Here is a 57,671-nt window from a genome sequence, read left to right as displayed (position 1 = left end):
TTATTAGAAACCGTATTTTGATTAGTTTCATTTTGATTATTAGGGGTGTTATTATTACAGCCTCCTAAAAATAAGGTAGAACAAAGAGATAGTAAAAAAAGAGAACGAAGTGTTTTTTTCTTAAACAAAGTTTTTGCTCCTAAATATGATCTGATTTTATGATATTGATTATAATTGATTTGATTTAATATTATACCAATTTGATCAAGAACTGATAAATATTTTCATCTCCTAAAGTCACTTTTTTTAGGTTGACTTTTACTTAAGTTATTTATTTTACAATTTTATCAAAACTGTATTATAATAAAAAATAACCAGTTTAATTATTATTTGATTTACAATTTTTTGCTTATGAATTGGCTTAATTTAATTAATAAAATTATTAAATATTTTATTTTATCTTGTTGTATTTCTATCATTTTTTATAGTTTATCTTTGAATTTTCATTTTTATTCTCCCCATCTTTGGGCGATCGCCGCCGAAGAAAAACAGATTAATCAAGAAAATTTTGGTTTTAAAATTAATGATTATAAAATGGAACATTACGATGATTTAATTTCACTTAATTTAATAGTAAAATATAGAATTAATACATCACCTCAAACCGAAATAAATCCTGATTTTTACCCTGATTTTTTGGTAATTATTGACCAGATTAAAGACTTTTTAATTAATTATCCCAATGAAACAGATTATTGGGAAATAATTAATCGCAAACTAGCTCAATCAATCTTAATAAAAAATCCTCAAATTAGTTCCCTCAAAATAAAAATAGAGATTAAACCTAATCTCAAAGATCCCTATTCTTATTATACAGAAGTAATTCAAACCTTAATTGAGTAATAAGTAATTAAGTAAAAAATAAGTCAATCAAAAACAATGACCAATGACTAATGACTAATAATTAATGACCAAGAAATAATCCAATTATCTTACGGAAAAAGAACTAGCAATAAGTTGAAATTGTTCCTTAACTTTATCCCAGCGTTGTGCCGTAGTAGATAAATTAAAAGTAAATAATTTTCCTCTGGAAATAGCAACACTCGCTAAATCATGACGTTTTTGATTATCAGCCAATTCTACTTCATATTCTAAAAGATAATAAGTATTACCTTTAAATTCTCTTGACTGTGCATTAATTAATTCAACTTCTCGATCACTATTAGGATCATTATTTAATTCTTTAAAAAAACGATAGCCCACATCAGTGGGAGTTCCTAAATCTTTTAAAGTTTGATTGTCAGGAATTTTACTAACAATAACACTTAAATTTTCAGTACGTTGAATTAAATCTCGAAAAATTAAATCAACTTTTTGATTATTTTTGTCTAATTCCATCGGGATCCAACCATTAGGATATAAAAATTCATAACCTTTTTCCGCCGAAACATAACTTTTTAAGCCACTAATAGGAGTAACACAAGCAGTTAAACTAAAGGTTAGAATAACCAGTAAAATTGTTATTAATAATTTGACAGATTTTAACATTGCAAAAAATAGATTTTTGAGTAGAATAATATTTATTATCTCATGATCATGACCAATGATCAATTGATAACTAATTTTTAACAATTTGTAATTGTTTAATTTTTTAATTTGCTCTAAAACATAATAGCTTTTTTTTAATAATTTTCATTAAATTAATTTTAAAATTTCTCTATGAATACAATTCAATCATCTTTTTCTTTATTCTCAGATTTTGACTTTTATCTTTTTGGAGAGGGTAATCATCATAAAATTTATGAGAAATTGGGAGCTAAAATTATTGATTTTGACCAAATTAAAGGAGTATATTTTTCGGTATGGTCTCCCAATGCTCAACAAGTTAGTGTGGTAGGAGATTTTAATAATTGGGATCATACTCAACATCCGATGATTAAAAATCAATTAGGAATCTGGGAATTACTGATTGAAGGATTAAAAGAAGGAGAAAAATATAAATTTGCAGTTAAAAATGCTCAGGGTAATTTAATTTTTAAAACCGATCCCTACGGTTATCAACAGGAATTAAGACCTAATACCGCCTCAATTGTGAATAATTTATCCTATCATTGGCAGGATCAACAGTGGTTAGAACAAAGACAAGAAATAGATCCCCATGATCAGCCGATCGCTATCTATGAAGTGCATCTCGGCTCATGGTTACATACAAGCTTAGATCAAGCCCCTGAAATGGGTCAAGCCGTGCCTGTGCCAAATAAAGAGGGAGCAAGATTTTTAACCTATCGAGAATTAGCCGATCAATTAATTCCCTACGTTAAAGAAATGGGTTACACTCATATTGAGCTTTTACCCATTTCTGAGCATCCCTTTGACGGCTCTTGGGGCTATCAAGTGGTAGGATATTACGCCCCCACCTCCCGTTATGGCACACCCCAAGATTTTATGTATTTTGTGGATCAATGCCATCAACACAACATCGGCGTTATTATAGACTGGGTGCCGGGGCATTTCCCCAAAGATGAACATGGGTTAGCTTTTTTTGATGGCACACCCTTATATGAATACGCCGATCCCCTTCAGGGTGAGCATAAAGGTTGGGGTACATTAGTATTTAATTATGCTAAAAATGAAGTCAGAAATTTTTTAATTGCTAACGCCCTGTTTTGGTTTGAAAAATATCACATTGACGGCATTCGGGTAGATGCGGTGGCCTCAATGTTATATCTGGATTATGACAGACAACCCGGACAATGGATCCCCAATCAACACGGCGGCCAAGAACATTTAGAAGCTGTGAGTTTTCTGAGGCAGTTAAACGACACAATTTTTCAATATTATCCCAACGTACTTTCCATTGCGGAGGAGTCTACCTCATGGGCGAATGTGTCTCGCCCTACGGCCATAGGCGGTTTAGGCTTTAATTTTAAATGGAATATGGGCTGGATGAATGATACTTTAAGATATTTTCAAGTTAATCCGAGCGATCGATCTAATTATCATGGAGCAATAACTTTTAGTATTTGGTATGCTTTTAGTGAGAATTTTATGTTAGCTTTATCCCATGATGAAGTAGTACATGGCAAGGGCAATTTATTTCAAAAAATGCCCGGAGATGACTGGCATAAATTAGCAAATTTAAGATTATTATTTGCTTATATGATTACCCATCCGGGCAAGAAAACTCTGTTTATGGGGATGGAATTTGGACAGACAAAAGAATGGAATGTTAATACAGATTTAGATTGGAGTTTATTACAATATCCGCCCTATCAACAATTACAAAATCTGCTTAAAGATTTACTTAATTTATATCAAAATGAACCCGCTTTATATAGTGATGATTTTACCAATCATGGCTTTGAATGGATTGATTGTCATGATGTGGCAAGGGGCTTAATTTCATATATTAGAAAAGCGAAAAATTCAGATCAATCTATCATCACAGTTTGTAATTTTAAACCGAATACCTATCAAAATTATTGGGTAGGAGTAAATAAGGAGGGTAAATATCAAGAAATTATTAATACAGACTTAGAACAATATGGAGGTAGGGGTGTAAAACATAGCGATCCAATTACAACAAAACAATGGAATAATCAACCTTGGCCTTACGCTTTAGAAATTACTGTTCCCCCCTTATCTCTAGTTAGTTTTAAACTAATTGAGAATTAATTATTAACCATTAATTAAAAACAAAATTTTAAAAAATGAACAAAATTTTTCCGATTATTCCTGCTTCTAATGCCGCCCTTTGGACGGTTGGCATTATTTTTGTTATAATGCTTTTGTTAAATATTTTATTTGGTTATATCGCCTATTCTACTCGTCATGTTCAATTTATTTTATCAGATCAAAGTTTAGAAATTAAGGGCGATATTTACGGTACAAAATTAAACAAAAATGCCTTAAAAATTGATCAAGTAAAGTTAATTAATTTAGATTTAGATAAAACTTATCAACCAAAATGGAGAACAAATGGAGTCGGTTTACCCGGCTATTTATCGGGGTGGTTTCGATTAAAAAATAAAGAAAAAGCCTTATTATTTGTTACTAATACCAAAAAAGTAGTTTATTTACCCACAACTAAAGGTTATTCTTTAATGATGACCATGCAAAAACCGGAGGCATTTATTGATAGTTTGCACTCAATTAATTATTATTAATTTACAAATTTACAAGGCGGTAAAATGTTATTAAGATCACTTTAACCGCCTTAGATTAAAAATTATTAATTCATTTAATTAATAACGATAAGCTTTGACAGTTTCAAAGAAACAACCCACATTTTCTTCAGGTGTACCAACTAACACACCATGACCTAAATTCATTATATGGCCTTCATTTCCAGCTTTTTTAATCGTATCAAAAATTCTTTCTTTAATAAATTCTTGACTACCAAAAAGACAACCCGGATCCATATTTCCTTGAACTTTCATACTTTTTCCGAGTCTTTGTCTGGCTTCTGCCATGTCTACTGTCCAGTCAACGCTCACAATATCAGCGCCGGATTTACCCATTCTTTCTAAAACTCCTGAACTTCCGCTAATATACAGAATTAAAGGTGTATCAGGATGGGTTTCTTTGACTTTATTAAATACTTTTTGATGGTAGGGTAATGCGAATATTTCATAGTCTTGGGGACTTAATTCTCCTGCCCATGAATCGAACATCTGTACTACTTGCGCCCCACAATCAATCTGATAACAAACATAAGTGGCGATCGCATCGGCAATTTTAGTTAAAAATTGATGTAACATGGCTGGTTGACTGAAAGCCATACTCTTGATATTAGCATAGCTTTTTGAGCCTTTACCCTCGATCGCATAGGCGGCCAGAGTCCAAGGCGCACCCACAAAACCTAGTACAGTAGACTTATTACCCACTTCTTGACGTAAAGTGTTTAAAATGGTTTTGATATAGGGTAAAGCCGTTTCAGGATCGAGATCGTGAATTTGATCAATTTGTGCTTGAGTGCGGATCGGGTCTTCAATGATGGGGCCTTTACTTTCGATAATATCAAAATTGATGCCGATACCGGGTAAAGGGGTTAAAATATCGGAAAACATGATCACACCGTCAGGCTGAAAGGCTTCCCAAGGCTGTAAAGAAATTTCGATCGCCAGATCCGCGCGTTCAGAACGATCACGGAAACTGGGGTATTTATCCCGTAGATCACGATAAACTTTCATATAACGCCCTGCTTGACGCATCATCCACACAGGAGGGCGATCGGCTTTTTCACCCCTTGCGACTCTTAAGAGTAGGGGAGTCTCGTTATTACTGGTCATTTTATAAATAGCTCCTATAAAAAATTTTTTTAGTGCATAGTTAGCTTATCATTTTTTGAGAACTTCCCAAAATTTGTTAAAAATTTGTCTTATGGTAAAATGACACTCAACAAACTAAGAAATATAATTTAATCCTTAATCCTGTTAGAAAAATTAACTTATAATTTATCGCCAAGTCACAAAGCTTGTCCTGAGCGTAGTCGAAGGAACGCAAAGAATATTTATAAGTTAAAAAAGGGTTTTTTAAAGGGGATTTCAGATAAGATATAATTAGGATATTATAATCACAGGGTAAGAAAATTATGGAGACCATTCGCTTAGAACAAACTATTAATAAAAATGGAGAAATTCATTTTAAAAATTTACCTTTATTAGAAGGACAAAAAGTTGAAGTAATAATTTCATTTTCTTCATCTTCTCAACCGAAAAAAAATTTAACTGCTCGTGAATTACTTAATTCTGATTTAATTGGTTTATGGGAAAATCGTAGTGATATTACTGATAGTTTAGAATATGCAAATCAGTTAAGGGAAAAAGCACAAAGGAGAGATTATGATATTTTTAGATAGTGATATTATGATTGATTTTTTGCGTAAATATCCACCAGCTATTAATTGGTTAAACTCTTTAGAAGATGAGGAAATAGCTTTATCCGGTTATGTTGTAATGGAATTAATGCAGGGATGTAATAATAAATTAGAATTACAATCTCTACGCAGATTTATAGGTAATTTTAAGATAATTTGGGCAACAGAAGAAATTTGTAATCAAGCATTGGAAATATTTGCAGAATATAATCTTAGTCATAATTTAGGATTAATTGATGCTTTGATTGGTCAAACTTCAGTGTCTTTAGGTTTACCTTTGCATACATTTAATATTAAACATTATGCTGTTATTCCTAATATAAAAATGATACAACCTTATCAAAGATAATTTAAAATAAAAAATTGAAAAATCAAGATTTAAAACATATTAAATATATAGATTTATTTGCAGGAATAGGTGGTTTTCATCAGGCAATGAAGCATTTTGAAGGAAAATGTGTTTTTGCTTCAGAATGGGATCGAAATTGTCAAAAAATTTATGAACAAAATTACGGGATTAAACCATTTGGTGATATTACGAAAATATCAGAATATGACATCCCTGATCATGATTTAATTTGTGCAGGTTTTCCCTGTCAAGCCTTTAGTATTTCGGGTAAAAGATTGGGTTTTAATGATACCAGAGGAACGCTATTTTTTGAAATAGCTAGAATTGCTAAATATCATCAACCTAAATTAATTTTTTTGGAAAATGTTAAAAATTTAGTTACTCATGATCAGGGTAAAACTTTAACAGTTATTAAGGAAACTTTAAATGAATTAAATTATGATGTTTTTTGTCAAGTTTTAAATGCTTCTTTTTTTGGTGTACCCCAAAAAAGAGAAAGAATTTATCTTTTAGCTTTTCATAAAGACTTAAAAATTAAAAATTTTACTTTTCCCTCTAGTTACGGAAAACCAACAAAATTAGAGGATTTTTTATTACCTGAAAATGATGTTTTAGATTTTTTTATTAATAGAAAAGATGTATTATTTAATAATATTAAAATACAAAAAGATTTATTAGGAAATTATCCCCAAAAACCTATTAGATTGGGCATAATTAATAAAGGTGGGCAAGGGGAAAGAATTTATAGTATTTTAGGCCATGCTATTACTTTATCCGCTTATGGTGGGGGTGTGGGAGCAAAAACGGGATTATATTTAATTAACAATAAAATTAGAAAATTAGCACCAAGGGAATGCGCTAGAATTACGGGTTTTCCTGATTCTTTTATGATTAGTGAAAATAAAAATATTGCCTATCAACAATTTGGTAATAGTGTAGTAGTTAATGTTTTAAAAGCAATCTTAGAAAGAGTTATTTTGTTAACAACAGAAGAAAGAGGAGGAAATTAAACCTAATTTAAAAATTAATCAAAAACAACGGTTCTATTTCCATAAACTAAAACCCGATTTTCTAAATGTAATCTAACCGCTTTTGCTAATACAATTCTTTCTAAATCTTTACCCTCTCTGATTAAATCTTGAACCTCATGACGATGGGAAACTCTAACAACATTTTGTTCAATAATTGGCCCTGCATCTAAATTTTGAGTAACATAATGACCAGTTGCACCTATAATTTTAACTCCTCTTTGATAAGCTTGATGATAAGGTTTTGCACCGATAAAAGCAGGTAAAAATGAATGATGAATATTAATAAGATTAGGGAATTTTTCAATAAAATTAGGGCTTAAAATTTGCATATATTTAGCCAAAATTGCTAAATCAATATTGTAAGCTTTTAATAACTCCAATTGTTTTAATTCTTGTTCATGTTTATTATCTTTAGTGATGGGTAAATAATGAAAATCTATATTAAATTGATCTGCAATATATTTTAAATTTTCATGATTGCTAATAATTAGGGGAATTTCTGCTATAAATTCTTTCGCTTTTTGCCTTAAAATTAAATCAAATAAACAATGATCCTGCTGACTAACAAAGATAGCTAAACGGGGAATATGATCGGAAAAAAATAATTTCCATTGCGCATTTAAACTTTCAGAGATCGCACCAAAAGTATTAGCAATAGAGTCTTTTGGCAAATAAAAACCATCTAATTGCCATTCAATACGAGATAAAAATAAACCAGTTGTAAAATCAGTATGATGATCAGCATGGATAATATTGCCATTATTAGCATGAATAAAATTGGCAATTTTAGCTACTAAACCATGTTGATCGGGGCAGGAAATTAATAGAGTTGCAGTTGAATTTTTCATTTTAAAAGTAATATTATTAATGAATTAAATTAAGCTAATTTTTTAGATAATGAATAACTTTTAAAGGTGCAATATCACAAGTGTTAAGATGTTGCTGTGAGCCTATTTTATGCCAATTTGTTTTTGAGATCTTGTTTATAATATAGCTCTTTTAAGACTCTCAGGCAATAATAATCATTTTTGAAGTTTAAAACCATTGCAGAGATAGGGATCAAGCTATAATCAAAACTTTTTGATCTACTAATTTATTATAATACAAAATTAAATTAAAATTGCCTAGCCTAAGATTTATTTTCTAACCATTCGATCGGAATTTGACTAATTTTTTCTTTTCCGGTAGGTTGATAAACCGGTTTTCCTAAAGGCCGCATTTTTAAACTATTATTATAATATTGATTAATTCTGTCTATTGCTACTTCAATATATTCTTCTTTTTGTTCACAAGCTATTGCTTTTCTTTGATGTTTAATACTAGCAATAATTGAAGATCCTACCCCAGAAAAAGGATCAAATATTCGATCATTTTCCTTAGTTAAAGCTAATATACAACGCTCCACTAATTCAATAGGATATTGACAAGGATGAATAGTTTTTTCAGGATGATTTGATTTAACATTAGGAATATTCCAAACTTCTTTTTCCCAATCTTCTAACACAATTTCCCAAAAATCAGAAGGATTTTTTCCTAAAGGATTACCAGAAATTTGTCCTTTTTTTTCCCCTTTATAATGTCGTTTTCCCGGATATTTAGCAGGTATTCTTACCGCATCTAAATTAAAATAATAATCCTTAGTTTTACTAAACCAAAGAATGGTTTCATAACGTCCAGAAAATCTTTTTGAGGCGTGAAGGCCATGGCCAAAATGCCAAATAATTCGGTTACGAAGTTGAAAATTTAACTTTTTAAAAATGGGATAATAATAAATATCTAAAGGATAAACTTCCCCATTATTAACATAATTTCCCACTTGCCAACAAATATGACCATCATCTTTTAAAATGCGATGAAATTGCTCAATAATTGTTGTTTGAGTGGCTAAATATTCATCAATTGCTAATCTTTTTTCATATTCTTTTCCAATATTATAAGGTGGAGAAGTGACGATTAAACTAATAGATTGATCTGGTACAGTTGGTAAAAAATCGATCACATCTCCCCGATATAAAATGATATTACTATCTGGGTTATAGTGATGATTAATTTCATCAGAATTAATTAAAGTTGAAGATTTTTTCATAATAATTAAGTACAAGTTTTTGTTATAAAAAGATTTTTGAGTCTAAACTATATTTAACCACAGCTTGAGCAATAGTTTCATTCCCATTTTTATCTAATTTTAAATTAGTGCGAGGTTGTTGTAAATTTTTGGTGATAAAATCCCAATTTCCTAACTCAAATTCCTCTGGAGAAATGATTAAATGTTCACTATAATCTTGAATATTTTTTAATAAAATAGGTGCTTCGGCAAAGTCTTCTCTCGTTAAAGAAATAATAGGTAAATCTAATTTTAAAGCTTCAGCAAAGGTACTATATCCGGGCTTAGAAATTACTTTACAACATAGGGGCATAAAATCCACTGGCCGATAATTTTGATCCCTAATTTTAACTAAATTTGACAAGTCTGGGGCTTGTTGATCAAAAGTGATAAATTGATAGTTAGGAAACTGTTGTAAATTATGATAGGGAATAGTTTTTAATCCTAAACCGCCAAATGTTAATAAGATAGTATTTTCTTTTGGATAATTTAGATTAAATTTTACTCTTAAATGTGTTTCATCAAAATAGGGATCACCCCCCGTTAAACCCACATCTTTAATATTAGGAAAATTCGACATTTCTTCACCCATAGGTAAGCGAAAAAGTAGATCACTTTGTTGATAACAATTACTGATCCATTCACTAATTTCTGTTAATTCTATTAAATTATCGCCCCAACTTCGATAAATAAAATCCCAACCAAAATTACTAATTAACCAAGTGGGAATATTCGCTTTTTTACCAATTACAGGTAATAAAAAAGGAATATCAGCTAAAATTAAATTTACTTGATTAGTTTTGAGGTAATTTACTTCACTAGCAATGATAGAATTTTGTTTTTTAAAAATAGCTTGAAGTTGATTTAATGTAGCTTCTTTATTCATCGTTAAACTATCAGATTGAATCACCCCAATATCAAAGCTACGGGGGCGATGGACAAAATCTGACTTAATATAAGAATCCAGTAACCAACGGGGGGCAGTGGTAGTTATAATTACGGTAAGATCGGGATAAATTTCTTTAATTTTAGCAATAATTGAGGCACTTCTGACCACATGACCAAAGCCATGACTGGTAATAGCAAAATATAAAATAGGTTGAGCCATAATGATTAATTGATGATTGATTTTATATTATTTTATAATATAAATTTTAATTTAAGAAAAGCTTTAGCTTTAGCTATCCTTACTAAATGCTCTAAATATTGATATTGTTCCCATTTTTTTTCGTCTGAAACTGTTAAATTTCCTGATTTATTTTTTAATAATAAAGTGTTAATTTCTTCTTGTAAAATTTGATTTGGGCGTAAAGCAATAATTTCTTCGGGAGAAGGTAAAGAAGCTAAAAACTCTAAAATTTCTGCACTACCTTTAAAACCAAATTGAGAATTAGCATTTAATTCTCTCAAAACTAATTCAATAATTTCAGGAATTTGTGCCTCTAAAAAAGACAGACGAGCAATTAAATAATCAGGTAAATTAAGCGTAATTTGAGTGATTTTTAAAATTACCAGTAAAAACTATTAAAGTATTTATATTATAATATAAAATCTGTTAATTAAATGTTATTGTATTTTATGAATAAATTTATCCCGAATAACCGCCCGATCGCGCTTGATCTTTTTGCCGGATGTGGCGGTTTATCATTAGGTTTAGAAGCGGCCGGTTTTGATGTGGCTGTGGCTGTAGAATATGATGCGATCCACGCCTTAGTTCATCATTTTAACTTTAATTATGGTGCTACAATTTGTGAAGATATGACCCAAATTTCCCCAGAATATATATTAGAAAATCTTAGGGCTAAAGGTTTTCAAAAAGAAGTTGATTTAATAGCAGGTGGGCCGCCCTGTCAAGGTTTTTCTTTAATCGGAAAAAGACAAATTGATGACTCAAGAAATCAATTAGTTTTTCAATATTTAAGGGTTATAGAAAAGATTAAACCTAAATATTTTATCTTTGAAAATGTCCCAGGATTAAACACAGGTAAACATCAATCTTTTTTAACGGAATTAATTACAGAATTTGAAAATATAGGTTATAATGTTGTTAAACCTGTACAAGTTTTAGATGCTTCTAATTATGGTATTCCCCAAAAAAGAAAGCGATTAATTTTATTCGGTTATCGTCAAGATGTTCAACCGATCAATTATCCTTTAAAAGCTAAAAATCAATCTAATTTAGCAACAGTAGAAATGGCCATTAATGATTTAGCGTTAATTCCTCCATATTTAACAAAAGATGAAGGAATTAACGCCAAATTATTAGATTATACAGATTTTAGAAAAAGTTTTAATCTAAAATCTCAACATCAATTTAAACGCTGTCATAACCGCAAACATAACGGTTTAGTTTGGGGACATTTAGCCTCAAAACATACAGAAATATCTCAACAAAGATTCAGAGAAACTTTAACAGGAACTACGGAAAAAATTAGCCGTTTTTATAAACTTTCTCCTGAAGGTTTTTGTAATACTTTAAGAGCCGGAACAGCTAGTGATAAGGGAGCTTACACTGCTCCTCGTCCCATTCATTACGAACATCCTCGCTGTATTACTATTAGGGAAGCCGCCCGACTTCATACCTATCCAGATTGGTTTCAATTTCATCGAACAATCTGGCACGGTTTTCGAGAAATTGGTAATTCAGTTATACCTTTTTTTGCTAAAATGTTAGGGGAAGAAATTATGAAAGCTTTAGAAATTAATCCCGATCATTTACCCGTTTATGATTTAGAATCTATAGATGAAGAAGTTTTAAGTTTTAATATAATTAAAGCTTCTGAATATTTAAAAGTTTCTGATCATTTTATTCCCAAAAGAATTCGGTTAAATAACTCTAAAAATAAAACTTAAATTTTTAGAAATTAATTAATAATTATGTCAAAAATAAAAATATTACAAGAAAATCAATCTTATACTTTATTAAAATCTCATTTAACTTTACCGAAAACTGACAAAAATTTAACTAAATTATTAGAAATTAAGGAAAAAATTAATAATGTTTTACCTTTTATTAACTTAAGCAATGAGACAGCCAGAAGGGAAATTTTTGTTTCACCAATTTTATTAGAAATTGTCAATTTTTGTCATTGTAAATTAAGAATTGAATATCCTTTAAAAGTTAATGATTATTTAAAAGGAACTTTAGATTATTTGTTAAAATCTAATAATAATTTAATAGTAATTGAGGCTAAAAATGACGATTTAACTAAAGGTTTTACTCAACTTTCTGCTGAATTAATTGCTTTAGCTGAAGTGGAAAATAATAATATTTTATATGGTGCGGTTACAATGGGTGATATTTGGCGTTTTGGACAATTAAATTATCAAGATAAACAAATTATACAAGACTTAAATTTATTTAAAATACCTGAAGATTTAGAAGATTTATGTAAAATATTAATTGGTATTTTAGAATCTAAAATCTAAGATAAAAATTTACTGTAGTACAAGCATCTTGCTTGTTAAAACAAAATTGATCATAAATTAATTTTGCTTGTGATAAATAATTGTAAAATATTTAAGATTAAACAGCAAAAACTTGTTCTGGTGTTAACTTTAATTCTGGAAAAAGTAAAGATTTAATTTCCTGATCTCCGGTAAATTCTGTTACTTCATAAAATCCCGCAACTAATAATAAAATTGAGATTTTTTTAGTTTGTGGATCAATAATCCAATATTCAGGAATTTCTTTAACTGCATATTCAGAACGCTTATAGCGGTAGTCATCATCGGCATTTCCCTGACTAACAATTTCTATAACTAATAGGGGAGAACTTTCTAAAACAGCCGTAGACATTTCTCTGAGTTCCTGACATTGTTTTTCTGATAAAATAACTAGATCAGGTATTCTTGATTTTCTTTGATTTGTTCTTATTCCTATCGTGCCGGGCATTACTTTCCATTGTTGTTTAAGTTTAGCTATTTCTTCCTCTAAAATGTTAAATAGAAAATGCAAAATTAAAGCATGAAAACCACTAGCTGTAGGCATAAGTTTTAATTCTCCATTAACTAATTCATATTTGTTATCAGTGCCATCATCATAAGCAAGATATTCTTCAAAAGAATAGGTTTTAGCTAATAATTGAACCATTTTTAGATACTCCTATGTTTAAAGTTGATCAACTTTTTGATCAAAAACGGCTTTGTAATCTTTATTATATCAAAATTTTTTCTAAATTGATCTAATTATGATCAAAAATATAGTAAAATGTTCTCTAAGCAATCAAAAATTAATAAGATTAGATACCATAATGATTAATGATCTCCGTCGTGAAAAAGAATTACAAAAATTAGTTAAAACTTTAGGTTTATTGGAGACAAAAAAAGTAAATTGGTCACTCTTAAACCTTGCTTTAACTCATCCTAGTATCTCTAAAACTGACAATTATCAACAGTTAGAATTTGTGGGAGATGCTGTTTTAAGATTAGCCGCCGCCGAGGTTTTATATCATAATTATCAAGATGAAAATGTGGGAGAATTTGCCGCTATTCGTTCAATTTTAGTCAGCGATCGAACCTTGGCAGAATTGGCAGATTATTATGGAATTGAACAATATTTATTAATGAAAGAAAGCACTGCTAAAAACAAAATTGGCAGAAATTCTCGTTTAGCTGATGCTTTTGAAGCGATTTTAGGGGCATTATATTTAAGTACCAATTCAATGGAATTAATTAGGCCTTGGTTTGCCCATATTTTAAAGAAAAAATCAACAGAAATTAGACGGGATCCAACCCGTCATAATTATAAAGATGCCCTTCAATCTTGGACTCAAGCAAATTATAAAGAATTGCCAATTTATCAAACTAAAGCTGTTAGTAAATCCGAACAAATTGAACATATTTTTATCTCGGAAGTTTGGTTTAAAAAAGAAAAATTGGGGACGGGTATGGGTAAAACAAAAAAAGAAGCAGAACAAGCCGCCGCTAAAGAAGCTTTTTTCTTAATTAAACAATCTAATTAATACTTTTTTCTCAAAAAATAGTCATATTGATTGATGACTATTGGAAAAATATAAAGGCTTATTTCGAGAAGTGAGAAGATTGAAATTTTAAATATTAATATTTTTGCAGAATATCAAAAAACCTTAATTAATCTTCATCTTCTTCATCTTCATTATCTAAAATTTCTCTTATTTTAATCATGAGGTATGCTTCTTCAAAAAGTTGAAATGTTAAAACAGATTTAAACTCCTCCATCCATTCACAAAAATCAGCAACATCCTTCAAATCTTCATCAAAATCAAATTCAAATTGTTTTTCCCCCATGACTTTCATTATTCCTTCAAAAGTTATTTTTTTCCCACCAATTTTCGCTTTAACTGCAAACAAAATTTTAGGGAAAGAATTGTAGGTTTCAAAAGGAATAGCTTCAATCAAATCTATCACTTCAATAGCCTTAAGGGAATGTTTTTTTTTATTCATTATTACTTCAATTTTATTAATCAATAACAATCTTAATTATAACTATTATTTGTCAGAGCCAAAATAATTTGTTATAAATATTAATAACTTGACTTCAAGTTATGATTTTTTGTTAATTTATTTTACCTTGGTAGTTACAAATTATCAAAAAAAAGCCCCTCTCCTGATTAATGAGAGGGGTTAAAATGGGGGTCAATTGACTACAGGCCCGGCTTCAATTACTTCAAGGGATGTGCTATGGAACTGCTGAAAATTCTCTACAAAACGAGCCGCTAAAGCAGAGGCTTTTTCTTCATAAGCAGTCTGATTATCCCATGTTTTATGGGGGTCTAAAATATCTGCGTCAACTCCTGGTAAATAGTCCGGGATTAAAATTTTAAAAATGGGGTGAGGATGAAAACTCGTCTCTTTTAATTTTCCAGATAAGGCGGCCGCAACCATCGCACGAGTTTGTTTGATGCCAATGCGATGCCCCACACCGTAAGCTCCACCCGTCCAGCCTGTATTAATCAAATAAACCTCAACGTCATTTTCTGATACTCTTTGATTGAGCATTTGGGCATAAACAGAAGCCGGAAGGGGTAAAAATGGTTTGCCAAAACAGGAGGAAAAGGTTGCTACAGGCTCGGTTATGCCCCTTTCTGTTCCCGCTAATTTGCTAGTATAACCGGACATGAAATGATACATGGCTTGTTTATTGGTTAACTTGGAGATCGGGGGTAAAACTCCGAAAGCATCGGCGGTTAAGAAAAAGACAGTTTTGGGATGGCCGGCTAGTCCGGGGATCACGCAGTTCGGGATATATTCAACGGGATAGGCTACCCGTGTATTTTCCGTCAAAGTTCCATCATCATAGTCGGCCAGGCGGCTATCTTCATCAATGATCACATTATCTAAAATTGCTCCAAATTTAATCGCATCCCAGATCTGCGGCTCATTTTCCCTTGATAAACGAATGGTTTTGGCATAACAACCACCTTCAAAGTTGAAAATACCATGATCTGACCATCCATGCTCATCATCACCGATTAAACGTAAGTTAGGATCCGCTGATAAGGTGGTTTTCCCCGTGCCGGAAAGACCAAAAAAGAGGGCTGAATTTCCCCCAGCATCAACATTAGCGGCACAGTGCATCGGTAAAACATTTTTTTTGGTCATCAGATAATTCATGAAAGAAAAAACTGATTTTTTGATCTCTCCTGAATAGAGGCTTCCCCCAATTAAAACGAGTCTTCTTTCAAAACTGGCAATAATAAAAGCTTCACTGTGAATGCCATCAAGATCGGGATCCCCATGTAACCCAGGTACGGCAATGACCGTAATATCAGCATGGTGATGTTTTAATTCTGAGGGGGTGGGGCGTATAAACATTTGATGGGCGAATAAGTTTTGAAAAGCAAATTCATTAATAATTCTCACACCCATTCTGTAATTAGGATCAGCCCCAACATAACCATCAAAAATATATAAATCACGGTTTTGAATATAGGCCAAAACTCGTTTATAAAGGGATTCAAATTGATGATTAGAAATGGGAATATTGACATTATTCCAATCAATTTCATTGTGAATACTTGGTTCGTCTACGATAAATTTATCTTTGGGTGAACGTCCAGTATATTTACCAGTTTTAACACAAAATGCACCATCAGCCGTTAAAATTCCTTCCCCTTTTTTGATGGCGTGTTCAATTAATTTGGGAACGGAAAGATTGCGATAAACATGACCTGTATTAATCATACTTAAATATTCTAATCCATAGTTTTGGGATTCTAAATGAGAAGTTTTGGATAAGTCTGGATAATAAACTCGTCCAGGATTATTCTCACTCAAAATTCTTAATAGATCTTCGTTGTGTTTGATAGTCATGATCCTAGTCTCCTTTTATGTGTAAATAGTTTGTTATTTGTTATTTGTTATTCCCTATTTTTTTAGTCTAATATTTAACAATCTTTTAATCATTTTTTTTGGTATATTATTTCTTCTTCAAGGTAACTTTTTGCTCAAGAATCAATAGCAATCTCCATTTGATAATTAATCAGATCAACCTAATTACCACGTTTTTAATTTGGTTTTAATTTTTGGAGATGTGCAATAGGGTATAACAAATAACAAATAACGGAACTTTAAATCAATTAAATGTTTTTAATTTGTAAAGCTTGTAACATAATCTATTTTTTTTTATCAATGTTTCCTGATTTTTCATTGATTTATGATTATCATTTAAGCTTGGCTCTTATATATCATATTTTAAAAAAAAAGGCAAATTGATTACAATAATTTTTTTTTCTTTAATTATTTTTAATTACCTTAAAAGAAAAATATATTTTGTAACATTTTGCAATATAATTATGCCCTAACAATCATTTAAACCATGATCTTAAATAGGGATTTTATTAAAAAATTTTTTTGTTTCTTAAATCTTAACTATTATTCCTAATTTTAACAATCTAATTGTTGTTTATTTTTACAATAATTAAAAATTGTTAATTTTTAACTTTTTTAGTTTAAATAAGTATAAATACTTGAAAAGTAATCATTCACAAAGTTTGAGGCGAATAATAAAGAAAAGATTAAGTTTTTTATATTAAAAAAAGTAAACAATTAAGACTTGAATATTAGTTAAGATTTATACTTAGTTTGAAAGTCATAGTAATGACTAAAAAAATGAAATAAATTAATTGACTATCACAACAGAAAAATTTTATGGTTTCAGCTTATATTGTTTCAGCAAAACGCACTCCCCTCGGACGTTTCGGTGGTATCTTATCAGGTTTTACGCCCCCAGAGTTGGGCAGTTTTGCCATGAAAGCCGCACTTGAACAGGCCGGAGTTTCTGGCGAAAACTTAGACCTTTACATTATGGGTAATGTGTTACGGGCGGGTCATGGTCAGTTATTGCCTAAACAAGCGGCCTTAAAAGCCGGTATTCCCGATCACATAGATGGTTATGCGGTAGATATGGTGTGTTCTTCGGGCATGATCAGCGTGGTAAATGGGGCTACGGCCATTAAAGCAGGAGAGGCGGATCTCGTCTTAGCAGGTGGCTTAGAGTCCATGTCACAAACGGGTTTTTTCCTGTCTCAACGTGCCAGATGGGGCTATAAATTTTTATTAGGTGCGCCGGAGCAAGTGGTGGACTTATTGCTTTATGATGGTTTAACCGATCCTATTACGGGGCAGGGCATGGGAGAAGAAACGGAAAAATTAGCCTCTGAACATGGTTTCAGTCGTCAAGCCGTAGATGAGGTGGCGCAGACTTCCCAACAACGAGCCACCGAAGCGACTCAACGAGGGGCTTTTGACAATGAGATTGTACCCATTGAAGTGAAAGTGAAAAAAGATACCCAGTTAGTCAAGGCCGATGAGGGTATTCGGGGGGATACCACTTTAGAGAGTTTAGCAAAATTACGTCCGGCCTTTACAAAAGAGGGTATTTTAACGGCGGGTAACTGTAGTCAGATCTCAGACGGGGCGGCGGCTTTGCTGATCGCTAGTGAAAAGGCCATCGATCAATATGGTTTAAAACCGTTGGCGAAGATCCTTGGCGGAACTTGGTCTGGTGGGGAAACGTGGCGTTTTCCTGAATATCCTGTTCATGCAACTCAAAAATTACTAAATAAACTCGGAAAAACGGTTGATGATATTGATTTATTTGAGAATAATGAGGCTTTTGCCATCAGTACCCTCTTATTTGAAAAAATGTTAGGAGTCGATCGAGCTAAATTAAATGTTAATGGCGGTGCGATCGCACTTGGTCATCCCATCGGAGCTTCCGGTGCGAGAGTGATTGTGACCCTCTTAAATGCTCTGATTGAGCAGGATAAAACTCTTGGTTTAGCGGCTTTATGTCATGGTACGGGCGGCGGAACGGCCATTGCGATCGAAAGAGTTTAATTAGCAAAAAGATTAACTAAAAATAAACAGGATTGAGTGAAATCAATAAATGATTAAACCTTTCTAAAAATTGCCATAGAGACGTAATATTTTACGTCTCTACAAGGGTTTTAAAAGTGAGATAGATAGTTATGTAAATAGTTAGAAAGTATTAAATAACTGGAAAAAAACTTAGTTTAAATTATGGAATTAAGGTAAACTTTCCTAAAATAAAAGATAATCTCTAACTGGCATAAAGCTAAATTTTCAGCCATTAAACCTGTTTACAACAATTATTAAAAGAATCATTTTAAATTGTTAATATTCCCTCAATCTCAAAATAAGTTCTCAGATGGAACGGCCAAAATTGATTAAATTAAATATTAGAAAAAAATTAATTTAAACTAATATTCTGACCTTTAATAATTAATCTTAAAAAATAATAAAATATTAGCAATTTTGATAAATTAAACCTATAATAAAAATAACAATTATTTCGTTAAATCGCTCAATGTGAGGGAATGAATTATGTCAACAAAATTTCAAGCTTATGCCAGTTTAAAAGCAGGGGAAAAACTACAACCATGGGAATATACACCCAAAGATTTAGGCCGTAATGACGTGGAAATTGAAGTAACTCATAATGGCCTATGCCATACAGATATTCACATGAGGGATAATGATTGGAATGTGAGTACATTTCCCCTTGTGGCTGGCCATGAAGTAGTTGGAAAAGTGACTAAATTAGGAGAAGATGTAACTAAATTTAACATTGGAGATCGAATTGGATTTGGTTGGATTAGTAATTCATGCCGAGTTTGTGATGCTTGTTTAAGAGGAGAAGAAAATATTTGTCGCAAAGGTTATACAGGCTTAATCGTAGGAAATTATGGAGGTTTTGCCAATAAATTAAGAGCAAATGCTGATTTTGCTTATAAAATACCCGATGGCTTGGATTCCGCCAGTGCCGCCCCTTTACTCTGTGCGGGAATTACCGTTTACACACCTTTGCGCACCTATATTAAATATCCGGGCATGAAAGTGGGTATATTAGGAGTAGGAGGATTAGGACATTTAGCCATAAAATTTGGAAGGGCAATGGGAGCAGAAGTAACTGCTTTTTCGACTTCTCCCGATAAAGAAGCAGAGGTAAAAGAATTTGGAGCGCATCATTTTTGTAATTGGAAAAGTAAAGAAGACATGGCTCAAGCCAGTGGTAGCTTAGATTTATTAATTAGCACTGTATCCTCTGAAATTGATTGGGATCAGGCTTTTAATTTATTAGGAAATAATGGAGTTTTATGTTTAGTCGGGCTTCCCGTTTCTACTTTAAATATCCCTCTATTATCCTTAGTATTTGGGCAAAAAGCCGTTGTTGGTAGCGTTGTTGGAGGAAGACGTTTTATGACAGAAATGTTAGAATTTGCCGCTATTAATCAAATTAAACCGATGATAGAAACAATGCCTATTTCTGATATTAATTCTGCAATGGATAAGGTATCAGCAAATAAAGCTCGTTATCGTATTGTCTTAGTATCAGAATAATCAAATAAAATAGAATTGTTGTGAAATAACTTTGCCCCAAAATTTGATATTATTTATCTGTATTTTAGGTTACACAACAAGTCTATAAAACCTATTTAATTAACAATAATTAATCTGAATTATGATCACACAATTAGAAACAAAAACAACGGAAAAAAGTTTATATGAAACTGACTTTTATCAATGGATACAAACCACCGTTGAAAAGTTAGAAAAACAAGAATTTAAAGAAATAGATTTAGAAAATTTGATTGAGGAGGTAGCCTCTTTGGGCAGAAGTGAAAAACAGAAACTATATATTTTATTAACAATTTTACTTGAGCATTTGTTAAAATTAGCTTATTGGGAATCAGAAAAAGATTATAATAGTTACCATTGGGAAGGAGAAATTATTAATTTTCGGATTCAACTAAAAAAAGTTTTAAAAAATAGCCCATCTTTAAAACCTTTAGCTAAAAAAATTTTAGAAGAATGTTATCAAGATGCTTGTAAAATTTTTAGTAAAAAATCTCGAATTTCTATCAATAATTTTCCTAGTAATCTTAATGCTAGTTTAGAACAAATTTTAGATGAAGATTTTTATTTTTAGGGTGGGCAATGCTTACCAAATTTAAAATTAATAATTGTTTTTGATAAGCATTGCCTCCCCTATTATTAGTTAATAGTTAAAGATTTTGATTTTAATTTAGTTTATTTTTAATTTATTTCGTCAACAAAAGGAGAAACAACTATGTTATCACTCGGCTTAGAAGATAAAGTAATTCTTGTAACAGGCGGAAATCGTGGGATTGGTAAAGCGATCGTTGATCTATTGATCCAGTTGGGGGCTAAAGTGGCTTATGTTGATGTAGCTACCGACACCGGAAACCCTCAAGCCCTTGGCCTTAAAGCTGATGTGACTGATCCTGCCTCAATGGAAGCCGCCGCCGAAGAAATTACCAAACAACTTGGCACGGTTTACGGTGTGGTGGCTAATGCGGGGATCACCCGTGATAATTTCTTTGCCAAACTTGAGCCGGCCGACTGGGATGCGGTGATCAATGTTAACCTCAAAGGCGTTGCCTACACCATTAAGCCCTTTATTCAGGGGATGTATGATAGCAAGGCCGGCTCGATCGTGGCTATTAGCTCAATTTCCGGCGATCGAGGTAATAAAGGACAAACGAACTATTCCGCCACGAAAGCAGGTGTCATCGGCATGATGAAATCTTTGGCTTTAGAGGGCGCACGTTTCGGAGTTCGTGCCAATGCGATCGCCCCCGGATTTATTAACACGGAAATGACTCAGAAAATCCCTGATAAAGTCAGAGATAAAATTACGGCGGAAATTCCCTTTGGCCGCTTTGGTGAGCCTCAAGACATCGCATGGGCTGTTGCTTATTTACTTTCTCCCGTTGCTAGTGCCTACGTTTCCGGTGAAGTTTTAAGAGTTAACGGAGCGCACCATACTTAAACAGTGAACAGTAATAAGTAATAAGTATTAATTAATATTAATTAATAGCTGATAGCTAATAGCGAATAGCCAATAAAGGAGTAAATTATGACTAATAATACAGCAAAAGATTGGACTGTCACCGCCACCGATATGATGAATACTTGGTCTGAAACAGGGACAAAAATGTGGCAAAGTTGGTTTGATTTAATGGGTAATGTTCCGATTAATCAAATACCACAAAATCAAACGGAAAATTTAGAACAAGCAACCCAAAGATTTTTTGATAATCGTGATATTTTGGTCAGATTTATTAAACTTTCTGTTAATGCTTGGCAGGAGATTTTTCCTAAGATTGAAACAGGAGAAAGTTGGCAGACAATTGTTGATAAATATACTGGTCAAATGCGAGATCAATTAGAAGATTTTACTAAAAGTTCTTTAGGAATTAGCAAAAATAACGCTCAACTTTGGCAATTATATTTAGAAGAAACTCAAAAATTTAATCAACTTTGGATCAATCCTTTTGGCTTTTCTCTTAATAATTTAACCCAAGGAATGCCCGATCATAGTAATGCTTTAATGGAGTTAAATAATCTTTACTGGAACTTACTTTATGAAGAAAGTTTTGGTAGTATGATGAAAAGTCCAATTTTAGGGCCTACCCGTGAATTTACTGGTAAATTATTAAATGGTTTTGATGCTTGGAGTCAACTTTATCGGGCTAGTTTAGATTATCAAATTGTTTTAGGTGATATTCAAGTTAAATCCTTTGAAGCTTTAATGAAAGAGTTAGTAAGAAAAGCCGAAAAAGGAGAAAAAATTGATGATTGGAAACAATTTCAAACCCTTTGGAGTCAAATTTCTGATGATGTTTTTGCGGAAGCTTTCTGTCAAGAAAAAAATCTCAAAATTCGGGGTAAATTTTTAAATGCTCTTAACTTATATCGCATTGAACAACAAAAATTAATGGAGCAATCTTTACAAATGATGAATTTACCTACCCGTAGCGAAGTTGATGAACTTCATCAAACTATTTACCAACTCAAAAAAGAAATTAAAACTCTCAAGAAAACCTTAAATGAATGGTAGGTAATAATTGATAATTAACTGATAGCTAACAAATGACCAATGACTATTAAGAAATGACTGATAATTAACAAGGAGAAAATTAAATTATGTTACCATTTTTTACTCAAATGCGCCTCGAAGATCTGGCACAGGAATATACAGATTTAACCGAAAAAGTGGTTAAAGGAATTGATAATTTAAGCCGTCTGCGGGAAGAAGATATTGTGGTAGGAGTTTCGGAAAAAGAAGCGGTTTATACTGAAGATAAAATTACTTTATATCGTTTTAAACCGAAAGTTGAAAATCCTTTTTCTATTCCCCTTTTAATCGTTTATGCGTTAGTTAATCGCCCTTTTATGGTAGATTTACAACAGGGGCGATCGCTGGTGGAAAATTTACTTAAATTGGGCTTAGATGTGTATTTAATTGATTGGGGTTATCCCTCTCGTAGCGATCGCTGGTTAACTCTTGATGACTATATTAACGGTTATATTGATAACTGTGTTGACTACTTACGAAATCAATATAAAGTTGATAAAATTAATATGTTAGGAGTCTGTCAAGGGGGGACTTTTAGCGTTTGTTATAGTGCAATGAATCCCGAAAAAGTTAAAAATTTAGTGGTCATGGTTGCACCGATAGACTTTAATCAACCTGATTGTTTATTAAATATGAGAGGGGGTTGCACATTAGGAAAAGAAGCCTTAGATGTTGACTTAATGGTGGAGGCTTTAGGTAATATTCCGGGAGACTATCTTAACCTTGAATTTCTAATGTTAAAACCCTTACAATTAGGGTATCAAAAATATCTCGATTTTCCTGATATTATGGAACAAGAAGATAAATTATTAAACTTTATGCGCATGGAAAAATGGATTTTTGATAGCCCCGATCAATCAGGTGAAACCTATCGTCAATTTATGAAAGACTTTTATCAGGAAAATAAACTGATTAAAAATGAGGTAAAAATTGGGAATAATTTAGTAAATTTAACTAATATTACCATGCCTGTATTAAATCTTTATGCGGAAAAAGATCACCTTGTGCCTCCCGTTTCTTCCCTTGCCCTAGAAAAATGTATTTCCAGTGAAGATTATACCGCGCAAGGTTTTCCCGTTGGTCATATTGGAATGTATGTTAGTGGCCGTGTTCAAAAAGACTTACCTCCGGCGATCGTTAACTGGCTTAAAGATCGTGGTTAAAAAAATGCCCTAACCCCCTCTCCCATTGGGAGAGGGGGTTAGGGCAAATAATAAACTTAAAGAGGACGATAAACCCGATAATTAACATTTGGGAAAATATTATCAATTTCCTCTAATTTTTCTAACCAACCGGAGTCTATTTCTCCTGCTAAAATATCCTCATAAAGTTTATTAAAACGGGTCACATGGGAACGGGTACGCCGCACCGCATAAGGCACCATTGTTCCGGTACGCATAATAAATGCCCAGTCGGAAGACTGCGCCAATAAAACCTCTCTGGCAGCTTGGTTTAAGGCTTTTTCCTCTAACTCGTCTTCCGGTTCTCTGGTGGCTAAATAGATCATCCGTTCGGCAATTTTATGTAAATGGGGGTAGATCCAAGTGTTAGTTTCATTTAACCAATATTCATGGAAACCTTTATAACCCCAACTTGACTGAGACGGGCGACAAACTTGTTGAGTGGGGTTAAGTTGCAAATATTCCGCTAAATGGGTCATATCAAACACATTTTGATCATACCAAGATTTGCGGAATAAATAATCAATAAACCAAGGGCCTTCATACCACCAATGGCCAAATAACTCCGCATCATAAGGAGACACCACAATGGGCGGCCGGTGCATCATTCCTGCTAAGTTGCCGATCTGCACTTCACGGTTATACATAAAGTTTCCGGCGTGTTCGGCCGCTTTTTCCTTTGCCCAATAGGGATCATAAAGGGCTTTATCCGATAAACCTCCATCCCTTGCGGTAATTTTATGGTATTTAATACCGATATTTTTGCGCTGACCATTGGGCATAATGTAGGGTTTAATATACTCATAATCAGCTTCCCAACCTAAATCTTTATAAAATTCTCGGTAAACTGGATCCCCCGGATAACCGACTTCCGATGACCAAACTTGTTGAGATGACTCATGATCCCGTCCAAAGGCGGCCACTCCTGTTTCCGTGAAAATTGGTGCATAAGTACCAAAACGGGGACGGGGACGGGCATATAACAGGCCGTGGCCATCGGTTAAGAAGTAACGTAAACCCGCATCGGCTAACATTCTTTCCACACCCTCATAATAGGCACATTCGGGAAGCCAAATCCCTTTGGGTGGTCGTCCGAAGGTTTCCTCATAATGCTCACAAGCTACTTTTAACTGCGCCCAAACTGCTTGGGGATACATTTTCATTAAGGGCAGATAACCGTGAGTTGCTCCACAGGTAATAATTTCAAGGTTGCCACTATCGAGAAATTGTTTAAAAGCTTTAACTAAATCTCTGTCATAACGCTCCCATGTTTTACGAGTATTTTCAAACTCATTGGCATAATATTCTGCTAAATATTTAATATGTCCATTAAATTGATTATGTTCAATTTCTTTTTCAATTAATTCTTCAAGCATTGCCAAATGGGCATCATAGCGATCCTGAAGTAACTCATCTTGTAACATGGAAACGAGGGGGGGAGTCATGCTCATGGTAATTTTAAAATCAATACCATCTCGTTTTAAGCCTTCAAAGACGTGCAAAAGTGGAATATAGGTTTCTGTAATAGCTTCATAGAGCCATTCTTCCTCTAAGACATAATCACTTTCAGGATGTCTGACAAAGGGTAAATGGGCATGAAGTACAAGCGCGACGTAGCCAAGTGCCATAATAGATAATTTAGTTTTTTACTGTATAAAATATTTAATATTGAAACAAATAAGCAAGTTTTAACTTACCTCTTTTATTCTATTTCATAAAGGTATTATATTTACTTTTTTAGTTTTTATTGTTAATAAAAAAATTTAGTTAACAATGGAGAATGGTGTTTAACTCGATAAACTCATTAATGCTCACGGTGTCTCAACCTTAATCTGAAAAGATTTATGACAAATAAAACTCTTATTGATAAGGTTTTCGGATTTAAACAATAAGATTTTAAAAATAATAATCCTCAAATCATAATTAATTATGGATCGTTTAGTTTAATTTGTCAATTTAGATACATTCAAAATTGGTTATTTGTTGTTATTTATTATTTGATTTTTCTCCATCTTGAAAAATCAGAATAGCGCCTGAATAACAAGCTACCCAAACTTGTTTAGTTTGGGGATCATAAGTGATCCCGATGGGATTATTATTAACGGCTACAGTTTGTAAAATTTTTAGATCGATTGTGCGCACTTTGCTAACAGTATTAGAATTATAATTTACCACATATAAATATTCTCCATTTTCCGAAATTGTCATACTTCTAGGGGCAGCACCTGTGACAACTTTATTAATAGTTTTCCCTGTGTTGAGATCAATTTTAGCAATTTTTCCTTCTCCATTTAAGGTAACATAAAGATATTTACTTGCTGGATCAATTACCAAATGACGAGGGCTACTACCCACCCCCCTAAACCAATTTATCGTAAAATCTTCAAGGTTAACTTTTGCAATATCAAATGAACCCATCACAGCCACATAAGCAAATTTACTATTTTTATCTACTACAATTCCCCTCGGATATGCACCTAATTGAAGTTTTTTAATCTCTTGATTTTTGCTAGTATCAACAATACTTAAATCATAACTACACCAGTTAGAAACTAAGGTATATTTATTATTAGGTGAAACTGCCACATATTTTGGTACAGCCCCAACTTTTATCACATTTTCTATCAGAAAATTATTAGTATTAATCTTATATAAATAACTGTGATCATGATTACTTGCAGGGCTACAAATATCATCCCCCGCCCGACTAAAGCCCTTGCCAAACATAGCATAGTTAGATACCCAAGCATATTTTCCACCCTCTGAAAAAGCCACTTCTACGGGCGCACCCTGAAATATTCCTTCATATTGTTTATGTCCATAATTGCTTAATTTTACTGAGTCTGAAATAGTTTTAATTAAATTAAAGCTCCGATCATATATTGTAATTGTGTGATTATACATCATATTTTGAGCAAAAAATAAGCCGTTTCCAGAATAAACTACCGATTTTGGGCTAATTTTCCCCGTAATTGTTTTAATTAATGTTAAACTGTTGGCCACCGTGTCAGTCATGGCTAGGGCATAGTTTAAGTTAGCTTGATATTGTTTGACTTTTTCCTGTGCGGTGGTATATTTGGGATCGTTTGTTTTAACCCTTTTCATCGTCTCGATCGCGCGTTGCCAAAATTGAGTTACTTCTTGCCATTGTTGTTGATTATTCGCTTTCTGAGTTAAAGTGGCCGCTTTCATCGCCAAATTAACACCCTCTCTAAACTCTGGTGCAACATTCTGATTATTATGATTTTGTAGAGGATTTTGAGCATTAAGAGTTTTAAAAATATTAGGATTAGAACTCAGATTAATAGCATAATCAAGATTGAGTTGATATTCAACTAATTTTTTCTGTGCTGTGGCGTAATTAGCATCTGTAACAGGCACTTGAGCCATTAATTTAAGGGCTAATTGCCATTTTTGTGCGATCGCTTCCCATTCTTCTTGTGTCGTGGCTTTTTGTGCTAAAATAGCCGCCTCCATCCCATTATTAACGGCATTACGGAAATAAGGCGGATTTGTATAATTATTAATAGCATAATCTAAATTATTCTCATATTTCCTCAGGTTAATTTGTGCTTGATTATAATTTTGATCTGAGGGAGTAATTAAAGTTAAAAGAGCGATCGCACTTTCCCAAATTTTACTAATTTTTTGCCAATCTTGAGCAGTTTGAGCTTTTTGCACTAAAATAGAGGCTTGATTTGCTTTAATTAAAGCTTGATCAAAAGGGGGTAATTTTTGATTATTTAGACTAATTAAATTATATTGAATAGCTTTTAATTTAACTAAATATCCTGCCCCCAAACTAAAGGGAATTACGACAAAAGAAAGAGCAATTATTAATTTTTTTGATTCATACCATTTGTTTTTATTCATTTACATTAAGATGATTAATAACAAATAAAAAATAACCAGTGACTAATGACTAATGACCAATCAAAAATTATTTTTGATGTTTTACTTCAATAATTGTATGAACATTTCCTCTAGGGTTAAAATCACCTTTAATTGTCATTTCTAAAGGATCACAAGCTAATACTAAATCATCTAAAATTTGATTAATAGATTCTTCATGGGAAATAGATTGATCTCGATAACTATTAATATATAATTTCAACGCTTTTAATTCTACAACTTTTTGATCCGGACAATAATTAATCTCGATCGTTGCAAAATCAGGATAACCAGAAAAAGGACATTTACAAGTAAATTCTGGTAAGGTAATATTAATATTATAACGGCGTTGAGGACGAGGATTAGGAAAAGTAATTAATTTGCCTTCTTCGATCGCTCTTTCACCGTATTTTATTTCGGTAATTTTAGTTTTAGAATCTTTAAATTTTTTGGACATTTGAACTATAAATAAATTAACATTAATTATTATACAGCATCTAGCTATCAGCTAATTATCAATTATTAATTAATTAAGTTAACCTCCTAAATATAACTCCCCAACTTTAGGATCATTTAATAAAGAAATACCCTCACCTTCAAAACGATCTTTTCCACTTTCTAAAACATAACCACGATGGGACATTGCTAAAGCTTTTTTAGCATTTTGTTCCACTAAAACAATCGCTTTTCCTGCTTGATTTATGGCCTTAATTTGTTCAAAAACTTCATTAACTAAAATAGGGGATAAAGCCGCCGAAGGTTCATCTAATAATAATAAATCAGGGTCTAACATTAACGCTCTACCCATCGCTAACATTTGTCTTTCTCCCCCCGATAAAGTTCCGGCTAACTGTTTTCTTCTTTTGGCTAAAATAGGGAACATTGTATAAATTTTATCCTTTAAAGATTGCAAAGAACCATTTAAAATAAAAGCCCCCATTTCTAAATTTTCTTCTACAGATAATTTAGCAAAAACATTAGAAATTTGAGGAACATAACACATCCCTTTTTGCACAATTTGATCCGATTTTAAATGGGTAATATCTTCACCTTTAAAAGTAATTGTACCCTGATTAGGTGTTAATAAACCAAAAATTGTTTTAGCTAAAGTTGATTTTCCCGCACCATTAGGCCCAATAACTGCTACTAACTCTGCAGGCGCTATTCTAAAATTAACTCCTTGTAAAATATTCAAATCTGGAATATATCCAGCAAAAACATTTGTTACTTCTAATAAATTCATTTTAATTATTAATTATTAGTTATTGGTCATTGGTCATTGGTCATTGGTCATTGGTCATTGGTCACTGTTTAAGTGGGAGTGCGTTGTAAAAGGGAATTTTCTTCAGGAATAATCGCACCTTTTACTGGACAAACTTGAAGACAAATGCCACAATCAATACAAGTAGCAAAATCTATCCAATACCAGTCTTTGCTTTTAATATTTAAACCAGTCCCAGGGTGAATACAGGCAACTGGACAAGCATCCACACAATCCGCAACACCTTCGCAAATTTCCGTAACAATAGAATGAGGCAATTTTATAATCTCCTAATCATGAACTTTTGTAACAATTATTTAATATATCTTAACCCTTTTTGAGCAAAAAATAATGTTTTGTAGGGAATAAAAGTTGTATTAGCACAGATTTGCGTTTTTGTCAAGGATAAAATTTCAGTCAATTCAGCCCAGAGATCGCCCCCCATGAAGCGATCCCTTTGTAAAAAACCTACCCTTGTAAGGGACTAGGAAATTTGATTAAGATATTGTTGGTAATAACCTAACGCTAATAAAGGAAAATATTGTTGATAAAGATGATATTTTAAGTAAAAATGACAGGGAAAACCCGTACCAGTAAACTCCGATTCATCCCATTTTCCGCCCTCTTGTTGTGAGTTAATTAGGTAATTAACACCCCTTTTAATGGATAATTCCATGTTTGGAGTCATAAACTCTTGACTGGCTAATAAACCGATCAAAGCCCATGCCGTCTGGGATGCCGTACTAACGCCCTTACCTTTTAAAAATGGATCTTTATAACTGTCGCAAGTTTCACCCCAACCGCCGTCTTCATTTTGTACCTGCATTAACCATTTAACACCTTTTTCCATCATCTCTTGACGTTTTTGGGATGTTAGGTTAATAAATTCCGGTTTTAAATGTTGAAAGGCCGCTAAAACGCCACTTGTACCATAAATATAGTTCACACCCCAACGCCCAAACCAACTACCATCGGCTTCTTGTTCCTTGCTTAAATAGGCGATCGCGCGTTCAAGACGGCTTTTTTCCATCTTAACAGAGGTTGATCCCACCATCTCTAAAACTCTGGCGGTAACATCGGCCGTATTCGGATCGATCATGGCCTTAAGATCGGCGTAGGGTAAGAGATTGAGCCAATCTTGATCGTTATTAATATCAAAGGCCGCCCAACCGCCTTCCCGACATTGCATGGTGGCCATCCATCTGACACCGCGCTCCATTGCCCCCCGTTTACAAGCTTCTTGGGGCATTTTCACGTCATTTAAAGCCATCACCACAACGGCGGAGTCGTCAAGATCGGGGTAAAAACGGTTATTGAACTCAAACGCCCATCCTCCCGGAGTGCCTTCTTTATTTTTAACCTGCCAGTCACCATAATCTAAAATTTGTTGATCAATTAACCAGTCAGCCCCTTTAATTAAAGCAGGATGATCAGCCTCGATCCCTGAAGCCACAAGGGAACGCAACGCCCAAGCCGTATCCCACACGGGAGACACACAGGCCTGCACCACATAACTATTTTCTGTCTCGATCGCAAAGTGATCCACACCCCTTAAACCCCTTTGCACAACGGGATCATAAACATCATAGTCTAAAGCCTTCAAAGCTAAAAGGGAGTTTAACATAGCCGGAATAATACCGCCCCAGTCGCCACTATCTTCTTGGCGTTCTAAAGTCCATTTTAAAGCCCGTTTTAAGCCTTCTTCCCTGAAAGGAACAACATTAAAAGTTTCTGTGAGTTTAAAGAGGCTATCAAGGGTTATAAATAGATCCGTCCAGTCACCTTGACGGCTAAACTCATATTTAACATTATTGATCCCTTCTACATAAAGCTCATCTAAATTAATTTTAGGATTAACATTATAAATCGGTTTTTTATCACAAACAATAATTAAAGGAACTGTGCTACTTCTCGCCCAACTTGACATTTCATAGATCGTCACGGGAAAATTGTCCGGGATCATCATGATCCAAGGGGGGATGGAGGGTACTCCTTTCCAGTCATAACAACCGATCAAAGCTAAATGTAACTTAGTAAAAATTCTCGCCTTACTGATGCCACCCTTACTTAAAATTAATTTTTTGGCTTTAACTAAACAGGGATCATCTTTTGGCACACCTAACAAACGCAAAGCCATATAAGCTTCAACAGTGGTACTAAGATCGCCACCATCACCATAAAATAACTCCCAGCCACCGTGATCCCGTTGCTGTTGTCTTAAATAGGTTTGTGCCTTATGTAAGGGGCGCTCCTTGTCAGTTTGCCAAATTTTATGTAATAAAACCGCTTCGGCGGTGATGGTAACATTAGACTCTAACTCCCCTTGCCAAAAACCTTCCGGATCTTGAATTGAAAATAAATAATTTTGACTAGCTTTAATAGTCTGTTGAAGTTGAGAATCAATTTTCAGATTAGCGTGATCTTGAGTTTGCATTGTTGAGAATATGACTAATGATTGATATTTGTGTATTTTTGTAAAATTATAGCAGTTATGGCTAATTAAGATCCGATTATTCTTTACAGAAATAGCCTTTCTCTGTCCCTTCAACAATGATTAATTGTTGAAGGGGGGAGTTTGATAATTAAAACTTATCTTTTAAACAAAAAAGAAAATTTAAAGTTATCTAAATTGTTATTCTTTAATGATGAAAATTTGGCCAATCATTTTTAAGTTTTTTTGAGTAAACCTTAATTAATCTCTTTTAATTCTCTCCCAAAAGGAAATAAAGCTAAAGGAATTAATTTAAAATGTTGTTGAGCAAAAGGTAAACCGATAATTGTAATAGCTAAAATTAAACCATGAGTGAGGTGTGAAAGAGCGATCGCCCACCCAAATAAAAATAGCCAAATAATATTTAAAATTGTATTAATTGTACTTCCTGCATCAGTATTAACCGTAATTTTCTTGCCAAAAGGTGTCATTGTGGCAATACCGACTTTAATTTGTTGAATACCAAAAGGAATACCAATAATAGTTAAACAAATAGTAAAGCCCCCTACAATATAGCCTAAACCTGATAGAAAACCTCCAAAAATTAACCAGATCAGATTACCTAATAAACTCATAATTTTACTCCTGAAAATAAATTTTTGATTTAATCTTTTTGTCATTTATCATTGATTTGTTGTCATTTTTAACAAGAGTTTAACAGTTTTTTTTATAAAAGATCGGCTTGATCCTAATTTTAAAATAATATGGGTTTTTAACCTTGAATGAAACAATTATCTATTATCCATTATCCATTATCTATTAATAACTCCTTAGTTATACAATGATTTTGATAAGAAAAATTAAGAAATAGTTGCAAAATGTTACGAAATGCAAAGTATAATAAACAACGATTATGTTAAAAAATTATTAAATCTAAGTTTTATTAAATAAATGCGAGTTGCCATTGCTGGAGCCGGATTAGCCGGACTTTCTTGTGCTAAATACCTTGTAGATGCTGGACATACCCCCATTGTACTAGAACGCCGAGACGTTTTAGGGGGTAAAATTGCCGCATGGAAAGATGAAGATGGAGACTGGTATGAGACTGGACTTCATATCTTTTTCGGGGCCTACCCCAATCTGTTACAGTTATTTAAAGAATTAGGAATTGAGGATCGTTTGCAATGGAAAGAACATACCATGATCTTCAATCAACCTGATAACCCAGGGACTTATTCCCGTTTTGATTTTCCCGATCTTCCTGCTCCGATTAATGGTGTGATTGCCATTTTGCGTAATAATGATATGTTAACTTGGCCAGAAAAAATTAAATTTGGGCTTGGTTTAATCCCTGCTATGATTCAAGGTCAAAGCTATGTAGAGCAGATGGATCAATATTCATGGTCAGAATGGATGCAAAAGCAAAATATTCCTCCTCGCATCGAAAAAGAAGTATTTATTGCCATGTCTAAGGCGTTAAATTTTATCAATCCTGATGAGATTTCCGCTACCATCTTATTAACGGCGCTTAATCGCTTTTTACAGGAGAAAAAAGGCTCAACTATGGCCTTTTTAGATGGTTCACCCACTGAAAGATTATGTGAGCCGATTGTGGATTATATTAAAAAGGGTGGCGGTGATGTGAGATTAAATGCGCCCCTCAAGGAAATTGTTTTAAATGAAGATAACTCGGTTAAAGGCTTTTTAATCAGAGGTTTAGACGGTGCAGAAGATGAGTTATTTACCGCCGATTTATATGTGTCGGCCATGCCCGTAGACCCGTTAAAAGTGATTTTACCTCAGTCTTGGCGTGAAATTGATTGTTTTAAAAAATTAGAGGGTTTAGAGGGTGTACCCGTTATTAATATTCATTTATGGTTCGATCGCAAGTTAACGGATATTGATCATCTGTTATTCTCTCGATCTCCCTTATTGAGTGTTTACGCCGATATGAGTAACACTTGTAAAGAATATGCTAACCCCGATCGCTCCATGTTAGAGCTAGTGTTAGCCCCCGCTAAAGATTGGATTTCTAAATCTGATGAGGAGATTATCCAAGCCACGATCGAGGAACTGAAAAAACTATTCCCCCAACATTTTACAGGGGATAATCCTACTAAATTATTAAAAGCTCATGTGGTTAAAACCCCTCGATCGGTGTATAAAGCCACCCCCGGCCGCCAAGCCTGTAGACCGGATCAACGTACCCCCATATCTAACTTTTATTTAGCAGGAGATTACACCATGCAACAATATTTAGGAAGTATGGAAGGTGCAACCCTTTCAGGAAAATTAACCGCCCAAAAAATAGCACAAGACGCAAAATCAGTTAACAGTTAACAGTAGTACAGGCATCTTGCCTGTATCTAATCATAAATAAGCAATGACCAATGACCAGTGACAAATAACCAGTGACAAATAACCAAGAACCAATAACTAATCACAAAATGGCTAATCTCTATCAATACCAACCGGAAAAATCAGATTTAGAACTAGAGCAAAAAGCTCAAACTCCTAAATTAAAAATTGTTTCATCTAATGACAATCTGCCAGTCAAAGGTAAGATAGGAAATGACTTAAATTCTCAAAATCTTAAAACTGTCAATCAAGACAGTAACCCTCAAACTCGAATGTTACAACGGTCTAAAACTAATCTAAACCAATCCCCCAAAAATCTGATTTCCTCAGAAGAATCCTACGAATATTGTCGTCAAATTACAGCTAAATATTCTAAAACCTTCTATTTAGGAACAATGTTAATGCCTAAAGATAAACGCCGTGCGATCTGGGCTATTTATGATTGGTGTAGGCGTACTGATGAGTTAGTGGACGGAGAAAATGCCCATTTAACTACTCCCGAAACCCTCGATCAGTGGGAAATGCAGTTAGAATCGGTGTTTGAGGGTGTACCTTTAACAGATGGGGATGTGGCTTTAGTTGATACCATTAAACGCTATCCTATTCCCATTCAACCCTTTCGAGATATGATCGAAGGTCAAAGAATGGATTTATACAGGGATCGTTATCAAACTTTTGAAGATTTAGAGTTATACTGCTATCGGGTAGCGGGTACGGTGGGCTTAATGTCTAACCCCGTCTTAGGCATTGATGATCGTTTTCGTACTGCCCCTTGGTTAAATCATAAAGATATTTATGTCCCCGAACAAGAAGCGATCGCGCTAGGAATAGCCAATCAATTAACCAATATTTTAAGAGATGTGGGGGAAGATTTACAAAGGGGGAGAGTGTATTTACCCTTAGAAGATTTAGCAAAATTTAACTATACAGAAGAAGATTTATTTAATAAAGTAATAGATGAGCGTTGGTATAATTTAATGAAATTTGAAATAAAACGCGCCCGTCATTTTTATCATCAGGCAGAAATAGGTATTCGGGCTTTAAAACCAGATTCAAGATGGCCAGTATGGGCGGCCTTAATGCTTTATCAAGGCATATTAGATGTGATTGAAAAAAATAATTATGATGTATTTAACAAACGGGCTTATGTACCCGGATTTAATAAAATGTTATATTTACCTGTGGCATGGTTACGCGCTCAAGTGCTTTAATTTTTCTGATATTTTAATTAGTTTTAATCAGTCTTAAAAGCTTAACAATTTAATGTTAAGCTTTTACTTTTAAAGGTAATTATTCTCGAAAAATTAGCCTTTTTACAAAAGTAACAAAAAAACCAAGTTAAATCAATTGTTTAACAGTTTTGATGAATTTTTATTACTTTTTCCTGACCTCTCTAAGAAGTATAATAAAAAAGTAGGGGATGTTAAACATCCCCTACTTTTTAAGTTAGCAATTTTTACAAAAAATAAATGTGATTTTTTTGAAATTATACAGAAACAGCCGCTTTCGCAGTTAAAGCACCACTAGCATACTTTTTAGCAAAATCATCTAAACTAATTTGTTTGATCTTACTTGCATTTCCGGCGGTACCGAACTGCTGATAACGCTCTAAACAAACTTGTTTCATGTATGTGATCGAAGGCTTGAGGAAATGACGAGGATCGAAGTTTTTAGGATCCTTCATTGCCGCCTCACGAATAGCCGCAGTAATAGCTAAACGGTTGTCCGTATCAATATTCACCTTGCGCACACCACTCTTAATCCCTTTTTGGATTTCCTCAACGGGTACACCGTAAGTTTCAGGAATAGCACCGCCGTACTGGTTGATCAGATCAATCCATTCTTTAGGAACAGAGGAAGATCCGTGCATTACTAAGTGAGTATTGGGTAAGCGTCTGTGGATTTCTTCAATACGACTAATCGCTAAAACTTCACCAGTGGGTTTTTGAGTAAATTTGTATGCACCGTGACTTGTACCAATTGCGACTGCAAGAGCGTCAACTTGGGTTCTTTCTACAAATTCTACGGCTTCATCGGGATCGGTTAAAAGTTGATCATGGCTTAAAGCACCTTCAAAACCGTGACCGTCTTCAGCTTCACCTTTACCAGTTTCCAGAGAACCTAAACAACCAAGTTCACCTTCCACACTAGCACCAACGGAGTGAGCCACTTTAACTACTTCAGCCGTAACGCTTACGTTATATTCAAAACTAGCGGGAGTTTTAGCATCAGCTTCTAAAGAGCCATCCATCATTACGCTAGTAAAACCGTTACGGATTGCACTGTAGCAAGTAGCAGGGCTATTACCGTGATCTTGGTGCATGACAATGGGAATATGAGGATAGCTCTCGGCGGCGGCTAAAACAAGGTGACGTAAGAAATTTTCACCCGCATAGCTTCTAGCACCACGAGATGCTTGTAAAATAACAGGGCTATCAGTCTCATCCGCCGCTTGCATGATGGAGAGAATTTGCTCTAAGTTATTGACGTTAAATGCAGGGATACCATAATTGTTTTCAGCCGCATGATCTAATAACAGCCTCATAGGTACGAGAGCCATAGATGATCCTCCTAATTTATCTAAGTTTTTATTTTAATGGTGTAATTTGTTTAAGAAACTTAATTTTTCTTATTCATTTATTTTAAGATATGTTGCCACATTTGACCAATAGTTTTGGGAAAAAATCTCACTCATCATTTTTCACTGGTATTTTTGCTTAATTTTCAATCTTTGAGGGGGGCTTGATCTTGAAAAAGTCTGTAAATTAAGATAATTTGATTTGAGTAAGCACAATTTTAATTAATATTAATAACTTTTAGAGAAATTTTTGTTAAATTTAGATTAATGATCAATTTAACAACTTTTGAGCTATTTAGATAAGAGGAAAATCCTATGAATGCAATGAGTATTACTAAGTTAAAATGGACTACTTCTGATTTAGAATTATTACCAGAAAGTAGTAACCGTTATGAAATTATTGATGGAGAATTAGAAATGACACGCGCCCCCCATTGGAAACATCAAAAAACGATTGGCAGAATACATTTAGCTTTAGAAAATTGGTCGTTAAGAACTGGTTTAGGAGAGGCTATAATTAATCCGGGTATTATCTTTGGGGATAATGATAATGTGATTCCTGATCTGATTTGGATTAGCCAAGAAAGGTTAACTTTAGCTGTTGATAATAGTGGTCATTTTACCTGCACTCCTGAATTAATTGTTGAGGTTTTATCAGATAGTTTAAATGATATTCGTAGAGATAAAGAAAGTAAATTAAAGTTATATTCTAATCGAGGTGTGCAAGAATATTGGATCGCTGATTGGCGTTTACAACAATTAGAAGTTTATAGAAGAAATCAAGGTAAATTAGAGTTAGTAATGACTTTATTAAATGATGATGAAATTACTACTCTTTTATTACCTGATTTTGCTTGTAAAATTAATCAATTTTTTGCTTAATTTTATTAAAAATTCGGGGATTTATTAAAGCCCCAACTTGTGAGTTAAAAGTTAATCACAAGTTAAATAATATAAGGCAAAAAGTTCTTGATCGTCACTCCATTTTTTAACAAATTTAAAGCCTCCTTTTTTAGCTAATTCTTCAAAGTCTTCTTGACTATATTTATGGGAATTTTCCGTGTGGATCGTTTCTCCTGCTTTAAAATGAAATGTTTGATTATCTACTTGAATATCTTGACTAATTTTACTAATTAAGTGCATTTCTATTCTGCTACAATAGGGGTTATAAAAAGCATAATGAGAAAAATTATTAAGGTTAAAATTAGCGTTTAATTCTTGATTAATATTATTTAAAACATGGAGGTTAAAATTACCCGTAACTCCCTTTTGATCATTATAGGCTGAATGTAAAATATTGGGGTCTTTTTTTAAGTCAACTCCGATTAATAAACCGCCTTTTCCTCCTAATAAATGAACAGATTGTTTTAATAATAAAATTGCATCTTCATAGTCTAAATTGCCGATGGTACTACCTGCAAAATAAATTACTTTATTATTAATATTTTTAACTTCTTGAGGTATTTCAATATCATTAGTATAATCGGCATTAACGGCAATAATTTTTAAATTTGGATAGCGTTGAGCGGTAATTTTTCCATAGTCTAATAAATGACTTTTTGCTATGTCTATGGGTAAATAAGCAGTAGGATTATGCAAGGCATCTAATAAAACATAAGCTTTGTCTACGCTTCCACTTCCATATTCAATTAATAAACATTTTTCTCCGATAATATCACTAATTTCTGTAATATTTTCCCTTAAAATTTTAATTTCGGTACGAGTTACATAATATTCCTCAACTTCACAAATTTGATTAAATAAATCTGAGCCAATTTGATCATGATAAAAAAATTGGGGAGGAAATTTTTTTTGAGGTAAAGATAATCCTTTTAAAACTTCATCACGAAAATTAATTAAAGTCGGGTGATAATCGTAAAATGATAAATTTTGCATCTTTATTAATGATAGTTTTGGGTTTGACAGTGAATTTTGATTATTGATTATAATTTTAGTATTTTTTGAGGGTTTTATTTTATGAAGTTTAGTTAAGAATCATTAAAATTAATTATTCTTCAATTTGATATTGTAAGAATATAATTATGCTATATCCTTACAGTTTTCCTTTAAATTAGAAAATACTCTCAAATAGTTAATTAACTTCTTGAACAACTCTAAAACCTGCGTGTTGATAGAAATGAGGGCGAAACCAATTACGATAAAAACGAGAAGTCATCGATCCATTACTTGCCCATGATCCACCTAACATCATTTTATGATCTTCATCAAAAAATAAAGCTGATTGATCTGGATATAAAAAATGGGTTTTAAAGCCTTTTAATGGATAAAAATTATCTTCTAACCATTGCCAAACATTGCCCCTTAAATCACATATTTTAGTTGAATTTTGTTGATTTTCAAAAAAGTTTACTGGTGTAGGGGATCCCCATGCTAAATTAAGATTATAATTATCAATTAAATCTTGTTCTTTTTGTTGATTTAAAGTCACATTCCATTGGGCTTCATTCATTAAGTTATATTCGCTTCCAAGCCATTTACAGTAAGCTTTTGCTTCATAATGATTTACTTCTACGGGATAATCTAAGGGTAAATCAATTAGATCAAACATGGCACGATATTGATATTTATGATCATTTTTAACCCAAAATTTAGGATATTTGATCTGATATTGCTGTTTCCAATTCCATGCTTGATCTGTCCAAAACTCTTGATTTTCATAGCCTCCGGCTTCTACAAATTTTAAAAATTCGCCGTTACTAATTAAATATTTACTAACTAAAAAAGGTTTAACTTCCGCATGGCGATCGCCGTATTCGCTATCCCAACCAAAAGTAGAATCGTCAAAAGGTTTACCAAATGAGACTTTTGAGCCTTCTATTTCAATTAAGGGATTATTTGAGATGGCGCCCGAAGTGGGGGCATATTGCCAATTTTCAGGGGCTTTTAACGCTTCTACAGGCAATTGTCGCAGTAAAACGGAGCTAGTTTCAAAATGAATTCTACTATGTTCTATGCCCATTATTAAAGCCCAAAGAGGGTGTTTTTCCGTAATAGGTAAATTGAGATCAATTTGTTCAATTATATTTAAAATTGTTTCATATACTCGATCTCGATATTGCCAAATATCAGTTAAATTCCCCCAATTAATATCTTTAATTACTTGATTTAATTCATCAGGAGTATTAGGATCAACTCCTATTTCAAATAGGGTTTCATAATGGGGATTAATTCTTTTTTCAATCAAATCAACCTGAATTAATTTATTAATATAAAATACTGCTGAATGACCGACATAAAAAATTAAAGGGTTTCTTAATTTATCAGATTGTTGATAAAATATTTCCTCTTTACTAATAGTTTTTAATAGGGTTTCTTCTAATTGCCACGAAGTTATAAAATACTCTTTTAAAATATCTTTATTTAATTGATCTAAACGTGGCATCAATGGAGCTTTTAAGTTTTTCATAATATAGATAATATTCTAATGTGATATTTTACCCTTACCCCTAAAGGCAGGGTAAAAATATTATTTTGATCGTTATTAACTGCCAACGATATTTAAAATATCTTGGGCATGGGTATCAGTTTTGACGGAAGTATCAACATAAGAAATTTTACCTTCAGCATCAATGATATAGGTGATACGCTTGGATATTTTAATTCCGGCGTATTCCCCCGCTACATCATAAGCATTGGTGATCGCACCATCGGTATCCACCAATAATTGAAAAGGTAAACCATATTTTTCTTTAAAAGCCTGATGAGAGGCTTGATCATCCATACTGACACCTAAAACAACCATCTCTTTGCCGTTATAAATATCAATATTATCTCGGAAACTTTGAGCTTCTTTGGTACATCCGGGGGTATCATCTTTAGGATAGAAGTACAAAACAACCGTTTTACCCTTAAAATCAGACAATTTAACGGTATTACCTGCATCGTCTGTAGTAGTGAAGTCAGGGGCGAGGGTGCCAACTGCTAAAGCCATAAAATTTAATTCCTTGATTGATTTAAAATTAAAATTACGATCACAAATAATATACTAATTGGGATTAACAATGCAAGTTTTGTTATAATTGTTTAAGTTTGATGTAACTTATTTAGGATTGTTTATTTTTTAATAATTTGCTAATTATTTAATTAAAATTATGACTATTTCAACCAGTGAAAAAATCTCGATCGAATACCAATCTAACACGATAAAAAGGGCGGAAATCGCCTTATTTTGTTCTATTTTTAATTTAGCTTTATTTTTAACAATGCTTGATCAGAGTATTTTTCTTTTAAGTATAGGAGGAATAAAAGGCTATGAAAAAGGTTATACTAAAAAGCTCTTTTCCCAAAGAAAAGTAGAAGGTGATTTAATGTGGTTAATTAAAGTTGGAATCTTAAGAAGGGAAGTGGATGGCCAAGGTATTACTGATAGTTTTCGCTTAACTCCTTTGGGAAAACAAATTATTCAAAAATGGGCTAAACAAAAGCAAAATTTTCCTATTCCTTCTTGGGGCGATCGTTTAATTAATTTTTTTTATCGTTTAATTAGTTTATTTACTTTTTAAAAAAATAGTTAATAATTAATGACAAATGACAAATGACAAATTTTTATGTTATGATGTAATTTTTAAATCAATCAAAAAATTAATAATTATGACTCAAAGATTAAAAAGTTGGGAGTCGCCACGCCGTCAAGGGCGTAATGATAAAGGTAAAGGTGGCTCTGCCCGACTTAGACAGATCAAAAAACAAATGAAACTTTTACGCCGTAAACTTAAGGGTGAAACTATCACCAAACAAACTAAAATCAAATCAGATCAAACAGATCATTTTCAAAATTATGATGGGAGCAAAATTGAAACCAAATTAAAACAAAAGAATAACATAAAAATAGCAAAAAAAGAAGGGTATAAAAGCCCTTCTTTTTTTCTTATGAATAACAAATAATTAATAACAACAAATAACAAAAGTGTTAACTTTATTTGTCACGACTAATTTAAGACTACTATATTAAAAAAGATAAACAATTATCACAGAAAATAGAGTTATGGGTTAAGATCATAAAGAGTTCATTTTAGAGAAAATAAATTTTAAATATTATGTACTGTCACTGGCTAAGAATTACGGATGATAAAGGAACACAAGATTTTGTATTAGAAGACGCTTTTTATTCCCTTGGCAGGGATCTAGAATGTAGTATTAGGATCAATTCTCGTTTTGTATCTCGTCATCATGCAATTTTACAACTTTATTATGATGGAAATAATAACCATTATTATGAAATTGAAGATGGTGATGGCAAGGGAAAATTAAGTGCTAATGGTTTATTAATTAATGATCAAAAGCAACAAAAACATACTTTAAAAGATGGTGATAAAATTGTTTTTGGGCCTGAAGTTTTTGCTGTTTATTATCATCGAGATCCCGAAATTAATGCTAAATCTTTTAAAACTTTTAATTTTCTTGAATATGAAACTGATACGACTCAACAATTTGAGGTTTATCCTGAATAAAATAATTAATATTTTTTGTATTTTTAAACCTAATTAAATAATGATCAATTGTTAATTTTTAACTAATAAAAATCCCTCTCCAAAAGGAAAGGGAAAGTAATAATTAAATAAAATTATTTATTTGGTTGGGGAGTCATGCGCAAATAAGATTTAATTTCCTTAACTCCTTTGGGGAATTTTTTGATGGCTTCATCGGTGGGAATGGTGGGAGCCACTACCACATCTTCACCATCTTGCCAGTTAACGGGAGTAGCAACGCTATAATTATCAGTTAACTGTAAAGAGTCAATTACTCGTAAAATTTCAGGAAAATTACGTCCTGTACTCGGTGGATAGGTGATAGTTAAACGTAATTTTTTCTGAGGATCAATGATAAATACACTTCTGACGGTAACTTTAGCATTAGCGTTGGGGTGGATCATACCGTAAAGATCGGAGACTTTTTTATCCACATCGGCAATAATGGGATAATTAACCGTTGTGTTTTGGGTTTCATTGACATCACAAACCCAGCCTTTGTGATCTTCAACATTATCCACACTTAAAGCAATTACTTTAACATTGCGCTTATCAAATTCGGGTTTAAGTTTGGCAACTTCCCCTAATTCAGTGGTACAAACGGGGGTATAATCGGCAGGATGGGAAAATAAAACCGCCCAGCTATCACCGATCCAGTCATGGAAAGAAATCACACCTTCAGTAGAATCTTGGGTAAAATCAGGTACGACATCGCCTAATTGTAAAGACATAAAGCAAAAATCCTATAATATAAAAACAACTTGTATTGTAAATTTTGCCACATAATTGAGAATTTTACTCAAAAAAATTTTTTTTCATTTGTTATTTGTTAATCATCAATTAACAATTATCAATTATCAATTATCAATTAATTTCAAATTTATTTATGTTAAATCGCCGTTCTTTTTTACAATTAATACCTAGTTTAACTGTTCCTTTGCTCTTATCAAGTTGTAGTCAAATTATTCCTAATAATTTTAATATTATTCTTTTAAAAGGTTCAATTCCTGTACAATTAATTGGTAAATTTCAGAAAAAATACCCTTCAAAAATTAAAGCTAATTTTAAACCTGAAGAAACTTTAGACTCGATTTTAAAATTATTAAAGAATAATCAAACGCAGTATAATGGTGATTTATTTACTTTAGGAAATTATTGGTTACAAGAAGCGATCGAGCAAGATTTATTAGAATCTTTTGAAGTGCAAAATTTTCCCCAATGGCAAAACTTACCACCTCAATTAAAAAATTTAATTCAAGTAGAAAATAATCCCCAAAAAATTTGGGGTATGCCCTATCGTTGGGGTAATACAGTTATTGTTTATCGTAAGGATCTATTCACCCAAAATAATCTTTTACCGCCTCAAGATTGGGCAGATCTATGGAGAGAAGATTTAAAAAATAAAATAGGTTTATTAAATCAACCAAGGGAAATAATTGGTTTAACTTTGAAAAAATTAGGTTATTCTTATAATACCACAGATTTAAGTAAAATTCCTAATCTTAAATCGGAATTATTAAAACTTAATCAACAGGTCAAATTTTATAGTTCTAATGCTTATTTACAACCTTTAATTGTAGGAGATATTTTATTAAGTGTAGGTTGGTCTGAAGATATTTTCCCTATCAAAAAAGCCTATCCTAATCTTGAAGTAATTGTACCACCTTCAGGCACATCTTTATGGGCGGAAATATGGGTAAAATCTAAAAATAATCAATCTTTTAATGATGAGAAAATAACCTTACTTAATCAATGGCTTAACTTCTGTTGGGAGATAGATTCAGCTAATCAAATCGCTTTATTTACTTCTGCGACTTCGCCGATTATTTCAAGCTTAAAACCGGAAAATATTTTACCCGATCTTAAAAATAATTCTTTATTAAATCTTGATCCAACTATTTTAAATAAATCGGAAGTTATTAATCCTTTAGCGAAAGAAGTTCAAGCCCAATATTTAAAATTATGGGAAGAAATGACCAGTTAATCAATAGTTAATTATAATGGTAGTATAATTTGATAATCTATCAATTACCCATTCTTCCAATAGGATTGATTGCTTTAATAAATGATCGCTTTTCTGCCTTATCATACCTTAATTTAGCTTCGCCAATTAACAAAATTGTTCATAAATACCAAAAAAAGAGATAATAGAATTTTGTTGTTATGAAGAATTTTTAAACTAATCTCTATGGAAACTCAACCCTTAAAAATTGGTGTCTTAGGTTTTGGCGGTTTAGGTCAAGCCAGTGCTAGAATTTTAGAGGCTAAAAAAGAAATGCGTTTAGTCGCCGTAGCTGATCAACACGGTTTTGCCTACACCCCTGAAGGCTTAAATATTGATCAGGCGATCGCTACCTACCATCAAAAAGGCTCGATCGGGCATTTAGAAAATAATGGCACTTTAACTCACAATAGTATTGGTGAATTAATCCAAAACTCTGATATTGACGGCTATTTTCTCGCTTTACCCAACCTTCCTAATACTTTTATGGCTGATGTTACTCGTCAGTTTATTCAGTCGGGCTGGAAAGGTGTTTTAGTTGATGCTCTGAAACGTACCTCTGCAATGGAGCAAATCCTCACATTGAAAAATGATTTAAAACAAGCTGGTATTACCTATATGACGGGTTGTGGTGCAACTCCCGGATTATTAACGGCGGCGGCGGTTATCGCCTCACAAAGCTACCAAGAAATTCACAGCGTTAAAATTACTTTTGGCGTGGGCATTGCTAACTGGGAAGCTTACCGTGCTACCATCCGAGAAGATATTGGCCATTTACCCGGCTACACCGTAGATCAAGCTAAAGCCATGACTGATGAGGAAGTTGAGGCTTTATTAGACAAAACTAACGGCATTTTAACTTTGGAAAATATGGAACACGCCGATGATCTCATGTTAGAATTAGCAGGAATTTGTAACCGTGATCAAGTAACGGTTGGCGGCGTGGTTGATACTCGTAATCCTCGCAAACCTCTTAGTACAAATGTACGAGTTACAGGACGTACTTTTGAGGGTAAAATTTCCACCCATACCTTTACTTTAGGGGATGAAACCAGTATGGCGGCTAATGTTTGCGGTACGGCTTTCGGTTATTTAAAAGCGGGAATTAATTTACATCGTCAAGGAAATTACGGTTTATTCACGGCGGCGGAAATAATGCCTCAATTTGTGCGTTAAAACCCAAACTGCCGGATTTTTTCAATTTTAACACCTCAGCATCAGAAATTAAAGCGCTATGCTGAGGTTAAAAATCACTATTATAGATAAATAAGTTTAAATCAATTTAAAAATTACTAATTAATAATTCAAATAATTCGCCTCTTTGATCACCTTTAGAATTAATATTTCTTCTTGCTTTAACCCGTTTAATATTATAATTTTGATAAAGTTGATCAAAAAAAAGATTTGACCGATCATGATTTTTTAGATCCGAATTACTCAAGATAAAATAGTAACCATTTTGGTGAATTTTATCGCAAAATTGTTTTAATCTTACCTGATCTTGATCATTAAAATCTTCTTGAGTATAAGAGGTAAAAGCTGAGGTTGAATTAATTGGTTTATAGGGAGGATCTAAATAAAATAAAGTTGGTTTTTCCCCGTATTTTAAGGTATTGCTGAAGTCTCCCTTCAAAATTTTTACCCTTTGTAAATATTGATTAACTGTTATTAAATTATCCTGATTGCAAATATTAGGTTTTTGATATTTACCAAAAGGTACATTAAATTTACCCTGTTTATTAACACGATATAAACCATTAAAACAAGTGCGATTTAAAAATAATAATAAAGCGGTTTTTTTGACTTGACAAAAATTTTGATTATCCTGATTAAATTCCCTTCTTTTTGCTAAAAAAAATGCTTTTTTTTCTTCGATTGTGATTAAATTATGATAACTTTTTTCTAATTCTAATAATAAATTAATTAAACTTTTAACATCTTGTTTTATTAATTCATAAGCATTGATTAAATGGGTATTAATATCATTAATTATTACTTGATCAATATGGGAAAACTGTCCTAAAATATGAAATAAAACCGCACCTCCACCGACAAAAGGCTCAATATAATTAAAACTCTGATCACCGGAAAATTTTTGATTAATTAATTGATTAATTTCTGGAATTAACTGTGTTTTGCCACCCACCCACTTTAAAAAAGGTTTTGGGAATAAACTTAGAGCAAATAAAGACATAATTAACTAAAAAAATATAGTAAAAACTTCCGAAATTTAAACAATCTCGGAAGTTATGGACGATTTTTCTAACTTTAAAATTAAAGTTTAACTTCAATATCTACACCCGCAGGTAAATCTAACTTCATTAAAGCATCAATTGTTTTAGAAGAAGGCTGATAAATGTCAATGATCCGGCGATGAGTACGAGTTTCAAAATGTTCTCTGGAATCCTTATCAACGTGAGGAGATCTCAACACACAATAGATTTTACGCTTGGTAGGTAAAGGAATAGGCCCGATCGCAGTGGCACTGGTTCTATTAGCAGTGTCTACAATTTTTTCACAAGATGTATCGAGTAAACGGCGATCAAAAGCTTTTAAACGAATCCGAATTTTTTGTTGTTGCAAAGTTGCCATAATGATAAATACCAGTATTGTTTAATTTTCAAGGTTCAATAAAAAGCAAAAAAGACAAGGGCATGATCAAACCATGCCCCTTTTCATCAGATGAGACTATTTGATGATTTTGGAAACAACTCCAGCACCAATAGTACGACCACCTTCACGGATCGCAAAGCGCATACCTTGTTCGATCGCAATAGCGGTAATTAATTCTACCGTCATTTTGATGCGATCTCCGGGCATCACCATTTCTACAGCGTTCCCTTCATCAGAGGTAAAAGTTTTAATGGTACCAGTTACATCAGTGGTACGCACATAGAACTGAGGACGATAACCAGCGAAAAATGGAGTTTTGCGGCCACCTTCTTTATCAGTAAGAATGTAAACTTCACCTTCAAACTGAGTATGAGGAGTGATGGAACCAGGTTTGGCAATAACCATCCCACGCTCGATATCACCTTTGTTAATACCACGCAGAAGCATACCTACGTTATCACCTGCTAACCCTTCCTCAAGACTTTTCTGGAACATTTCTACCCCAGTTACGGTGGTGTTACGAGTTTCTTTAATCCCGATTAATTCAACCGCATCGCCAATTTTAACTTTACCACGTTCAATCCGGCCAGTGGCAACCGTACCACGACCAGTAATGGAGAAAACGTCTTCAACTGCCATTAAGAAAGGCTTGTCAACTTCACGCTCAGGAGTGGGAATAGAGGCATCAACTGCATCCATTAATTGATAAATTTTATCAACCCAATCGTTTTCCCCTTTCTTGATGCCAGGATTACTTGCCACAGCATCAAGAGCTTCTTTGGCAGAACCAGTCACAATAGGAATATCATCACCTGGGAACTCATATTCATTTAAAAGTTCACGAATTTCTAATTCAACCAACTCTAAAAGTTCTTCATCGTCCACCATGTCAGCCTTATTCATAAAGACCACAAGACTAGGCACACCCACCTGTTTAGCTAACAGAATATGTTCACGAGTTTGAGGCATAGGACCATCATTAGCTGACACCACAAGGATACCACCGTCCATTTGAGCCGCACCAGTAATCATATTTTTTACATAGTCAGCGTGTCCGGGACAGTCAACGTGAGCATAGTGACGCTTTTCAGTTTCGTACTCAACGTGAGCGGTATTGATGGTAATACCCCGTGCTTTTTCTTCAGGGGCGGCATCAATGTCATCATATTTCTTAGCTTTAGCTTGACCCAAAGCCGCTAAAGTCATGGTGATTGCCGCAGTTAATGTGGTTTTACCATGGTCAACGTGACCGATTGTGCCAATATTAACGTGAGGTTTTTTGCGATCAAACTTTGCGCGTCCCATAAATTTAATTTTTCCTTTTTAAGTTTACTTAGAGGTTTTAATAATCATCTTTTAAGCTAATGATCTCAAAATATCTGATCCCAACTTATGTGATGACTTGTTTTGTTTAAGACAATCTAAAATTATATGCCGTTGTCCATTATACCAAAAATGTGCTAAAAAAAGATTTTTTTTCTCAAATTTTTTTTAGCAAAAATTGATAATTTTCTTAAGGAATTTTCAAAGAGCTTGTTGACTCATTAAAAACCGCCTCGACTTTTACTAATCATTTCATCTGCGATCGTTTTGGGAATTTCTTGATAATTACAAAATTCCATCGAGAAAGTACCCCGGCCTTGAGTTTTCGATCGAATATCAGTCGCATAGCCAAACATATTGCCTAAAGGCACTTTCGCCGTAACTTTTGCTAAATGATTATCCGAGTCTGTGCCTTCAATATGACCTCTACGGGCATTGAGATCGCCGATCACATTGCCTACATAGTCTTCTGGCACTTCCACTTCCACTTTCATGATGGGTTCTAACAATACCGGATTTGCTTTTGAAATAGCTTCCCTGGCCGCCATTGATCCGGCAATTTTGAAAGCCATTTCTGAGGAGTCCACGTCATGAAAAGAACCATCAATTAAGGTAAATTTCAGATCAATCACTGGATACCCTGCTAACACGCCCGAAGCACAAGCCTCTTTAATGCCTTGCTCAACGGGGGCGATATATTCTTTCGGGATTACCCCTCCGGCAATTTTAGATTCAAACTGCACACCACTAAAGGGTTCTGCTGGTTCAACTGTGACCACAGCATGACCATATTGACCTTTGCCACCACTTTGACGGATAAATTTACCTTCAGCTTCTATGGCTTTGCGGATAGTTTCACGGTAGGAAACTTGGGGATTGCCCACATTTGCTTCAACATTAAACTCCCGTAACATCCGATCAACAATGATCTCAAGGTGTAACTCTCCCATTCCGGCGATTACCGTTTGATTAGTTTCGGAGTTAATACTGACTTTGAAGGTGGGATCCTCATCGGATAAAGCTTGGAGAGCTTTGGCTATTTTATCCATATCCTGTTTCGTTTTCGGCTCGATCGCTACGGAAATCACAGGCTCAGGTACAAAAAGGGACTCTAAAATAATGGGATGTTTTTCTTCACACAGGGTATCCCCTGTGGTGCTGAATTTTAAACCAATAACTGCCCCTATATCTCCCGCCCTCAGTTCATCAACCTCAATGCGATCGTTAGCCTTCATAATAATTAAACGAGAAACTCGCTCTTTTTTATCCTTAGTAGCATTATAAATATAACTACCTTTAGATAAAACTCCCGAATAAATTCTGATAAAAGTCAAACGACCGTAGGGATCCGAGGCGATTTTAAAAGCTAAAGCAGAAAAAGGCTCATCATCATCAGATCTACGGACGGCTTCCGTGCCATCCGCCAAATGCCCCTTAATTTCCAACACTTCATGGGGTGAAGGCAAATAATCAACCACCGCATCTAAAAGTAGTTGTACACCCTTATTTTTAAAAGCAGAACCACAGAGAATAGGCATCAAAGTCCCGTCAATCGTGCCTTTACGAATCCCCCCTCTGATTTCTTCCTCAGTAAATTCTTCCTCAATCATGAATTTCTCTAACAGTTCCTCATCGGTTTCTGCTACAGCTTCAATCATTTTATGACGGTATTCTTGAGCTAATTCTTGCAAAGATGGCGGTATATCTGCATCCTCAATTTCTTGGCCAATCTCATCTTTATAGAACTTTGCCCTCATTGTTACCAGATCTATAATTCCCTGAAAATCGCTTTCACTACCAATAGGAATCTGAATAGCTACGGGATTAGCTCGTAAACGCTCTTTTATTTGCTCATAAACTTTAAAGAAATTTGCTCCCGTGCGATCCATTTTATTGACAAAAGCGATGCGAGGCACTTGATAGCGATCAGCCTGTCTCCAAACCGTTTCCGATTGGGGTTGAACACCGCCCACCGAACAAAAAACGGCAACAACACCATCTAAAACGCGCATTGAGCGTTCCACTTCAATGGTGAAGTCAACGTGACCGGGAGTATCAATAATATTAATTTGATGATCGCGCCAGCTGGTACTAATAGCGGCGGCGGTAATGGTAATACCTCTTTCTCTTTCCTGTTCCATCCAGTCTGTAACGGCTGTTCCTTCATGGACTTCACCGATTTTATGGACAATACCGGAATAAAACAAAATGCGCTCTGTTGTCGTTGTTTTCCCCGCATCTATATGAGCGGCTATTCCTATATTTCGGACTTGCTCAAGGGGAATATTCCTTGCCACAATAACCTCCTTTTCAGTTACCAGTCATCAGTAAGCAGTGATCAGCCATTAGTCATCAGTTCTCAGCAACTCATGACCAATGACCAATGACTAATTTTAATAACGATAGTGGGCAAAAGCTTTGTTTGCTTCGGCCATGCGGTGAGTTTCCTCACGTTTTTTAATAGCGCCGCCTGTTTCATTGGCCGCATCCATGATCTCGTTAGCTAACTTACTGGCCATGGTTTTACCGCCTCTGGAACGGGAAAAATTGATTAACCAACGCAAAGCTAAAGTCGTACCACGATTGGATCTTACTTCCATCGGTACTTGATAGGTAGCACCACCAACTCTACGGGCTTTAACTTCCACTAAGGGGGTTAAATTTTTGATCGCTTTTTCAAAGGTTTCTAAAGCATCGCCATTGGTGCGCTCTTTAATAATATCTAAAGCTTCATAGACAATACCAGAAGCTACGGATTTTTTACCGTCTCTCATGACTCGGCGAATGGTCATGTTAATTAAACGGCTATTGTAAACTGGATCCGGTGGAACTTCACGTTTTTTGGTGTTTTTACGACGAGACATTAAAGATTCTCCTTGTGGATAAAGTGAATAAAATTTAACTACAAAATATTAATTAATATTATTAAGCAAGATCGCTTAATCAATGGATAATGAACAATTGACAATTAATTAATACAGAACTTTTTGAATATTTGTTATTATGTTAAATCATAATTTCTAGCCTGATTAAAGGGCTTATTTAGCGGCCGCTTTAGGGCGTTTTGTTCCGTATTTAGAGCGCCCTTGACGACGATCTTTAACGCCTGTTGCATCAAGTGTGCCTCTAATAATATGATAACGAACACCGGGGAGGTCTTTGACCCTGCCACCACGAATTAACACCACTGAGTGTTCTTGTAAGTTATGACCGATACCGGGGATATAGGCGGTTACTTCAAATCCAGAGGTTAAACGAACCCTTGCCACTTTTCTTAAGGCTGAGTTCGGTTTTTTGGGGGTTGTGGTATAAACCCTTGTACAAACACCACGACGCTGAGGACATTGTTTCAGGGCAGGTGATTTTGTTTTCTTTTTGATCTTTGATCTTTCGCTACGAATAAGTTGTTGAATTGTAGGCATGAGTATATTTGATTATAAGGTAATCAAGGTTTTGACTGCAAATTAATATAACTTGACAAATGGCCATTATACCAAGATTTGGATCATAAAGTCAAGATTTATCTTTGTTGGTCATTGGGGATTGGTCACTGGTCACTGGTCATTGGTCACTACGTTCCACTTCCCACTTCTCACTTCTCACTTCCCACTGAAAAAGATTGGCCGCAACTACAGGTTTTGACGGCGTTGGGATTATGAAAACGGAAGCCTCCCCCCATTAAATCTTCTGAAAAATCTAATTTTAATTCTTGAAGATAGGGATAACTTTGAGGATCCACTACAATGGATAAATCTTGAGTTTGAAATTGATGATCGTTGTCTTTGAGGCTAGGATCAAATTCTAAAATATAGAATAAATCGGCACAGCCTCCCGGTTGTACGGAAAGACGAAAAAAGGTATTTTCTTTGTGTCTACTACTTTGAAGACGTTTTATTTCTTTTAGGGCAATTTCGCTTAAGTGAATCATGGTTTAAGATCTGAGCAATTTAAGATTAATTTTACTTTAAAATCTAATGTTATTAAAACAAGTTATTATTGCTTATAAGGCCGGAGATGCCCAAAGTAAAGAATGGGCGCTTAAATGTTCCCGTGAACTGGAAGCCCGTCGTTGTAAGGTTTTAATCGGGCCTAGTGGTGTTAAAGATAATCCTTATCCCGTTTTTTTGGCTTCGGCTTCTAATACAATTGATCTAGCAATCGTGTTAGGGGGGGATGGGACGGTTTTAACGGCGGCCAGACATTTGGCTCAAGAGGGTATTCCGATTTTAGCTGTTAATGTGGGGGGGCATTTAGGTTTTTTAACTGAACCTTTTGAAGTTTTTTGTGATACGGAGTTAGTTTGGGAAAGATTAATTGGTGATCATTATGCTATTCAACAGAGGATGATGTTAAAAGCTTATGTAATTGAGGGTAATCATCAAAATTTGAAAATTGTCAGCGATCGCTTTTTTTGTTTAAATGAGATGTGTGTTAAGCCGGCCAGTATCGATCGGATGCCCACTTGTATTTTAGAAATGGAAGTAGATGGAGAAATTATTGATCAATATCATGGTGATGGTTTATTAGTGGCGACTCCCACAGGTAGCACCTGTTATACCGCTTCAGCTAATGGGCCGATTTTACATCCGGGGATGGAGGCCATCACAATCACTCCGATTTGTCCTTTAAGTTTATCCAGTCGGCCGGTTATTATACCATCGGGAAGTGTGGTTAATATTTGGCATTTGGGGGATTATGAATTAAATATGAAGTTATGGAGTGATGGTGTTTTAGCTAATTCGATTTTACCCGGCCAAAGGGTAGTGATCAAAATGGCCGAACAAGGGGCTAAATTTGTTATTTTAAGGGAAAGTTATTCTTTTTATCAAACTTTAAGAGAAAAGTTACAATGGGCAGGTACAAGGATTAAATATTCTAATCATCATCGAAAATAGGTATCAATTGACAATTATTGAATGTTGATTTGTTATTTATTATTTATTACTTATTATTTATTACTTATTACTTATTACTGAAATTATGAAACGTCGTCCTTCAAATCGTTATCGCTATGATAATTATGATCGCTATGATTATGATAGCAAAAAAAGTAATTCTTCTAACAGTAATTGGTGGCAAAATTATAGTAATCTTGCCATTTTTGGGGGAATTTTTATTCTAGGTGTAACGGTGGGGATTGGTTTTAGTACCAATACTAATTCTAATCCGGCCAGTATTGATTCTCGTTTAGAAATTGATCGTCAAGCCCCTAATGCTGAATTATGTCAACAGTTTGGGGCTAGTGCAATTGTTACTAATATGAAGGTTTTTATTACTCTTAATCCTTTTAATGTTTTTGTGACTCAACCTCAAATGGAGCCGGGTTGTGTTTTAAGACAAAATAACTGGGCTATTTTAGAACAAAAAGGGTTAGTGAATAATGATCAAGTCAAAGATTGTAAAAGAAGAATGAATACTTTTGGTTTTACTGGCAATTTAGACGCTAATCCTAAAATTAATTGTATTTACCAAAATGATGGGGCGGGAAATTTATTTTTAAATCAACCCGGTACATCCGCCCCCCCACAACCTGAATCTGAGAATTTTTAAAAAGAATTTATCTCAGGATTAAGTCAGGAGTTTTTGTTTTTAAAACAGGGGAATTTTCAGTTTCTTCTGTTTTCCAGAACCACCATTTTTGAGTATATAAAATTTCTCTTAATGGGGTTTTTATTACTAATAAAAGTAAGCCGATCGATAATAAGCACCATACGGCCGGCCACTCATTAATATTATTAGTTAAAATTCTGGCCAATAAAGGGCCAGAAATTAAATGATATACTACAAATTTCCATGAACCATAAAGAAAAGGTAGTAAAAAAACAGGTAAATAATAACCTAAAGTTAACCCTCTAAAGCCGTTTAAAGGTGCTTCCCATGCAATATGCCAATTACCATGTACTGAGCAGAGATGTTGGCCACAGAATGGCTCATGGCCTACATTACATAAGTTTGCCCATTGAAAAGGATAAATTTTAATTAACATGGCAATAGCACCTAAAAAACAAAATCCATAAACATAAGGACTAATTTTTTCCTTAATTTTTAAGGGTATAAAGTGCATGGCAAAAGCATTGAGGAAAAATGGTTGAAAAGTGATATGTAATGCCCCCAATAATGTTAGTAATTCATTCAAAGGTAGGCCACATTGATCAATAACTGTATAGGTAAAAGCCTGTAATAATTCCATTAAAGAAAAATAAGCAAGGGGTATCCATAAAGCTTTATCTTCGCCTTTAATGGCAACGTAGGTGGTACTGGCTAAACCGATTGTGGCTAAAGTTGCCGAGGCTTGTGCGCTCCAACACATAATATTTTATCTCCATGATTATCAAAAAATGGACTGGTTATCAATTGACAATTAATAGGAACAATTGATCATTTTTGAAAGCAAAAATTGTTATTTTTTTACTCTTAAAAGAGCAGATTTAGTATTAACTAATGCCTAAAACTTTGAATAGGAAAGGCTCAATGATCCATTCAAAAAATTGATTCAAACTAACATGATCAACAACAGATTTTTGATTAATACCCATAATTTGATTAGCTACTAATAATCCACTTTCCACACAAGGGCTAATTCCTTCCCCCAGATCAATTGTTGCTAATCCGGCGGAATCTCCGATCAAAAAACAGTTATTTTTCTTAATTTGTGTGCCTTGAGTAAATAAATAATAAGCATGACCGCCGGGGCTTAAATTGTGGGCTGTTTGGGGATCCAGTAAAGCTAGTTTAACCAAATTTTCTAAAAACCATTGAAAATGAGTGTTAATATTAACTTTAGATTCTTCAAAATAAAATTGAAATCCTCCTAATCCTACGTTAAGATAGCCGTTTCCTTTGGGAACATACCATGAATAGCCTTTTAAGCCATGTTGAAAGAAAAATAAATGGGCAAAATTATCTCTTTGAGGATATTGAAATTCTTTTTCTAAAGTGATAATTTCTCGTTTTTTTACCCTTTGATGGGGGAAAAAGATTCTTCTGACGGGACACCCTGTTCCACCTGCTCCGACTAAGTATTTACACTCATATTCCCCATCAATGACATAGTGATCTCGGTGTTGTTCAATGGTTTTGACTTGATGGGTGTTAACGGTAGCGCCCGATCGCCCTAATAACCAATCATCAAACTCGATCCTACGGATAGAATAATCTTGCCATCGGCTAGGGAATCCCCCCAAAGCAAAGGGAAAAGAGCCGATATAGACTTTTGTTTTCAATTTGAGGAGGGAATAGGGGTAATCTTGAGGGGTAAATTCAAGATTTTTCATTACTTGAGAAGTAATCCACCCTGCACACAATTTTAGACGTGGAAAGGTTTGGCGATCGAGAATTAATACTTCTTTACCATGTCTGTGCAATTGCCAAGCACAACTGCTTCCGGCTGGCCCACCTCCGACTACAATTGTTTCAGAGTATTTCATTGTTTTGTAGTGTGTGAGTATGATTAATAGACTTCTTGCAGAAGTCACGAAAAAACAGAAGGTAAAAGTAATCAAAATTGATTAAAATGCCTAAAGAATTGATTAAACTTGTTTTTTTATTACTTTTACAATATTTCTAATTTTGTTTAGTTAATACAAATTGAGTATTACCTAAAATTTCTCCATTACAAGCTCTAAAAATGGCAATACACATAATTAAATATAAGCGCCAAATGCGGCGAAATTTTGCATAATTCATGCCATAATCTAAGGTTTTCAAGTAATCTTGATTTTGATCAAAATTATCTAACCATGCTTGTAAAGTTTTAGCGTAATTTGTGCCATTATGAAACCATTTATTTTCTAATTTAAAATTAGAATTAATGGGGGGAATATTATGATAACTCCAGCCTCTAGCTTTTGGAAAGATATATTTTTCAAGGTAAAGTATCATAATTGTATGGGGTATTTTACTAGAAATAAGATGAAAAAATACTTTACCTTGGGGCTTGAGAAAAGAGTCTATTTTTTTCAATCCATCAGCAAAATTACCAATATGTTCAAATAAACCAATAGCGACAACTTTATCAAATTTTTGTTCAAAATTGGCTTTATTCACATCCTGTTCACAAACCGTAAAGCGATCGCTGTGAAAATAACTATCCGGCTCTTGGGCTTTTTGGCGCATATAATCACAATGTTCTCTACTTAAATTAAGAGCCGTTATTTTACAATTAGGAAATTTAGCCAAGATGTAATGGGATGCACTGCCAAAACCACAACCTAAGTCCAAAATTTCGTCACCGTCTTCAATTTGGAGTTTATCAATTGCATCTTGAACCATGTCTATTTGGGCTTGTTCCAAAGTTTGCGCACCTCGATCCCAAAGAGCCATCGTATATTTAGGGTACATTAATTTCCCTTCCCCAAGCATTACTTTAAATAATTCCTTGGGCAGATCATATTGAATTTTCATCAATTCTTGAGAACCTTCTGCTAATAATTCACTTTCCATTAAAAGCCACTTATAAGGTATTAATAAAAAAGGGTATTTTTGATAACAAATAGGCACGACAAAATTAAGGATTGATTTAAGCAAATGATCGGGTATTTCTAAGCCATTAATATAAGCTTCACATCCTAACATTTGAATGGCATTAAAAAGTTTAATTTGCCAACGATGTTGATCATAAAGTGAAGCAAAATCAATAGAAGGGGATATGTCTTGATTCACTTCATGTTCAACCCCATCAACTTTAGCGATAAAAGTCATACTGATACCTCTTTAAAATTGATTTTTTATTAAATTTTTTAAAAAAGATTTTATGTTTTTTAAAAGAAAATATTAAATTGTATCTACTAAGTAGATGTTTATTATATGCAACTCAATTATAACTGCAATATTCGGGAAAAATATTAAAAAAATCTTAAAAAAAAATGTTATAAATATTAAAAAGTTAATTGAGCCAATTGACGGTTGTTAAAACAATTTTTGTCCATTAGTTCCAGAAAATGTTATACTTATCTATTTATTTAATCAATTAATTATTTTTTTTTGATAAAATGCTTAATTATGTTTGGTTTGGGTTAATGGCCATTTCAGTAATTATGGCCATAATTACCGATGTGACTAATCAAATTAATGGGGTTGAATTACCTATTGATCCTGAAACTAATCAACAGGTTTTAACTCAGATTGAAAAAGTGACAGAGGCGGCCATTTCTAGCGCAGAAACGGCGGTTGAATTAGCGATCGGTTTAATTGGTATTATGGCGCTTTGGTTAGGAATTATGAAAATAGCTGAAGCATCAGGTTTAATAGATATAATTGCGAAAATTGTACGGCCTATTACTATTAAATTATTTCCAGACGTTCCGCCGGATCATCCTGCGATCAGTGCCATTGTTTTAAATATGTCTGCCAATATTTTAGGCTTAGGAAATGCGGCCACACCCCTTGGTTTAAAAGCAATGCAGGAATTACAAGCTTTAAATTCTAATAAAGATACGGCGACTAATGCGATGTGTACATTTTTAGCAATTAATACTTCAAGTGTGCAATTAATTTTACCTGCGACTGTAGTTGCTTTAATGGGAACAACCTCAAGTCAAGTTTTTCTGACCACAATTTTAGCCACCACAATTGCAACAATTAGTGCAATTATTTCCGCCAAAATTTTAGAAAAATTGCCTTCTTTTGCGATTCAAACTAATGAAAATTTAATTTTTCAAGATACTACTAAAATTCAAGAGGAAGAAGAATAATGGTTGAATCTATTACCGATATTTTTAATACTACGGCTAAGTATATCATTCCTTTATTATTAATGGGAATACCTGGTTATGCTATTATTGTTAAAAAGGTCAAAGTTTATGAAGTTTTTACGGAAGGAGCGAAGGAAGGTTTTGATATTGCCATCAGAATTAT

General features: G+C 33.6%; 59 protein-coding genes (2 of these 59 running past the window's edge). 27 read left to right on the top strand and 32 right to left on the bottom strand.

Features of this window, described 5'->3' with window-relative positions; genetic code table 11:
• Positions 1-128: the start of a peptide ABC transporter substrate-binding protein gene (locus Anndu_RS17235; protein ID WP_464102374.1), read on the bottom strand. The gene continues 1,624 nt to the left of window position 1, outside the view; only the first 128 of its 1,752 coding nucleotides appear in the window; the start codon lies at positions 126-128; the stop codon falls past the left edge of the window.
• Positions 129-351: 223 nt separating this feature from the next.
• Here Anndu_RS17235 and Anndu_RS17230 point away from each other — a divergent pair, with 223 nt between their 5' ends.
• Positions 352-843 (top strand): hypothetical protein, encoded by a 492-nt coding sequence (locus tag Anndu_RS17230; RefSeq protein WP_464102373.1) that lies wholly within the window; start codon positions 352-354, stop codon positions 841-843.
• A gap of 84 nt (positions 844-927) precedes the next feature.
• Here the strand turns inward: Anndu_RS17230 and psbP are convergent, their stop codons facing one another.
• A complete protein-coding gene (gene psbP / locus Anndu_RS17225) occupies positions 928-1,488 on the bottom strand; it encodes a photosystem II reaction center PsbP (RefSeq protein ID WP_464102372.1) in 561 nt (186 codons plus the stop codon).
• Between the two features lie 171 nt (positions 1,489-1,659).
• Between psbP and glgB the strand changes: the two genes are divergently transcribed.
• Both glgB and Anndu_RS17215 read left to right on the top strand, forming a co-directional pair.
• Positions 1,660-3,615, top strand: a complete 1,956-nt coding sequence (glgB, locus tag Anndu_RS17220) for a 1,4-alpha-glucan branching protein GlgB (protein ID WP_464102371.1) — start codon at positions 1,660-1,662, stop codon at positions 3,613-3,615.
• A gap of 35 nt (positions 3,616-3,650) precedes the next feature.
• On the top strand, positions 3,651-4,106 hold the full coding sequence (locus Anndu_RS17215; protein WP_464102370.1) for a PH domain-containing protein: 456 nt from the start codon (positions 3,651-3,653) through the stop codon (positions 4,104-4,106).
• Positions 4,107-4,184: 78 nt separating this feature from the next.
• Here Anndu_RS17215 and hemE read toward each other — a convergent pair whose 3' ends face one another.
• Entirely contained in the window at positions 4,185-5,231 is a 1,047-nt protein-coding gene (hemE, locus tag Anndu_RS17210) for a uroporphyrinogen decarboxylase (protein WP_464102369.1), read from the bottom strand.
• A gap of 302 nt (positions 5,232-5,533) precedes the next feature.
• Between hemE and Anndu_RS17205 the strand changes: the two genes are divergently transcribed.
• Genes Anndu_RS17205 through dcm form a run of 3 tightly spaced genes read left to right on the top strand, consistent with a single transcriptional unit; the run spans position 5,534 to position 7,177 of the window.
• Positions 5,534-5,800, top strand: a complete 267-nt coding sequence (locus Anndu_RS17205) for a hypothetical protein (protein ID WP_464102368.1) — start codon at positions 5,534-5,536, stop codon at positions 5,798-5,800.
• The gene (locus tag Anndu_RS17200; protein ID WP_464102367.1) at positions 5,784-6,167 is read left to right on the top strand and encodes a PIN domain-containing protein; all 384 of its coding nucleotides are present in this window, start codon (positions 5,784-5,786) and stop codon (positions 6,165-6,167) included. The genes Anndu_RS17205 and Anndu_RS17200 overlap by 17 nt, the downstream gene beginning before the upstream one ends.
• Before the next feature lie 14 nt (positions 6,168-6,181).
• Positions 6,182-7,177 (top strand): DNA (cytosine-5-)-methyltransferase, encoded by a 996-nt coding sequence (dcm, locus tag Anndu_RS17195; protein ID WP_464102366.1) that lies wholly within the window; start codon positions 6,182-6,184, stop codon positions 7,175-7,177.
• Between the two features lie 14 nt (positions 7,178-7,191).
• Here dcm and purU read toward each other — a convergent pair whose 3' ends face one another.
• From purU to Anndu_RS17175, 4 genes are all read right to left on the bottom strand, one after another.
• Positions 7,192-8,046, bottom strand: coding sequence for a formyltetrahydrofolate deformylase (gene purU / locus Anndu_RS17190; protein ID WP_464102365.1), 855 nt, complete (start codon positions 8,044-8,046; stop codon positions 7,192-7,194).
• Positions 8,047-8,327: 281 nt separating this feature from the next.
• Positions 8,328-9,284 carry a DNA-methyltransferase gene (locus Anndu_RS17185; protein WP_464102364.1) on the bottom strand — a complete coding sequence of 319 codons (957 nt, stop codon included), beginning with the start codon at positions 9,282-9,284 and terminating at the stop codon, positions 8,328-8,330.
• Between the two features lie 22 nt (positions 9,285-9,306).
• Positions 9,307-10,410 (bottom strand): glycosyl transferase, encoded by a 1,104-nt coding sequence (locus Anndu_RS17180; protein WP_464102363.1) that lies wholly within the window; start codon positions 10,408-10,410, stop codon positions 9,307-9,309.
• A 32-nt stretch (positions 10,411-10,442) separates the two neighbouring features.
• Positions 10,443-10,712 carry a hypothetical protein gene (locus tag Anndu_RS17175; protein WP_464102362.1) on the bottom strand — a complete coding sequence of 90 codons (270 nt, stop codon included), beginning with the start codon at positions 10,710-10,712 and terminating at the stop codon, positions 10,443-10,445.
• Between the two features lie 168 nt (positions 10,713-10,880).
• Here Anndu_RS17175 and Anndu_RS17170 point away from each other — a divergent pair, with 168 nt between their 5' ends.
• Both Anndu_RS17170 and Anndu_RS17165 read left to right on the top strand, forming a co-directional pair.
• Entirely contained in the window at positions 10,881-12,155 is a 1,275-nt protein-coding gene (locus Anndu_RS17170; protein ID WP_464102361.1) for a DNA cytosine methyltransferase, read from the top strand.
• A gap of 24 nt (positions 12,156-12,179) precedes the next feature.
• Positions 12,180-12,731, top strand: coding sequence for a hypothetical protein (locus Anndu_RS17165; RefSeq protein WP_464102360.1), 552 nt, complete (start codon positions 12,180-12,182; stop codon positions 12,729-12,731).
• A gap of 97 nt (positions 12,732-12,828) precedes the next feature.
• Here Anndu_RS17165 and Anndu_RS17160 read toward each other — a convergent pair whose 3' ends face one another.
• On the bottom strand, positions 12,829-13,395 hold the full coding sequence (locus Anndu_RS17160; RefSeq protein ID WP_464102359.1) for a Uma2 family endonuclease: 567 nt from the start codon (positions 13,393-13,395) through the stop codon (positions 12,829-12,831).
• Between the two features lie 157 nt (positions 13,396-13,552).
• Here Anndu_RS17160 and rnc point away from each other — a divergent pair, with 157 nt between their 5' ends.
• Positions 13,553-14,266 carry a ribonuclease III gene (rnc, locus tag Anndu_RS17155; RefSeq protein WP_464104139.1) on the top strand — a complete coding sequence of 238 codons (714 nt, stop codon included), beginning with the start codon at positions 13,553-13,555 and terminating at the stop codon, positions 14,264-14,266.
• A 127-nt stretch (positions 14,267-14,393) separates the two neighbouring features.
• Here rnc and Anndu_RS17150 read toward each other — a convergent pair whose 3' ends face one another.
• Both Anndu_RS17150 and pckA read right to left on the bottom strand, forming a co-directional pair.
• Entirely contained in the window at positions 14,394-14,726 is a 333-nt protein-coding gene (locus Anndu_RS17150; protein ID WP_464102358.1) for a hypothetical protein, read from the bottom strand.
• 192 nt (positions 14,727-14,918) lie between these two features.
• Positions 14,919-16,595: a phosphoenolpyruvate carboxykinase (ATP) gene (pckA, locus tag Anndu_RS17145; protein ID WP_464102357.1), complete on the bottom strand. Its 1,677-nt coding sequence runs from the start codon at positions 16,593-16,595 to the stop codon at positions 14,919-14,921.
• An 837-nt stretch (positions 16,596-17,432) separates the two neighbouring features.
• Between pckA and phaA the strand changes: the two genes are divergently transcribed.
• The 6 genes from phaA to phaC all read left to right on the top strand — a co-directional run bounded on the left by phaA (position 17,433) and on the right by phaC (position 23,852).
• Positions 17,433-18,623 carry an acetyl-CoA acetyltransferase PhaA gene (gene phaA / locus Anndu_RS17140; RefSeq protein ID WP_464102356.1) on the top strand — a complete coding sequence of 397 codons (1,191 nt, stop codon included), beginning with the start codon at positions 17,433-17,435 and terminating at the stop codon, positions 18,621-18,623.
• Between the two features lie 507 nt (positions 18,624-19,130).
• Positions 19,131-20,147: an NAD(P)-dependent alcohol dehydrogenase gene (locus Anndu_RS17135; RefSeq protein WP_464102355.1), complete on the top strand. Its 1,017-nt coding sequence runs from the start codon at positions 19,131-19,133 to the stop codon at positions 20,145-20,147.
• A 121-nt stretch (positions 20,148-20,268) separates the two neighbouring features.
• A complete protein-coding gene (locus Anndu_RS17130) occupies positions 20,269-20,736 on the top strand; it encodes a DUF29 domain-containing protein (protein WP_464102354.1) in 468 nt (155 codons plus the stop codon).
• Between the two features lie 141 nt (positions 20,737-20,877).
• The gene (gene phaB / locus Anndu_RS17125; RefSeq protein ID WP_464102353.1) at positions 20,878-21,600 is read left to right on the top strand and encodes an acetoacetyl-CoA reductase PhaB; all 723 of its coding nucleotides are present in this window, start codon (positions 20,878-20,880) and stop codon (positions 21,598-21,600) included.
• A gap of 87 nt (positions 21,601-21,687) precedes the next feature.
• Positions 21,688-22,671: a class III poly(R)-hydroxyalkanoic acid synthase subunit PhaE gene (gene phaE / locus Anndu_RS17120; RefSeq protein WP_464102352.1), complete on the top strand. Its 984-nt coding sequence runs from the start codon at positions 21,688-21,690 to the stop codon at positions 22,669-22,671.
• Positions 22,672-22,757: 86 nt separating this feature from the next.
• Complete coding sequence (gene phaC / locus Anndu_RS17115; RefSeq protein ID WP_464102351.1) at positions 22,758-23,852, top strand: class III poly(R)-hydroxyalkanoic acid synthase subunit PhaC; 1,095 nt, start codon at positions 22,758-22,760, stop codon at positions 23,850-23,852.
• A 56-nt stretch (positions 23,853-23,908) separates the two neighbouring features.
• Here phaC and Anndu_RS17110 read toward each other — a convergent pair whose 3' ends face one another.
• The 7 genes from Anndu_RS17110 to Anndu_RS17080 form a co-directional block, all read right to left on the bottom strand.
• A complete protein-coding gene (locus Anndu_RS17110) occupies positions 23,909-25,498 on the bottom strand; it encodes a glycoside hydrolase family 57 protein (protein ID WP_464102350.1) in 1,590 nt (529 codons plus the stop codon).
• Between the two features lie 358 nt (positions 25,499-25,856).
• Positions 25,857-27,743 (bottom strand): YncE family protein, encoded by a 1,887-nt coding sequence (locus tag Anndu_RS17105; protein WP_464102349.1) that lies wholly within the window; start codon positions 27,741-27,743, stop codon positions 25,857-25,859.
• A 67-nt stretch (positions 27,744-27,810) separates the two neighbouring features.
• Positions 27,811-28,227, bottom strand: a complete 417-nt coding sequence (queF, locus tag Anndu_RS17100) for a preQ(1) synthase (RefSeq protein WP_464104138.1) — start codon at positions 28,225-28,227, stop codon at positions 27,811-27,813.
• 69 nt (positions 28,228-28,296) lie between these two features.
• Complete coding sequence (locus tag Anndu_RS17095) at positions 28,297-29,004, bottom strand: ABC transporter ATP-binding protein (RefSeq protein ID WP_464102348.1); 708 nt, start codon at positions 29,002-29,004, stop codon at positions 28,297-28,299.
• A gap of 68 nt (positions 29,005-29,072) precedes the next feature.
• A complete protein-coding gene (locus Anndu_RS17090) occupies positions 29,073-29,300 on the bottom strand; it encodes an indolepyruvate ferredoxin oxidoreductase subunit alpha (protein WP_464102347.1) in 228 nt (75 codons plus the stop codon).
• Between the two features lie 206 nt (positions 29,301-29,506).
• Positions 29,507-31,456, bottom strand: coding sequence for a squalene--hopene cyclase (gene shc / locus Anndu_RS17085; protein WP_464102346.1), 1,950 nt, complete (start codon positions 31,454-31,456; stop codon positions 29,507-29,509).
• Between the two features lie 254 nt (positions 31,457-31,710).
• Positions 31,711-32,088, bottom strand: a complete 378-nt coding sequence (locus tag Anndu_RS17080) for a YccF domain-containing protein (RefSeq protein ID WP_464102345.1) — start codon at positions 32,086-32,088, stop codon at positions 31,711-31,713.
• Positions 32,089-32,404: 316 nt separating this feature from the next.
• On the opposite strand from Anndu_RS17080, the gene pds reads away from it, so the two are divergent.
• Positions 32,405-33,793, top strand: a complete 1,389-nt coding sequence (gene pds, locus Anndu_RS17075; RefSeq protein ID WP_464102344.1) for a 15-cis-phytoene desaturase — start codon at positions 32,405-32,407, stop codon at positions 33,791-33,793.
• Positions 33,794-34,083: 290 nt separating this feature from the next.
• A complete protein-coding gene (gene crtB / locus Anndu_RS17070) occupies positions 34,084-35,022 on the top strand; it encodes a 15-cis-phytoene synthase CrtB (protein WP_464104137.1) in 939 nt (312 codons plus the stop codon).
• A gap of 275 nt (positions 35,023-35,297) precedes the next feature.
• Here crtB and fba read toward each other — a convergent pair whose 3' ends face one another.
• On the bottom strand, positions 35,298-36,371 hold the full coding sequence (gene fba / locus Anndu_RS17065) for a class II fructose-bisphosphate aldolase (RefSeq protein WP_464102343.1): 1,074 nt from the start codon (positions 36,369-36,371) through the stop codon (positions 35,298-35,300).
• 342 nt (positions 36,372-36,713) lie between these two features.
• Here fba and Anndu_RS17060 point away from each other — a divergent pair, with 342 nt between their 5' ends.
• On the top strand, positions 36,714-37,271 hold the full coding sequence (locus Anndu_RS17060; protein ID WP_464102342.1) for a Uma2 family endonuclease: 558 nt from the start codon (positions 36,714-36,716) through the stop codon (positions 37,269-37,271).
• A gap of 51 nt (positions 37,272-37,322) precedes the next feature.
• Here Anndu_RS17060 and egtD read toward each other — a convergent pair whose 3' ends face one another.
• The 3 genes from egtD to Anndu_RS17045 form a co-directional block, all read right to left on the bottom strand.
• Positions 37,323-38,285 (bottom strand): L-histidine N(alpha)-methyltransferase, encoded by a 963-nt coding sequence (gene egtD, locus Anndu_RS17055; RefSeq protein WP_464102341.1) that lies wholly within the window; start codon positions 38,283-38,285, stop codon positions 37,323-37,325.
• Between the two features lie 196 nt (positions 38,286-38,481).
• On the bottom strand, positions 38,482-39,816 hold the full coding sequence (gene ovoA, locus Anndu_RS17050) for a 5-histidylcysteine sulfoxide synthase (RefSeq protein ID WP_464102340.1): 1,335 nt from the start codon (positions 39,814-39,816) through the stop codon (positions 38,482-38,484).
• Between the two features lie 75 nt (positions 39,817-39,891).
• Positions 39,892-40,341, bottom strand: coding sequence for a peroxiredoxin (locus Anndu_RS17045; protein ID WP_464102339.1), 450 nt, complete (start codon positions 40,339-40,341; stop codon positions 39,892-39,894).
• A gap of 160 nt (positions 40,342-40,501) precedes the next feature.
• Between Anndu_RS17045 and Anndu_RS17040 the strand changes: the two genes are divergently transcribed.
• The 3 genes from Anndu_RS17040 (at position 40,502) to Anndu_RS17030 (ending at position 41,860) form a co-directional block, all read left to right on the top strand.
• Complete coding sequence (locus tag Anndu_RS17040) at positions 40,502-40,912, top strand: Npun_F0494 family protein (protein WP_464102338.1); 411 nt, start codon at positions 40,502-40,504, stop codon at positions 40,910-40,912.
• Positions 40,913-41,000: 88 nt separating this feature from the next.
• Positions 41,001-41,294 carry a hypothetical protein gene (locus Anndu_RS17035; RefSeq protein ID WP_464102337.1) on the top strand — a complete coding sequence of 98 codons (294 nt, stop codon included), beginning with the start codon at positions 41,001-41,003 and terminating at the stop codon, positions 41,292-41,294.
• A gap of 152 nt (positions 41,295-41,446) precedes the next feature.
• A complete protein-coding gene (locus Anndu_RS17030; RefSeq protein WP_464102336.1) occupies positions 41,447-41,860 on the top strand; it encodes an FHA domain-containing protein in 414 nt (137 codons plus the stop codon).
• Between the two features lie 113 nt (positions 41,861-41,973).
• Here Anndu_RS17030 and Anndu_RS17025 read toward each other — a convergent pair whose 3' ends face one another.
• Entirely contained in the window at positions 41,974-42,609 is a 636-nt protein-coding gene (locus Anndu_RS17025; protein WP_464102335.1) for a peroxiredoxin, read from the bottom strand.
• Positions 42,610-42,764: 155 nt separating this feature from the next.
• Between Anndu_RS17025 and Anndu_RS17020 the strand changes: the two genes are divergently transcribed.
• Both Anndu_RS17020 and bioU read left to right on the top strand, forming a co-directional pair.
• A complete protein-coding gene (locus Anndu_RS17020) occupies positions 42,765-43,862 on the top strand; it encodes an extracellular solute-binding protein (RefSeq protein WP_464102334.1) in 1,098 nt (365 codons plus the stop codon).
• Between the two features lie 204 nt (positions 43,863-44,066).
• Complete coding sequence (bioU, locus tag Anndu_RS17015; RefSeq protein ID WP_464102333.1) at positions 44,067-45,056, top strand: (S)-8-amino-7-oxononanoate synthase BioU; 990 nt, start codon at positions 44,067-44,069, stop codon at positions 45,054-45,056.
• Positions 45,057-45,162: 106 nt separating this feature from the next.
• On the opposite strand, the gene Anndu_RS17010 is transcribed toward bioU, so the two are convergent.
• From Anndu_RS17010 to Anndu_RS16980, 7 genes are all read right to left on the bottom strand, one after another.
• Positions 45,163-46,074, bottom strand: coding sequence for a DNA adenine methylase (locus Anndu_RS17010; protein ID WP_464102332.1), 912 nt, complete (start codon positions 46,072-46,074; stop codon positions 45,163-45,165).
• An 80-nt stretch (positions 46,075-46,154) separates the two neighbouring features.
• Positions 46,155-46,472: a 30S ribosomal protein S10 gene (gene rpsJ / locus Anndu_RS17005; RefSeq protein ID WP_464102331.1), complete on the bottom strand. Its 318-nt coding sequence runs from the start codon at positions 46,470-46,472 to the stop codon at positions 46,155-46,157.
• A 96-nt stretch (positions 46,473-46,568) separates the two neighbouring features.
• A complete protein-coding gene (gene tuf / locus Anndu_RS17000) occupies positions 46,569-47,798 on the bottom strand; it encodes an elongation factor Tu (RefSeq protein ID WP_464102330.1) in 1,230 nt (409 codons plus the stop codon).
• 239 nt (positions 47,799-48,037) lie between these two features.
• Positions 48,038-50,113, bottom strand: a complete 2,076-nt coding sequence (fusA, locus tag Anndu_RS16995; protein WP_464102329.1) for an elongation factor G — start codon at positions 50,111-50,113, stop codon at positions 48,038-48,040.
• A gap of 96 nt (positions 50,114-50,209) precedes the next feature.
• Positions 50,210-50,680, bottom strand: a complete 471-nt coding sequence (rpsG, locus tag Anndu_RS16990; protein WP_464102328.1) for a 30S ribosomal protein S7 — start codon at positions 50,678-50,680, stop codon at positions 50,210-50,212.
• A 174-nt stretch (positions 50,681-50,854) separates the two neighbouring features.
• The gene (rpsL, locus tag Anndu_RS16985; protein ID WP_464102327.1) at positions 50,855-51,238 is read right to left on the bottom strand and encodes a 30S ribosomal protein S12; all 384 of its coding nucleotides are present in this window, start codon (positions 51,236-51,238) and stop codon (positions 50,855-50,857) included.
• A 170-nt stretch (positions 51,239-51,408) separates the two neighbouring features.
• A complete protein-coding gene (locus Anndu_RS16980; protein WP_464102326.1) occupies positions 51,409-51,744 on the bottom strand; it encodes a HesB/IscA family protein in 336 nt (111 codons plus the stop codon).
• Positions 51,745-51,790: 46 nt separating this feature from the next.
• On the opposite strand from Anndu_RS16980, the gene Anndu_RS16975 reads away from it, so the two are divergent.
• Both Anndu_RS16975 and Anndu_RS16970 read left to right on the top strand, forming a co-directional pair.
• Positions 51,791-52,711, top strand: a complete 921-nt coding sequence (locus Anndu_RS16975; RefSeq protein ID WP_464102325.1) for an NAD(+) kinase — start codon at positions 51,791-51,793, stop codon at positions 52,709-52,711.
• A gap of 85 nt (positions 52,712-52,796) precedes the next feature.
• A complete protein-coding gene (locus Anndu_RS16970; protein WP_464102324.1) occupies positions 52,797-53,366 on the top strand; it encodes a DUF3172 domain-containing protein in 570 nt (189 codons plus the stop codon).
• Positions 53,367-53,373: 7 nt separating this feature from the next.
• Here Anndu_RS16970 and Anndu_RS16965 read toward each other — a convergent pair whose 3' ends face one another.
• From Anndu_RS16965 to Anndu_RS16955, 3 genes are all read right to left on the bottom strand, one after another.
• Positions 53,374-54,126: a DUF5765 domain-containing protein gene (locus Anndu_RS16965; RefSeq protein WP_464102323.1), complete on the bottom strand. Its 753-nt coding sequence runs from the start codon at positions 54,124-54,126 to the stop codon at positions 53,374-53,376.
• Between the two features lie 124 nt (positions 54,127-54,250).
• The gene (locus Anndu_RS16960) at positions 54,251-55,243 is read right to left on the bottom strand and encodes an NAD(P)/FAD-dependent oxidoreductase (RefSeq protein WP_464102322.1); all 993 of its coding nucleotides are present in this window, start codon (positions 55,241-55,243) and stop codon (positions 54,251-54,253) included.
• 136 nt (positions 55,244-55,379) lie between these two features.
• Positions 55,380-56,516, bottom strand: a complete 1,137-nt coding sequence (locus Anndu_RS16955) for an SAM-dependent methyltransferase (RefSeq protein ID WP_464102321.1) — start codon at positions 56,514-56,516, stop codon at positions 55,380-55,382.
• 290 nt (positions 56,517-56,806) lie between these two features.
• Between Anndu_RS16955 and Anndu_RS16950 the strand changes: the two genes are divergently transcribed.
• Positions 56,807-57,508, top strand: coding sequence for a nucleoside recognition domain-containing protein (locus Anndu_RS16950; RefSeq protein WP_464102320.1), 702 nt, complete (start codon positions 56,807-56,809; stop codon positions 57,506-57,508).
• Positions 57,508-57,671: the beginning of a spore maturation protein gene (locus Anndu_RS16945; protein ID WP_464102319.1), read on the top strand. It continues 388 nt past the right edge of the window; only the first 164 of its 552 coding nucleotides appear in the window; its start codon is at positions 57,508-57,510; the stop codon falls past the right edge of the window. The genes Anndu_RS16950 and Anndu_RS16945 overlap by 1 nt, the downstream gene beginning before the upstream one ends.

This window comes from Annamia dubia NIES-4383 (genome assembly GCF_055394725.1).
Note: the sequence above shows the minus strand (reverse complement) of the source record. Positions and strands in the feature narration are given on the sequence as shown.

What these genes read in the sequence shown, in the direction of transcription:
- Anndu_RS17030 (WP_464102336.1), top strand. Translation starts at nt 41,447, where the DNA reads ATGTACTGTCACTGGCTAAGAATTACGGATGATAAAGGAACACAAGAT.
- rpsJ (WP_464102331.1), bottom strand. Translation starts at nt 46,472, where the DNA reads ATGGCAACTTTGCAACAACAAAAAATTCGGATTCGTTTAAAAGCTTTT.
- pds (WP_464102344.1), top strand. Translation starts at nt 32,405, where the DNA reads ATGCGAGTTGCCATTGCTGGAGCCGGATTAGCCGGACTTTCTTGTGCT.
- egtD (WP_464102341.1), bottom strand. Translation starts at nt 38,285, where the DNA reads ATGCAAAATTTATCATTTTACGATTATCACCCGACTTTAATTAATTTT.
- Anndu_RS17095 (WP_464102348.1), bottom strand. Translation starts at nt 29,004, where the DNA reads ATGAATTTATTAGAAGTAACAAATGTTTTTGCTGGATATATTCCAGAT.
- phaC (WP_464102351.1), top strand. Translation starts at nt 22,758, where the DNA reads ATGTTACCATTTTTTACTCAAATGCGCCTCGAAGATCTGGCACAGGAA.
- Anndu_RS17110 (WP_464102350.1), bottom strand. Translation starts at nt 25,498, where the DNA reads ATGGCACTTGGCTACGTCGCGCTTGTACTTCATGCCCATTTACCCTTT.
- rpsL (WP_464102327.1), bottom strand. Translation starts at nt 51,238, where the DNA reads ATGCCTACAATTCAACAACTTATTCGTAGCGAAAGATCAAAGATCAAA.
- shc (WP_464102346.1), bottom strand. Translation starts at nt 31,456, where the DNA reads ATGCAAACTCAAGATCACGCTAATCTGAAAATTGATTCTCAACTTCAA.
- Anndu_RS17160 (WP_464102359.1), bottom strand. Translation starts at nt 13,395, where the DNA reads ATGGTTCAATTATTAGCTAAAACCTATTCTTTTGAAGAATATCTTGCT.
- bioU (WP_464102333.1), top strand. Translation starts at nt 44,067, where the DNA reads ATGGAAACTCAACCCTTAAAAATTGGTGTCTTAGGTTTTGGCGGTTTA.
- Anndu_RS17165 (WP_464102360.1), top strand. Translation starts at nt 12,180, where the DNA reads ATGTCAAAAATAAAAATATTACAAGAAAATCAATCTTATACTTTATTA.
- hemE (WP_464102369.1), bottom strand. Translation starts at nt 5,231, where the DNA reads ATGACCAGTAATAACGAGACTCCCCTACTCTTAAGAGTCGCAAGGGGT.
- glgB (WP_464102371.1), top strand. Translation starts at nt 1,660, where the DNA reads ATGAATACAATTCAATCATCTTTTTCTTTATTCTCAGATTTTGACTTT.
- psbP (WP_464102372.1), bottom strand. Translation starts at nt 1,488, where the DNA reads ATGTTAAAATCTGTCAAATTATTAATAACAATTTTACTGGTTATTCTA.
- phaA (WP_464102356.1), top strand. Translation starts at nt 17,433, where the DNA reads ATGGTTTCAGCTTATATTGTTTCAGCAAAACGCACTCCCCTCGGACGT.
- Anndu_RS16950 (WP_464102320.1), top strand. Translation starts at nt 56,807, where the DNA reads ATGCTTAATTATGTTTGGTTTGGGTTAATGGCCATTTCAGTAATTATG.
- phaB (WP_464102353.1), top strand. Translation starts at nt 20,878, where the DNA reads ATGTTATCACTCGGCTTAGAAGATAAAGTAATTCTTGTAACAGGCGGA.
- Anndu_RS17135 (WP_464102355.1), top strand. Translation starts at nt 19,131, where the DNA reads ATGTCAACAAAATTTCAAGCTTATGCCAGTTTAAAAGCAGGGGAAAAA.
- tuf (WP_464102330.1), bottom strand. Translation starts at nt 47,798, where the DNA reads ATGGGACGCGCAAAGTTTGATCGCAAAAAACCTCACGTTAATATTGGC.
- Anndu_RS17020 (WP_464102334.1), top strand. Translation starts at nt 42,765, where the DNA reads ATGTTAAATCGCCGTTCTTTTTTACAATTAATACCTAGTTTAACTGTT.
- Anndu_RS17170 (WP_464102361.1), top strand. Translation starts at nt 10,881, where the DNA reads ATGAATAAATTTATCCCGAATAACCGCCCGATCGCGCTTGATCTTTTT.
- Anndu_RS16955 (WP_464102321.1), bottom strand. Translation starts at nt 56,516, where the DNA reads ATGACTTTTATCGCTAAAGTTGATGGGGTTGAACATGAAGTGAATCAA.
- Anndu_RS17130 (WP_464102354.1), top strand. Translation starts at nt 20,269, where the DNA reads ATGATCACACAATTAGAAACAAAAACAACGGAAAAAAGTTTATATGAA.
- Anndu_RS17010 (WP_464102332.1), bottom strand. Translation starts at nt 46,074, where the DNA reads ATGTCTTTATTTGCTCTAAGTTTATTCCCAAAACCTTTTTTAAAGTGG.
- Anndu_RS17040 (WP_464102338.1), top strand. Translation starts at nt 40,502, where the DNA reads ATGACTATTTCAACCAGTGAAAAAATCTCGATCGAATACCAATCTAAC.
- Anndu_RS17105 (WP_464102349.1), bottom strand. Translation starts at nt 27,743, where the DNA reads ATGAATAAAAACAAATGGTATGAATCAAAAAAATTAATAATTGCTCTT.
- Anndu_RS17025 (WP_464102335.1), bottom strand. Translation starts at nt 42,609, where the DNA reads ATGTCTTTACAATTAGGCGATGTCGTACCTGATTTTACCCAAGATTCT.
- fba (WP_464102343.1), bottom strand. Translation starts at nt 36,371, where the DNA reads ATGGCTCTCGTACCTATGAGGCTGTTATTAGATCATGCGGCTGAAAAC.
- purU (WP_464102365.1), bottom strand. Translation starts at nt 8,046, where the DNA reads ATGAAAAATTCAACTGCAACTCTATTAATTTCCTGCCCCGATCAACAT.
- Anndu_RS17045 (WP_464102339.1), bottom strand. Translation starts at nt 40,341, where the DNA reads ATGGCTTTAGCAGTTGGCACCCTCGCCCCTGACTTCACTACTACAGAC.
- Anndu_RS17185 (WP_464102364.1), bottom strand. Translation starts at nt 9,284, where the DNA reads ATGAAAAAATCTTCAACTTTAATTAATTCTGATGAAATTAATCATCAC.
- Anndu_RS17035 (WP_464102337.1), top strand. Translation starts at nt 41,001, where the DNA reads ATGACTCAAAGATTAAAAAGTTGGGAGTCGCCACGCCGTCAAGGGCGT.
- Anndu_RS17230 (WP_464102373.1), top strand. Translation starts at nt 352, where the DNA reads ATGAATTGGCTTAATTTAATTAATAAAATTATTAAATATTTTATTTTA.
- Anndu_RS17080 (WP_464102345.1), bottom strand. Translation starts at nt 32,088, where the DNA reads ATGAGTTTATTAGGTAATCTGATCTGGTTAATTTTTGGAGGTTTTCTA.
- Anndu_RS17205 (WP_464102368.1), top strand. Translation starts at nt 5,534, where the DNA reads ATGGAGACCATTCGCTTAGAACAAACTATTAATAAAAATGGAGAAATT.
- ovoA (WP_464102340.1), bottom strand. Translation starts at nt 39,816, where the DNA reads ATGAAAAACTTAAAAGCTCCATTGATGCCACGTTTAGATCAATTAAAT.
- phaE (WP_464102352.1), top strand. Translation starts at nt 21,688, where the DNA reads ATGACTAATAATACAGCAAAAGATTGGACTGTCACCGCCACCGATATG.
- Anndu_RS17180 (WP_464102363.1), bottom strand. Translation starts at nt 10,410, where the DNA reads ATGGCTCAACCTATTTTATATTTTGCTATTACCAGTCATGGCTTTGGT.
- crtB (WP_464104137.1), top strand. Translation starts at nt 34,084, where the DNA reads ATGTTACAACGGTCTAAAACTAATCTAAACCAATCCCCCAAAAATCTG.
- pckA (WP_464102357.1), bottom strand. Translation starts at nt 16,595, where the DNA reads ATGACTATCAAACACAACGAAGATCTATTAAGAATTTTGAGTGAGAAT.
- Anndu_RS17060 (WP_464102342.1), top strand. Translation starts at nt 36,714, where the DNA reads ATGAGTATTACTAAGTTAAAATGGACTACTTCTGATTTAGAATTATTA.
- Anndu_RS16965 (WP_464102323.1), bottom strand. Translation starts at nt 54,126, where the DNA reads ATGTGTTGGAGCGCACAAGCCTCGGCAACTTTAGCCACAATCGGTTTA.
- Anndu_RS17215 (WP_464102370.1), top strand. Translation starts at nt 3,651, where the DNA reads ATGAACAAAATTTTTCCGATTATTCCTGCTTCTAATGCCGCCCTTTGG.
- Anndu_RS16975 (WP_464102325.1), top strand. Translation starts at nt 51,791, where the DNA reads ATGTTATTAAAACAAGTTATTATTGCTTATAAGGCCGGAGATGCCCAA.
- Anndu_RS17150 (WP_464102358.1), bottom strand. Translation starts at nt 14,726, where the DNA reads ATGAATAAAAAAAAACATTCCCTTAAGGCTATTGAAGTGATAGATTTG.
- Anndu_RS16970 (WP_464102324.1), top strand. Translation starts at nt 52,797, where the DNA reads ATGAAACGTCGTCCTTCAAATCGTTATCGCTATGATAATTATGATCGC.
- Anndu_RS16960 (WP_464102322.1), bottom strand. Translation starts at nt 55,243, where the DNA reads ATGAAATACTCTGAAACAATTGTAGTCGGAGGTGGGCCAGCCGGAAGC.
- Anndu_RS16980 (WP_464102326.1), bottom strand. Translation starts at nt 51,744, where the DNA reads ATGATTCACTTAAGCGAAATTGCCCTAAAAGAAATAAAACGTCTTCAA.
- Anndu_RS17200 (WP_464102367.1), top strand. Translation starts at nt 5,784, where the DNA reads ATGATATTTTTAGATAGTGATATTATGATTGATTTTTTGCGTAAATAT.
- rpsG (WP_464102328.1), bottom strand. Translation starts at nt 50,680, where the DNA reads ATGTCTCGTCGTAAAAACACCAAAAAACGTGAAGTTCCACCGGATCCA.